This is a genomic window from Methylophaga sp., assembly GCF_048266885.1.
GTDB lineage: Bacteria > Pseudomonadota > Gammaproteobacteria > Nitrosococcales > Methylophagaceae > Methylophaga.
The window spans coordinates 1-55,634 of sequence record NZ_JBLWYR010000021.1; the positions used below are offsets into that span (position 1 = coordinate 1).

Annotated in this window: 57 protein-coding genes; 26 read left to right on the plus strand and 31 right to left on the minus strand. The window is 43.9% G+C overall.

All coding sequences use genetic code 11. The annotated features are described in order from the left end of the window. Positions 1 to 191: 191 nt before the first annotated feature. Both ACN0V2_RS10740 and ACN0V2_RS10745 read right to left on the minus strand, forming a co-directional pair. On the minus strand, positions 192 to 359 hold the full coding sequence (locus ACN0V2_RS10740) for a DUF6435 family protein (RefSeq protein WP_417550813.1): 168 nt from the start codon (positions 357 to 359) through the stop codon (positions 192 to 194). Positions 360 to 419: 60 nt separating this feature from the next. Next, positions 420 to 1,199 carry an exodeoxyribonuclease III gene (locus tag ACN0V2_RS10745; protein WP_417550867.1) on the minus strand — a complete coding sequence of 260 codons (780 nt, stop codon included), beginning with the start codon at positions 1,197 to 1,199 and terminating at the stop codon, positions 420 to 422. Positions 1,200 to 1,307: 108 nt separating this feature from the next. Between ACN0V2_RS10745 and rpsT the strand changes: the two genes are divergently transcribed. Further along, positions 1,308 to 1,568, plus strand: a complete 261-nt coding sequence (gene rpsT / locus ACN0V2_RS10750; protein WP_136554862.1) for a 30S ribosomal protein S20 — start codon at positions 1,308 to 1,310, stop codon at positions 1,566 to 1,568. A gap of 63 nt (positions 1,569 to 1,631) precedes the next feature. On the opposite strand, the gene proB is transcribed toward rpsT, so the two are convergent. From proB to rplU, 4 genes are all read right to left on the minus strand, one after another. Then, positions 1,632 to 2,762, minus strand: coding sequence for a glutamate 5-kinase (proB, locus tag ACN0V2_RS10755; RefSeq protein ID WP_417550814.1), 1,131 nt, complete (start codon positions 2,760 to 2,762; stop codon positions 1,632 to 1,634). Between the two features lie 2 nt (positions 2,763 to 2,764). Continuing rightward, positions 2,765 to 3,814 carry an Obg family GTPase CgtA gene (cgtA, locus tag ACN0V2_RS10760; protein ID WP_417550815.1) on the minus strand — a complete coding sequence of 350 codons (1,050 nt, stop codon included), beginning with the start codon at positions 3,812 to 3,814 and terminating at the stop codon, positions 2,765 to 2,767. A gap of 96 nt (positions 3,815 to 3,910) precedes the next feature. Then, complete coding sequence (gene rpmA / locus ACN0V2_RS10765; RefSeq protein WP_417550816.1) at positions 3,911 to 4,168, minus strand: 50S ribosomal protein L27; 258 nt, start codon at positions 4,166 to 4,168, stop codon at positions 3,911 to 3,913. A gap of 27 nt (positions 4,169 to 4,195) precedes the next feature. Next, the gene (gene rplU / locus ACN0V2_RS10770; RefSeq protein ID WP_069295453.1) at positions 4,196 to 4,507 is read right to left on the minus strand and encodes a 50S ribosomal protein L21; all 312 of its coding nucleotides are present in this window, start codon (positions 4,505 to 4,507) and stop codon (positions 4,196 to 4,198) included. A 166-nt stretch (positions 4,508 to 4,673) separates the two neighbouring features. Between rplU and ispB the strand changes: the two genes are divergently transcribed. The 7 genes from ispB (at position 4,674) to ACN0V2_RS10805 (ending at position 10,368) form a co-directional block, all read left to right on the plus strand. Then, positions 4,674 to 5,642: an octaprenyl diphosphate synthase gene (gene ispB, locus ACN0V2_RS10775; protein ID WP_417550817.1), complete on the plus strand. Its 969-nt coding sequence runs from the start codon at positions 4,674 to 4,676 to the stop codon at positions 5,640 to 5,642. A gap of 63 nt (positions 5,643 to 5,705) precedes the next feature. Beyond that, complete coding sequence (locus ACN0V2_RS10780) at positions 5,706 to 6,008, plus strand: (2Fe-2S) ferredoxin domain-containing protein (RefSeq protein ID WP_417550818.1); 303 nt, start codon at positions 5,706 to 5,708, stop codon at positions 6,006 to 6,008. Further along, positions 6,005 to 6,862 (plus strand): presqualene diphosphate synthase HpnD, encoded by an 858-nt coding sequence (gene hpnD / locus ACN0V2_RS10785; RefSeq protein ID WP_417550819.1) that lies wholly within the window; start codon positions 6,005 to 6,007, stop codon positions 6,860 to 6,862. Before ACN0V2_RS10780 ends, hpnD begins: the two co-directional genes overlap by 4 nt. A 1-nt stretch (position 6,863) precedes the next feature. Then, on the plus strand, positions 6,864 to 8,147 hold the full coding sequence (gene hpnE, locus ACN0V2_RS10790; RefSeq protein ID WP_417550820.1) for a hydroxysqualene dehydroxylase HpnE: 1,284 nt from the start codon (positions 6,864 to 6,866) through the stop codon (positions 8,145 to 8,147). A gap of 70 nt (positions 8,148 to 8,217) precedes the next feature. Next, a complete protein-coding gene (locus ACN0V2_RS10795) occupies positions 8,218 to 8,583 on the plus strand; it encodes a hypothetical protein (protein ID WP_417550821.1) in 366 nt (121 codons plus the stop codon). Positions 8,584 to 8,591: 8 nt separating this feature from the next. Next, positions 8,592 to 9,353: an SDR family NAD(P)-dependent oxidoreductase gene (locus ACN0V2_RS10800; RefSeq protein ID WP_417550823.1), complete on the plus strand. Its 762-nt coding sequence runs from the start codon at positions 8,592 to 8,594 to the stop codon at positions 9,351 to 9,353. 88 nt (positions 9,354 to 9,441) lie between these two features. After that, positions 9,442 to 10,368: a GGDEF domain-containing protein gene (locus ACN0V2_RS10805; protein WP_417550824.1), complete on the plus strand. Its 927-nt coding sequence runs from the start codon at positions 9,442 to 9,444 to the stop codon at positions 10,366 to 10,368. Here ACN0V2_RS10805 and rluB read toward each other — a convergent pair. The 12 genes from rluB to ACN0V2_RS10865 all read right to left on the minus strand — a co-directional run bounded on the left by rluB (position 10,365) and on the right by ACN0V2_RS10865 (position 22,933). Beyond that, positions 10,365 to 11,306, minus strand: a complete 942-nt coding sequence (rluB, locus tag ACN0V2_RS10810) for a 23S rRNA pseudouridine(2605) synthase RluB (RefSeq protein ID WP_417550825.1) — start codon at positions 11,304 to 11,306, stop codon at positions 10,365 to 10,367. The genes ACN0V2_RS10805 and rluB overlap by 4 nt on opposite strands. 17 nt (positions 11,307 to 11,323) lie before the next feature. After that, the gene (locus ACN0V2_RS10815; protein WP_417550826.1) at positions 11,324 to 12,541 is read right to left on the minus strand and encodes a tryptophan--tRNA ligase; all 1,218 of its coding nucleotides are present in this window, start codon (positions 12,539 to 12,541) and stop codon (positions 11,324 to 11,326) included. 35 nt (positions 12,542 to 12,576) lie between these two features. Next, the gene (locus ACN0V2_RS10820) at positions 12,577 to 13,257 is read right to left on the minus strand and encodes a site-2 protease family protein (protein ID WP_417550827.1); all 681 of its coding nucleotides are present in this window, start codon (positions 13,255 to 13,257) and stop codon (positions 12,577 to 12,579) included. Continuing rightward, entirely contained in the window at positions 13,250 to 14,524 is a 1,275-nt protein-coding gene (gene serS / locus ACN0V2_RS10825) for a serine--tRNA ligase (RefSeq protein WP_417550828.1), read from the minus strand. Before serS ends, ACN0V2_RS10820 begins: the two co-directional genes overlap by 8 nt. 1 nt (position 14,525) lies before the next feature. Beyond that, positions 14,526 to 14,816 (minus strand): DUF190 domain-containing protein, encoded by a 291-nt coding sequence (locus ACN0V2_RS10830; RefSeq protein WP_417550829.1) that lies wholly within the window; start codon positions 14,814 to 14,816, stop codon positions 14,526 to 14,528. Next, entirely contained in the window at positions 14,813 to 15,187 is a 375-nt protein-coding gene (gene crcB / locus ACN0V2_RS10835; protein WP_417550830.1) for a fluoride efflux transporter CrcB, read from the minus strand. Before crcB ends, ACN0V2_RS10830 begins: the two co-directional genes overlap by 4 nt. A 132-nt stretch (positions 15,188 to 15,319) precedes the next feature. After that, the gene (gene fba, locus ACN0V2_RS10840; protein WP_417550831.1) at positions 15,320 to 16,390 is read right to left on the minus strand and encodes a class II fructose-bisphosphate aldolase; all 1,071 of its coding nucleotides are present in this window, start codon (positions 16,388 to 16,390) and stop codon (positions 15,320 to 15,322) included. Between the two features lie 24 nt (positions 16,391 to 16,414). Next, positions 16,415 to 17,881: a pyruvate kinase gene (pyk, locus tag ACN0V2_RS10845; RefSeq protein WP_417550832.1), complete on the minus strand. Its 1,467-nt coding sequence runs from the start codon at positions 17,879 to 17,881 to the stop codon at positions 16,415 to 16,417. A gap of 16 nt (positions 17,882 to 17,897) precedes the next feature. Next, positions 17,898 to 19,082 (minus strand): phosphoglycerate kinase, encoded by a 1,185-nt coding sequence (locus tag ACN0V2_RS10850; protein WP_417550833.1) that lies wholly within the window; start codon positions 19,080 to 19,082, stop codon positions 17,898 to 17,900. 123 nt (positions 19,083 to 19,205) lie between these two features. Further along, positions 19,206 to 20,204: a type I glyceraldehyde-3-phosphate dehydrogenase gene (gene gap / locus ACN0V2_RS10855; protein WP_417550834.1), complete on the minus strand. Its 999-nt coding sequence runs from the start codon at positions 20,202 to 20,204 to the stop codon at positions 19,206 to 19,208. 156 nt (positions 20,205 to 20,360) lie between these two features. After that, on the minus strand, positions 20,361 to 22,349 hold the full coding sequence (tkt, locus tag ACN0V2_RS10860; protein WP_417550835.1) for a transketolase: 1,989 nt from the start codon (positions 22,347 to 22,349) through the stop codon (positions 20,361 to 20,363). Between the two features lie 26 nt (positions 22,350 to 22,375). Further along, on the minus strand, positions 22,376 to 22,933 hold the full coding sequence (locus ACN0V2_RS10865) for a thioredoxin family protein (protein ID WP_417550836.1): 558 nt from the start codon (positions 22,931 to 22,933) through the stop codon (positions 22,376 to 22,378). Between the two features lie 333 nt (positions 22,934 to 23,266). Between ACN0V2_RS10865 and mrcB the strand changes: the two genes are divergently transcribed. Together mrcB and ACN0V2_RS10875 are read left to right on the plus strand one after the other, a co-directional pair. Further along, entirely contained in the window at positions 23,267 to 25,603 is a 2,337-nt protein-coding gene (gene mrcB, locus ACN0V2_RS10870) for a penicillin-binding protein 1B (protein WP_417550837.1), read from the plus strand. Positions 25,604 to 25,611: 8 nt separating this feature from the next. Beyond that, a complete protein-coding gene (locus tag ACN0V2_RS10875; RefSeq protein WP_417550838.1) occupies positions 25,612 to 26,181 on the plus strand; it encodes a hypothetical protein in 570 nt (189 codons plus the stop codon). Here the strand turns inward: ACN0V2_RS10875 and dapB are convergent, their stop codons facing one another. The 7 genes from dapB to ACN0V2_RS10910 all read right to left on the minus strand — a co-directional run bounded on the left by dapB (position 26,182) and on the right by ACN0V2_RS10910 (position 32,850). Further along, positions 26,182 to 26,991, minus strand: coding sequence for a 4-hydroxy-tetrahydrodipicolinate reductase (dapB, locus tag ACN0V2_RS10880; protein ID WP_417550839.1), 810 nt, complete (start codon positions 26,989 to 26,991; stop codon positions 26,182 to 26,184). Between the two features lie 87 nt (positions 26,992 to 27,078). Continuing rightward, the gene (gene dnaJ, locus ACN0V2_RS10885; RefSeq protein WP_417550840.1) at positions 27,079 to 28,188 is read right to left on the minus strand and encodes a molecular chaperone DnaJ; all 1,110 of its coding nucleotides are present in this window, start codon (positions 28,186 to 28,188) and stop codon (positions 27,079 to 27,081) included. Between the two features lie 81 nt (positions 28,189 to 28,269). Further along, positions 28,270 to 30,192 carry a molecular chaperone DnaK gene (dnaK, locus tag ACN0V2_RS10890; protein ID WP_417550841.1) on the minus strand — a complete coding sequence of 641 codons (1,923 nt, stop codon included), beginning with the start codon at positions 30,190 to 30,192 and terminating at the stop codon, positions 28,270 to 28,272. Between the two features lie 100 nt (positions 30,193 to 30,292). Further along, positions 30,293 to 30,850 carry a nucleotide exchange factor GrpE gene (gene grpE, locus ACN0V2_RS10895; RefSeq protein ID WP_417550842.1) on the minus strand — a complete coding sequence of 186 codons (558 nt, stop codon included), beginning with the start codon at positions 30,848 to 30,850 and terminating at the stop codon, positions 30,293 to 30,295. A gap of 102 nt (positions 30,851 to 30,952) precedes the next feature. Then, positions 30,953 to 31,678: a DNA polymerase III subunit epsilon gene (dnaQ, locus tag ACN0V2_RS10900; protein WP_417550843.1), complete on the minus strand. Its 726-nt coding sequence runs from the start codon at positions 31,676 to 31,678 to the stop codon at positions 30,953 to 30,955. Positions 31,679 to 31,681: 3 nt separating this feature from the next. After that, complete coding sequence (gene rnhA / locus ACN0V2_RS10905) at positions 31,682 to 32,125, minus strand: ribonuclease HI (RefSeq protein ID WP_069295427.1); 444 nt, start codon at positions 32,123 to 32,125, stop codon at positions 31,682 to 31,684. After that, positions 32,125 to 32,850, minus strand: a complete 726-nt coding sequence (locus tag ACN0V2_RS10910) for a class I SAM-dependent methyltransferase (RefSeq protein ID WP_417550844.1) — start codon at positions 32,848 to 32,850, stop codon at positions 32,125 to 32,127. Before ACN0V2_RS10910 ends, rnhA begins: the two co-directional genes overlap by 1 nt. A 23-nt stretch (positions 32,851 to 32,873) precedes the next feature. Between ACN0V2_RS10910 and gloB the strand changes: the two genes are divergently transcribed. Continuing rightward, complete coding sequence (gene gloB, locus ACN0V2_RS10915; protein ID WP_417550845.1) at positions 32,874 to 33,644, plus strand: hydroxyacylglutathione hydrolase; 771 nt, start codon at positions 32,874 to 32,876, stop codon at positions 33,642 to 33,644. Between the two features lie 22 nt (positions 33,645 to 33,666). On the opposite strand, the gene ACN0V2_RS10920 is transcribed toward gloB, so the two are convergent. The 3 genes from ACN0V2_RS10920 to ACN0V2_RS10930 are packed head-to-tail and all read right to left on the minus strand — an operon-like array spanning position 33,667 to position 36,336. Continuing rightward, the gene (locus ACN0V2_RS10920; RefSeq protein ID WP_417550846.1) at positions 33,667 to 34,506 is read right to left on the minus strand and encodes a mechanosensitive ion channel family protein; all 840 of its coding nucleotides are present in this window, start codon (positions 34,504 to 34,506) and stop codon (positions 33,667 to 33,669) included. A gap of 1 nt (position 34,507) precedes the next feature. Then, positions 34,508 to 35,527, minus strand: a complete 1,020-nt coding sequence (locus tag ACN0V2_RS10925; RefSeq protein WP_417550847.1) for a quinone-dependent dihydroorotate dehydrogenase — start codon at positions 35,525 to 35,527, stop codon at positions 34,508 to 34,510. Positions 35,528 to 35,532: 5 nt separating this feature from the next. Continuing rightward, entirely contained in the window at positions 35,533 to 36,336 is an 804-nt protein-coding gene (locus tag ACN0V2_RS10930; RefSeq protein WP_417550868.1) for a DUF2797 domain-containing protein, read from the minus strand. A gap of 305 nt (positions 36,337 to 36,641) precedes the next feature. On the opposite strand from ACN0V2_RS10930, the gene ACN0V2_RS10935 reads away from it, so the two are divergent. Both ACN0V2_RS10935 and trmL read left to right on the plus strand, forming a co-directional pair. After that, positions 36,642 to 38,252, plus strand: coding sequence for a LysM peptidoglycan-binding domain-containing protein (locus ACN0V2_RS10935; RefSeq protein ID WP_417550848.1), 1,611 nt, complete (start codon positions 36,642 to 36,644; stop codon positions 38,250 to 38,252). 2 nt (positions 38,253 to 38,254) lie between these two features. Then, positions 38,255 to 38,719 (plus strand): tRNA (uridine(34)/cytosine(34)/5-carboxymethylaminomethyluridine(34)-2'-O)-methyltransferase TrmL, encoded by a 465-nt coding sequence (gene trmL, locus ACN0V2_RS10940; RefSeq protein WP_417550849.1) that lies wholly within the window; start codon positions 38,255 to 38,257, stop codon positions 38,717 to 38,719. A gap of 20 nt (positions 38,720 to 38,739) precedes the next feature. Here the strand turns inward: trmL and ACN0V2_RS10945 are convergent, their stop codons facing one another. Genes ACN0V2_RS10945 through ACN0V2_RS10955 form a run of 3 tightly spaced genes read right to left on the minus strand, consistent with a single transcriptional unit; the run spans position 38,740 to position 40,570 of the window. Next, on the minus strand, positions 38,740 to 39,624 hold the full coding sequence (locus tag ACN0V2_RS10945; RefSeq protein ID WP_417550851.1) for a YncE family protein: 885 nt from the start codon (positions 39,622 to 39,624) through the stop codon (positions 38,740 to 38,742). A gap of 57 nt (positions 39,625 to 39,681) precedes the next feature. Beyond that, positions 39,682 to 40,206: an SRPBCC family protein gene (locus ACN0V2_RS10950; protein WP_417550852.1), complete on the minus strand. Its 525-nt coding sequence runs from the start codon at positions 40,204 to 40,206 to the stop codon at positions 39,682 to 39,684. 31 nt (positions 40,207 to 40,237) lie between these two features. Further along, positions 40,238 to 40,570, minus strand: coding sequence for a hypothetical protein (locus tag ACN0V2_RS10955; RefSeq protein WP_417550853.1), 333 nt, complete (start codon positions 40,568 to 40,570; stop codon positions 40,238 to 40,240). Between the two features lie 223 nt (positions 40,571 to 40,793). Between ACN0V2_RS10955 and ACN0V2_RS10960 the strand changes: the two genes are divergently transcribed. The 13 genes from ACN0V2_RS10960 to ACN0V2_RS11020 all read left to right on the plus strand — a co-directional run. Further along, positions 40,794 to 41,762: a sensor histidine kinase gene (locus ACN0V2_RS10960; protein ID WP_417550854.1), complete on the plus strand. Its 969-nt coding sequence runs from the start codon at positions 40,794 to 40,796 to the stop codon at positions 41,760 to 41,762. 46 nt (positions 41,763 to 41,808) lie between these two features. Next, the gene (locus ACN0V2_RS10965; RefSeq protein ID WP_417550855.1) at positions 41,809 to 42,462 is read left to right on the plus strand and encodes a response regulator transcription factor; all 654 of its coding nucleotides are present in this window, start codon (positions 41,809 to 41,811) and stop codon (positions 42,460 to 42,462) included. 202 nt (positions 42,463 to 42,664) lie between these two features. Further along, positions 42,665 to 44,551 (plus strand): methanol/ethanol family PQQ-dependent dehydrogenase, encoded by a 1,887-nt coding sequence (locus ACN0V2_RS10970; protein ID WP_417550856.1) that lies wholly within the window; start codon positions 42,665 to 42,667, stop codon positions 44,549 to 44,551. A 106-nt stretch (positions 44,552 to 44,657) separates the two neighbouring features. After that, the gene (gene moxJ / locus ACN0V2_RS10975) at positions 44,658 to 45,527 is read left to right on the plus strand and encodes a methanol oxidation system protein MoxJ (protein ID WP_417550857.1); all 870 of its coding nucleotides are present in this window, start codon (positions 44,658 to 44,660) and stop codon (positions 45,525 to 45,527) included. A gap of 48 nt (positions 45,528 to 45,575) precedes the next feature. Beyond that, on the plus strand, positions 45,576 to 46,160 hold the full coding sequence (moxG, locus tag ACN0V2_RS10980; protein WP_417550858.1) for a cytochrome c(L), periplasmic: 585 nt from the start codon (positions 45,576 to 45,578) through the stop codon (positions 46,158 to 46,160). Between the two features lie 125 nt (positions 46,161 to 46,285). Continuing rightward, entirely contained in the window at positions 46,286 to 46,561 is a 276-nt protein-coding gene (locus tag ACN0V2_RS10985) for a methanol dehydrogenase (RefSeq protein ID WP_417550859.1), read from the plus strand. Positions 46,562 to 46,645: 84 nt separating this feature from the next. Further along, positions 46,646 to 47,680, plus strand: coding sequence for an AAA family ATPase (locus ACN0V2_RS10990; protein WP_417550860.1), 1,035 nt, complete (start codon positions 46,646 to 46,648; stop codon positions 47,678 to 47,680). Further along, positions 47,677 to 48,510 carry a hypothetical protein gene (locus ACN0V2_RS10995; RefSeq protein WP_417550861.1) on the plus strand — a complete coding sequence of 278 codons (834 nt, stop codon included), beginning with the start codon at positions 47,677 to 47,679 and terminating at the stop codon, positions 48,508 to 48,510. The genes ACN0V2_RS10990 and ACN0V2_RS10995 overlap by 4 nt, the downstream gene beginning before the upstream one ends. Next, positions 48,500 to 49,465 carry a hypothetical protein gene (locus tag ACN0V2_RS11000; RefSeq protein WP_417550862.1) on the plus strand — a complete coding sequence of 322 codons (966 nt, stop codon included), beginning with the start codon at positions 48,500 to 48,502 and terminating at the stop codon, positions 49,463 to 49,465. The genes ACN0V2_RS10995 and ACN0V2_RS11000 overlap by 11 nt, the downstream gene beginning before the upstream one ends. Then, positions 49,462 to 50,439, plus strand: coding sequence for a vWA domain-containing protein (locus ACN0V2_RS11005; protein WP_417550863.1), 978 nt, complete (start codon positions 49,462 to 49,464; stop codon positions 50,437 to 50,439). Before ACN0V2_RS11000 ends, ACN0V2_RS11005 begins: the two co-directional genes overlap by 4 nt. Then, complete coding sequence (locus tag ACN0V2_RS11010) at positions 50,436 to 51,008, plus strand: MxaK protein (RefSeq protein WP_417550864.1); 573 nt, start codon at positions 50,436 to 50,438, stop codon at positions 51,006 to 51,008. The genes ACN0V2_RS11005 and ACN0V2_RS11010 overlap by 4 nt, the downstream gene beginning before the upstream one ends. A 12-nt stretch (positions 51,009 to 51,020) precedes the next feature. Next, complete coding sequence (locus tag ACN0V2_RS11015; RefSeq protein ID WP_417550865.1) at positions 51,021 to 52,019, plus strand: vWA domain-containing protein; 999 nt, start codon at positions 51,021 to 51,023, stop codon at positions 52,017 to 52,019. A 109-nt stretch (positions 52,020 to 52,128) separates the two neighbouring features. Beyond that, positions 52,129 to 55,634, plus strand: a 3,506-nt coding sequence (locus tag ACN0V2_RS11020) for a diguanylate cyclase domain-containing protein (protein ID WP_417550866.1), incomplete at its 3' end; no start/stop codon positions are given.

The window sequence follows — 55,634 nt, forward strand, 5'->3', positions numbered from 1 at the left end:
GCGCAGCGAGTTTCCGTCATGCCCGACCAGATCGAGAAGCGCAGGGAACCCGCAGGGCGAGCATGGGCTGCCCTTTTCTTTGGTTCGTTTATTTTGGGCAAGCAAAATAAATGAACGCCCAGCGGCAGCGACAAGGTCGAAAATATCATTCAGATTGTTGGGTTTCGTACCTCAACCCAACCTACCCTCAATTAAGATTCAAGCTGTTTAATTTTATCAGCCAACTCCTGAGACTCCTCAGTAAGCACAGCAAACTTTCGCATATCACCATTACGCTGCGCGAACATGGCTTGTTCTTGTTTTTCAGCAAGTTGCTTTTTTAGTTTTTTGACCGGATCTGATTTTAAAAATGAAAACATGAATGTTGCCTCTGGATAGATGTGCTATTCAGAGGCAATCACGTCGCTAAAGTTCATATATTATTTTGAAATCGAATAATCATAATCGACGGTCAATGGCGCATGATCCGAGAAACGTTCATCACGATAAATATCAGTGGCTTTAACTTTGCCTTTCAAGCTCGGGCTCAGAATCTGATAATCAATACGCCACCCGGTGTTATTGGCCCAGGCCTGTCCGCGGTTGGACCACCAGGTGTACTCATGTTCAGCCTGCGGCAGTTCGCGGAAGGCATCAACAAAATTCATCTCATAAAACAGCTTGTCTAGCCAGGCGCGTTCTTCAGGTAAAAAGCCGGAGTTTTTCTGATTGCCTTTCCAGTTACGGATATCTTCGTTTTTATGGGCGATATTCCAGTCACCGCAAATGATTAAATCACGGCCTAAATCTTTCATTTCCTGCATCTTGGTTTCAAAATAAGCCATACAGCGATATTTGACCTGTTGCCGCTCATCACCAGAAGTACCGGATGGCAGATAAAGTGAGATCACGCTCAGCTTGCCAAATCTGGCTTCAATATAACGACCTTCAATATCAAACTCGGCATTGCCCATGCCCGTAATGACTTCATCGGGCTTTTGTCGACTGTATATCGCCACACCGCTGTAACCCTTTTTGACCGCGTCATGGTAATAACAGTGGTAACCTTCAGGGGAGAAGATCTTGTCCTCCAGCTGATGGATTTGCGCTTTAGTCTCCTGAATACATACTACATTGGCATCTTGTTTTTTTAACCAGTCAAAAAATCCTTTTCGCGCAGCGGCTCGGATCCCGTTCAAATTCGCTGTTATAATTCGCATCATTCACTCGTGCTTGAAAAAAGAAAGCATCATACCATTTACAAATGGAAGCAAAATCAGGATAATGCCCGGTTCATATACAAATAGCTGATTCATAGGAGAAACACTTTGGCAAACTCAGCACAAGCAAAAAAACGCGCCCGTCAGGCAGAAGTTAGCCGTCAGTTAAACGCTAGTCAGCGTTCTGCGATGCGTACAAAAGTAAAAGCAATTAGAAAAGCAATTATTGCTGGTGATAAAGAACAAGCCGTAGCTGCATTTAAAGCTGCTGTACCAGTTCTGGATCGTATGGCCCGTAAAGGCATTATCCATAAAAATACAGCTGCTCGTGGCAAAAGTCGTTTAAATAACGCTGTCCGCGCAATGTAATTGACTGTTCTATAGAATCAGCTAAAAAAAACCGGCTCTCGCCGGTTTTTTTATGTCTGCCATTTATCCCGTGACGACCAGATTATCTCGATGAATTAATTCCGGTTCATCCACATACCCCAATAAGCTTTGAATCGCCTGACTGGGTTGCCCCATGATTCGTACTGCCTCATCAGCACTGTAATTTACCAGACCACGAGCAACTTCCCGTCCCTGCAAGTCGGTACATAACACTAATTCACCGCGAGTAAATTGACCATCTACCTGACGCACACCCACTGGCAAAATACTTCGACCATGCTGTTTGATTACAGCCACGGCGCCATCATCAAGCGTTAATATACCTTTGGGTATCAAATGTCCGGCAAGCCACTGCTGACGCGCTTTGATCGGTTTGATATCTGGCCATAATAATGTGCCCACGCCCTGACCCGCCGCCAGATGACGTAAATTCAATGGATGTTTACCCGATAAAATAACCGTAGTCGCTCCGGACCGTGCCGCACGTCTGGCTGCCGCTAATTTAGTAGCCATACCACCGCGACCTAATTCACCTTTACTGTCACCGGCCATACCATCCAGATTTGGATTATTTGCTGCAGAAGCTGCCAGCATTCTGGCATTTGGATTTAATCGTGGATCGCTATCAAACAATCCATCCTGATCGGTCAAGATAACCAAAACATCCGCTTCAACCAGATTGGCGGTCATTGCCGCCAGCGTGTCATTATCACCAAAACGGATTTCATCAGTGGCAATAGTATCGTTTTCATTAACGACCGGTAGAACGCCCATCTCGAGCAAAGTATGTAATGCACTGCGCGCGTTCAAATGACGGCCACGATCAGCCAAGTCAGAATGGGTCAGTAGAATTTGGGCGGTATGAATGCCATGTTGCTCACACGCAGTGGCATAAGCATGGATAAGCCCCATCTGACCGACACTGGCGGCGGCTTGTAACTGATGCAAAGCATGGGGACGGCGACGCCAACCCAGTCTTTGCATTCCAGCGGCGACCGAGCCGGAGGTGACCAGAACGATTTCTTTACCCTGACTCCTCAGCTCGGCAATTTCACCACTTAACCAGCGAATACGATCCACATCCAAACCTTCTCCCGGCTTGGTTAATAAAGCACTACCAATTTTGATCACCCAACGCTTGGTTGATAAAAGTTGCTGATGCGGATGTTCCACAGTTATTCCTCAAAGGGGTTAGCGGGAGGCTGCTCACTCTGACGTAAATCATCAAGATATTGCATGATATCTTCACACAACTTCGCGCAACCTTCACCAGTCTGACCACTGATTTTGTAGACGGGACCTTGCCAATTAAGCCGGGTCAACACTTCTTGTGTGAGTTCGTCACGGATATCATCCGGGACCAAATCCATTTTGTTTAGAATCAACCATTGCGGTTGTTTACCCAGCGCTTCACTGTAATGGAGTAATTCGCGGTTAATAATATTAACGCTTTCAACCGGATCCTGTTTTACGTCTACCGGTGCCATATCCACCAGATGCAACAATAGTCGAGTGCGCGTTAAATGTTTGAGGAACTGAATACCTAAACCGGCACCTTCTGCCGCGCCTTCAACCAGCCCAGGAATATCGGCAATAACAAAGCTTCGTACATCTTTAAGCGTGACGACGCCAAGATTAGGATGCAACGTCGTAAAAGGATAATCGGCTACTTTGGGCTGCGCGGCGGAAACTTGGCTGATAAAGGTCGATTTTCCGGCGTTCGGTAAACCTAGCAACCCAACATCGGCCAATAATTTCATTTCAAGGCGTAATGTACGCTCTTCGCCTGGGGTTCCATCTGAGGTTTGGCGAGGTGCACGATTAATACTGGATTTATAACGAGCATTACCTAAACCATGCCAACCACCTTTGGCCACCATCAATTTGTCACCGTGTTTGGCGAGATCACCAATCAATTCATCGGTGTCTTCATCCCAGGCTTCGGTGCCTACAGGAACTTTAATAATTAAATCTTCGCCACGGGCACCGCTACAAAGTTTGCCGCGACCATGTTCGCCACGTTGTGCTTTGAAGTTACGTTTATAGCGGAAATCAATCAGGGTATTTACTTGTGTATCTGCGAGCAAATACACATCGCCCCCGTCGCCACCATCACCGCCATCCGGACCACCGAAGGGGATATATTTTTCACGACGAAAGCTCAGGCAACCATTACCGCCGGCACCCGCGCTGATTTTTATTTTCGCTTCATCAACAAATTTCATACTGCCGACCAGATAATTTTTTAATAATTGCCACAAACAAAAAACCCCGCATCAGCGGGGCTTTCAGCTGTTTGCCCCAACGGGCTAACAAATTCTTTATTCAGCGATAACGCTGACAAACATGCGATTGTTCGCACCTTTGGTTTCGAATAAAACTTTACCATTGGCCGTCGCAAACAATGTGTGGTCTCTACCGATACCAACGTTACGACCTGCATGGTAACGAGTGCCGCGTTGACGAACCAGAATGTTGCCGCCTAATACTGCTTCACCGCCAAAACGTTTAACACCAAGGCGTTTCGACTCGGAGTCACGACCGTTGCGGGTACTACCACCAGCTTTCTTATGAGCCATGTTATATCCTCTTTAAATATTTAAATCTTAGGCAGTGATGCCAGTGATTTCGATTTCTGTATAAGATTGGCGATGTCCCATCTGTTTCCGATGGTGCTTACGGCGACGGAATTTGATGATTTTCACTTTGTCCGCACGACCAACTGAGGCCACAGTTGCTGTGACTTTTGCGCCGTCTAAGAAGGGTGCGCCAACTTTAATGTCTTCGCCTTCACCGATCAATAAAACTTCACCTAGTTCAATGGTATCACCCACTTCACCTGGCAATTTTTCAACGCGGAGCTTTTCGCCCTCTTTAACTCGGTACTGCTTACCACCAGTCGCGACAATAGCGTACATCGCTTTCTCCAAAAAAATAAATGTTATTGTGGGTAACCCAACAAAAGACCGGGAATTTTAACCGCTTTCTACATACAGATCAAATGCAAATTGAATTATTTGCGAATCGCTGTTACCCATGAGAAAGTACGCGTTTAATTAATCTAGACAGGCAGACAAACGCCCCGTGGATATACAATCCATTTACGCACTTATCCAACAGGATATGGAAGCAGTAGACGCAATGATACAACATCGGCTGCAATCTGATGTTGTACTTATTAATCAGCTCGGACATTACATCATTAATAGTGGCGGAAAACGCTTGCGCCCGGCTATTGCTCTATTAAGTGCACGAGCCTGTAATCATCAGGCATCTGCGCACATTAATCTTGCCACCATTATCGAATTCATTCACACCGCGACTTTGCTGCATGATGATGTGGTCGACAATTCAACTATGCGCCGCGGCCAGGAAACAGCCAACAGTGTATGGGGAAATGAAGCCAGTGTGTTGGTTGGTGATTTTCTCTATACCCGCGCCTTTGAATTGATGGTGGAACTGGATTCGATGCGATTGATGAAAATTCTTTCCCACACTACTAATGTCATCGCTGAAGGTGAAGTTTTACAGCTATTAAACGTGCATGATGCCGACACCACGGAAGAACGTTATCTGCAAGTGATCCACCACAAAACAGCCAAATTGTTTGAAGCCGCGGGTCAGTTAGGCGCATTAATTAGTAATGCATCAGACGAAGTTGAATTGGCGTTAGCTCAATACGCAATGCATCTTGGCAGTGCTTTTCAGCTGGTTGATGACTTACTCGATTACAGTGCATCCAGTGAGACCATCGGTAAAAATATTGGCGATGATTTGGCTGAAGGCAAACCGACATTACCGCTGATTTATGCAATGCAAAATGGCAATGCTGAGCAGTCAGCAGTTATTCGTGAGGCGATTGAACAAGGCCAACGCGATAAAATCGATGACATAATTGAAATCATTCAAATTACCGGCGCAATTGATTACACCGCTGCTGCCGCGCGTAAAGAAGCCGAACAAGCTAAGGCCAATCTCGACATAGTTACAGATTCAGAATACAAAGCAGCTTTGATCGGGCTTGCTGATTTTGCTGTTTCGCGTCAGTTTTAGTTGTAACTTAATGATTATTAATTTGTTTTGTACATTTAACACGGCTTGGTTAGGCTAAGAACGATGGCTGAAATATATAAATATCATATGTTCATTTGCACTCATCAACGTGATGATGGCACTGATTATTGCGAAGAACATGGTGCGCAGTCATTGCGTGATTATGCCAAGCAGCGAGTCAAAGATCTCAAACTAAAAAAAGTCCGCGTCAATAACTCCGGCTGCCTGAATCGCTGTAAATTGGGCCCGATCATGGTGATTTATCCCGAAGGTGTCTGGTACCAATATCATGATAAGGCTGATATAGATGAGATCATCGACACCCATTTAGTGAACGGTAAAATTGTTGAGCGTTTGTTAAAATGACACCTCAGCAGTATTGCCGGGATAAAGCGGCAAAAAGCGGTTCTAGCTTTTATTATAGTTTTCTTTTTTTACCGGCCAAAAAGCGTGATGCCATCATGGCCCTATATGCTTTTTGCCGTGAGGTTGATGATGCGGTAGATGAGATAAGCGATCCTTTAGTCGCTGCACAAACTCTCGCTTGGTGGCGTCAAGAAGTCTCAAATACCTTTCTCGGACAAGCCACACATCCTGTTGGCAAAGCGTTAGCTGATACCTTGCAAGATTTTGATCTGCATGAAGAATATTTTCACGAGATCATTGATGGCATGGAAATGGATTTAACCCAACATCGCTATCAAGCTTATAAAAATCTGGCCTTATATTGTCATCGTGTTGCCAGTGTTGTTGGCTTGCTTTCAGCACAGATCTTTGGCTTTTCAGATCGTCAAACCTTAAAATTTGCCGAAAAACTGGGCCTCGCTTTTCAGCTGACAAATATCATTCGCGATGTGCGTGAAGATGCTGAACGTGGCCGTATTTATCTGCCTTTGGACGAAATGCAACAGTTTGGGGTCAGTGAACAAAGTATCCTGGCTTTACAGCAAACTGATGAATTGACCGCATTAATACAATTCCAAACCCAACGTGCTGAGCAGTTTTATCAGGAGGCGATGCAACTACTACCCCAGCAAGATCGCTATCATCAATGTACCGCGCTGATTATGGCTGAAATCTATCGCACTACTTTGCAGGAAATCGCTGCTGATAATTTCCAAGTAATGAAACAACGAGTCTCTCTTACTCCTATTCGTAAATTATGGCTGGCCTGGTGCACTTACCGACGTGAAAAAAAGCTCGCCAAAAGCCATAAGTAGTATGCAACCTATTATTATAGGTGGTGGTTGGAGCGGACTTGCCGCGACTGTTCGTTTAGCCGAAGCAGGACAAAAACCCATCCTGTTTGAAGCTGCTAAACAACTTGGCGGACGGGCTCGCACAGTGACATGGCAAGACGTCGAGATTGATAATGGTCAGCATCTAATGATTGGTGCTTACCAAAACATGTTGGACCTTCTTCATCGAATTGGTATTGATGAAAACAGCGTTTTTCAGCGAAAAGCATTAGATCTACTTATTCTTGATCCACAGTTCCCACCCTTACATTTATCTGCACATCCCTTATTACCTTGGCAAATTGCCATCTTACCAAAGCTTTATTCAAGCATCGGTTGGCAGGAATTATGGCGTTTTTTACGAATTGCCCGGCAGCTAAAATCTCCATCTTTTACCAAAAATATTACTGTGGAGCAGTGGTGCCGACAAACTGGCCAATCCCCAAGACTTGTCACCCAATTATGGGTTCCATTATGTCTGGCGATTTTAAACACGCCTATAGAACAGGCATCGGCAAGGGTTTTCGCTGCAACCCTTAGGGATAGTCTTGCCGCTAACAGGCGGTCGGCGGATTTGCTGATTCCAAAAAAGACGCTTGACGATGTGTTACCTGAACCTGCAAGACATTTCATAGCTAATCACGGCGGTGAAGTCAGATTACAAAGCCGTATTGAAAAAATTGTTATAACTTCCGGAAAGGTAACTGGTGTAATAACGAGTAATGATGAATATATAGCTGCCGATAAGATTATTGTTGCGGTTTCCCCCAGTATTCTTCATAAACTGTTGGGTGAGCAACTTAAGCTTTCAAAAGTAACTGAATATCCGATAACAACGGTGTATCTGCAGTATTCATCACAATTTCAGCTTAATTCCCCTATTATCGGTCTGAGCAATTCCTTGCCTCAATGGGTATTTGATCGGTCAGATCAATCTCCAGGATTAATTGCCGTGGTCATCAGTGGTCCTGGAGAACATGAATTACTGACAAAACAGCAACTGGCTGATCAGGTTGTTTCAGCATTAACAGGTCTTTTGCCCGAGTTACCTGAAGATTATCTCGCTGTCCACGTGATACGTGAAAAAAGAGCGACATTCTGCTGTGGAGTGGTTGAAAACAGCCAAAGACCAAGCTGCAAAACAGCCATTAATGGACTTTGGATCGCTGGTGATTATGCTGAAAATCCTTATCCTGCTACATTAGAAAGCGCCATTATGAATGGATATCGTGCTGCTGAAATGGCCTTAACGGGAAATTTACCCTAGACATGTCGATATCCTGGCGATTGCTTGTTATACTCGCCAATTAGTTTTTTAAACCTAAAGAGGGGATGTCATGTTAAATCGTATGCGTTTAATTTTTACCGGTCTTTTTTTGAGTCTGGCCCTGATCGCCTGCAGTGATGAGAGCGATACCGCTGTCACTGATAGCAGTGAAACAGAGACATCAGCTCCAGCCGCAGTTGAAACTGCACCCGAAGCAACAGAAGCAACTACTGAAGTTAGCGAAAACGGTATCCAAGCTGGAATGACCAGAGATGAACTTATCTCAGCTTACGGTGAACCGGATATTGCTCAGGAAAGAACTTTAGATCAAATGAATATGGAAACGATTGAGTGGCATAATGATGATGCTTTAATCATCGCACAATTATTAGATGGTAAAGTCACCTACGGACGCGTTGTTCCTAAATCTGAATAAAATCAGTTATGTTATCCCAAGCTGAGCAATCCATTCTCAGTGGTAAGGTTGTCCTCGTTACCGGTGCCGTAGGTGGTATCGGTAGCGAAGTTGCCCTTGCGTATGCTCGACATGGTGCAACGATCATTCTGCTTGACAAGAATATTGCTCAATTAGAAAAGTTGTACGATGTGATTCTGCAGGAAAGCGGCATTGAACCTGCAATATTTCCCGTGGATTTCAAAGGAGCGAATGCTGGGGATTATCAACAGCTCGCTCAAACAATCAAAGATACCTTTGGCCATCTCGATGGATTAGTGCATTGCGCGGCGGATGTTGGACAGTTGGCTCCAATTGCTAATCAGGACATTAAACAGTGGGCAGAAACGCTCCAAGTTAACCTGACCGCGGCTTATTTATTGACGCACGCATGTCTTCCGTTATTACAATCTAGCGATCAGCAAAGCTTTCTTATTTTCACCACTGATAGTCAGCATGATAAAGCCTATCGGGGTGCATATGGTTTAAGCAAAGCGGCTTTAGAATGCTTCTGCCACCAGCTATCACTGGAAATGCAAGCGGCAGCAAAAGTACGCGTAAATTGTATCGATCCAGGTCAAGTAAAAACCAAATTACACGCTCGAGTTTATCCTGCATCTGACCCTCAGCATCTGCCTGAACCTAGCGCGGTGATACCAGCCTACCTATATCTCGCCAGTGAACAAAGTGGTCATCTACATGGCCAGTGTTTGTCCGCACAGATGGAACTCCCCGTCAAAGTTTTGGCATAAAATATAACACACTGTATTTATTGATAATTTTAACCATGGCATATATTTAGCATGGTTTTTGTACATTATCTTATTTACGAGTGTGCACATGATTCATTCACTGCCATCTGATACCACAAACTTGCGACGGCTTGAACAAAATACTGTTTCCGTTGTAAAAGCTGGCCCTGTTTCCGTTGAACGAGATGATGCACTAGCAAAATTACCGCTAGTTTTGCAGACCTCACTGGACACTAGACAATTACTGAGACTATTTGACGAGCAAATCAAACCATTACTCGCTCACGGTGGTTTGCAATTCACTCACCCCGATAATAAGTTTGAATTCAGGTTGGGTGCTAAACGCCACCATAAATGTAACTATCAACTAGAAATTGATCATGAATATCTTGGCCAATTAACGCTAAGCCGTGCTTATCGTTTTTCTGACACAGAAATTCTTTTAGTAGAAGACTTATTGTGCAAACTGGTTTACCCATTAAGGAACAGTCTGCATTATGCTCGTGCGTTGGATGCCGCTTTAACCGATACATTAACGCAACTGCCCAACAGACAAGCTTATAAAAACACCATTGAGCGTGAAATTGACCTTGCTCATCGTTTAAGGCTGCCACTTTCCTTATTGGTTTTAGATATCGATTACTTTAAAAACATTAATGATAGTTTTGGTCATCAGGTTGGTGACGAAACCTTACGCCGTGTCGCCGATACATTAATGTCGAGCTTAAGACGTAGTGATGCATTGTTCCGTATTGGTGGTGAAGAATTCGCTATTGTGCTCAGTCATAGTCATCATGAAGCCGCTCTACTGGCAGCAGAACGACTTCGATTGGCTATTTATGAATTAAATCAGAGTCATAGCGATCAACAATTCCCTATCACCATCAGCATTGGACTGGCTGAATTGTGTGTAGGCGAATCAGCAGATAGTCTATTTCTCAAAGCTGATGAAGCTTTATATCAGGCAAAATTTGCCGGTCGTAATCAAGTAGTCACATCTCGCGTAGCTGTTTAACGTTCGCTTCGGCCACGAATACGTGGGCCTTTCTTGGTTTGTGGGGTTTCGCGTTTAGCTGATCTTGATGCAGGCTTTGTTGCCGCTTTAGCTGATTTATCTGGCCACTTTGATGATTTTGCCGCTTTTTCGTTTTCGACTGGCACTTCCTTTTTAGCCGGAATTTTTTCAGCAGGCGCTCCGCGTTTAGCAGCTTTGGTTTTTAATCCAGCCTCTTCATACAAATATTCCAGATCTTTGCCTTCTAGCATCATCCATCGACCAGGTTTGAGTTTATTTGGCATAATCACTGGCCCATAACGCAAACGAACTAAACGACTCACCTGTACGCCCTGACTTTCCCATAAGCGTCTTACTTCCCGGTTGCGACCTTCTTGAATCACCACATGAAACCACGTATTGGCTCCTTCGCCGCCGCCTGGCTGAATATCAGAAAAATGGGCTTTACCATCTTCTAGTTCGACACCATCACGTAGCGTTTGCATCATTTCCGAAGTGACTTCACCTAGTACACGCACGGCGTACTCACGGTCCATTTCATTGGATGGATGCATTAACTGATTAGCTAGTTCGCCATCGGTAGTCAGGATAATCAAACCACTCGTATTTAAATCCAAGCGACCCACACTCACCCAGCGACCTTCTTCTGGTACCGGTAAAGATTGAAAAATGGTTCTGCGACCTTCAGGGTCATTACGGGTACATACTTCACCGACTGGTTTGTGATACAGCAATACTTGGGGCATCGCTTGCTGCCAGATACGCTTAGACGATAAAGGCCGCCCTTCAAGGGTGACTCTATCCTTTTCCGTAATTTGGTCGCCCAAAGTAGCAGATACACCATTTACTTGAAGTTTGCCCTCTTTGATCCAACTCTCAATTAATCGACGTGAACCGTAACCGGCACGAGCCAGTACTTTTTGTATTCTTTCAGACATAATTATTATTCCTTGGGTTATTTATAAGCCAGACCCATTGCGGAACGCACTTCGCTCAATGTTTCTTGAGCCACTTCTCTTGCTGCAGCACTGCCATCATCAATAATACGTCGTACATCTTCAGGATGTCGGCTGAAATCTTCCGCACGCATGCGGATGGGTTTAAGTTCGGCAATTATCGAATCAATAAGCGGACCTTTACAATCAAGGCAGCCGATGCCCGCTGTGCGGCAACCTTCTTGAACCCATTGTTTCTGGTCTCCAGCAGAGTACACTTCATGTAATTGCCATACTGGGCATTTCTCAGGTTCACCCGGATCGGTGCGGCGAACCCGATTGGGATCGGTTGGCATGCGTTTTATTTTTTCGGCTACCGACTGATCAGACTCGCGTAATGAGATCGTATTGCCATAGGATTTAGACATTTTCTGTCCATCCAGCCCAGGCATTTTAGACGCTGGTGTCAGCAGCGCTTTAGGTTCGGGAAGTATCACTTTACCGCCACCTTCCAAAAAGCCAAACAAACGCTCCATATCGCCAAGCGCCAGACTTTGCTGATTTTTTAATAATTCACGAGCCGTCTGTAAAGCTTCTGCATCACCTTGTTCCTGATAGGCTTTTCGTAAATGGTTATACAGTTTGGCGTTTTTCTTACCCATTTTCTTTACAGCAGCTTCGGCTTTTTCTTCAAAGTCTTTTTCGCGCCCATAAATGTGATTAAACCGACGGGCAATTTCACGAGTTAACTCAACATGCACTACCTGATCTTCACCGACCGGAACTTGTCCAGCCCGATAAATTAAAATATCTGCACTTTGCAGCAGTGGATAACCTAAAAAGCCATAGGTCGATAAATCTTTCTCTTTCAGTTTTTCCTGCTGATCTTTATAGGTTGGCACGCGTTCTAGCCAGGATAGCGGTGTGATCATCGACAACAATAAATGCAGCTCGGCATGTTCCGGCACACGAGATTGCAGAAACAACGAAGCAGATGACGGTTCAATCCCTGCTGCCAGCCAATCAATAACCATTTCCCAGACACTGTCTTCAATCACCCGACTATCTTCATAGTGTGTGGTCAAGGCATGCCAGTCGGCGACGAAAAAGAAGCAATCAAATTCGTGTTGTAATTTAATCCAATTTTTCAGAACGCCATGATAATGCCCCAAATGCAATTGCCCTGTAGGGCGCATGCCTGAAACAATACGACGAGACTGATACGCTACCGTGTCCAAAATAATCTCCTGATGAGCTTGCTCAATTCAGTGTTTTACAAAATAAAAAATACTTGCATGGGCATATCAAAAATGAATGCCAGCAATCCCATGTACGCCTGCATCAAAGGCCATAAAATCATCATAACGATGCCAAAATAGAGTAATGCCAGCAAGATAAAAAAGCCGTAAGGCTCTATTTTTTCAACTCGCCAAGCTAAATGTGGCGGCAAAATACTGACCAGCACCCTGCCACCATCAAGTGGTGGTAATGGCAGGAGATTTAATAACATCAACATGCCGTTGACCAATACACCGGCCACGCCCATATAAATCATCGGTCCAGAAATAAGCACATCATTCACTGCCAACAATAGACCAATCTTGGCTACCATTGCCCAGAAAAAGCCCATCACTAAATTGGCAGCTGGACCTGCCAAAGCAACCCAGGCCATATCTTTTTTTGGATTGCGCAGATTCTGGAAAGTAACCGGGACCGGTTTAGCCCAGCCAAACATAAATCCGGTAAACATTAGCAATAAGCCTGGCACAAGAATCGTGCCCAAAGGATCGATATGTTTGATTGGATTTAATGTCAGACGGCCCATCATCTGAGCAGTTTTATCGCCCAGTTTTAATGCGGCCCAACCGTGAGCAACTTCATGCACGGTAATGGCAAACAATACTGGTAGCGTCCAGATAATGATCTTCTGGATCAGACTAAACTCATCACCCATGAATTTTATCCACACCGCCCATATAGGCACGAAGTGGCTCAGGAATAATCACGCTGCCATCAGCTTGTTGATGGTTTTCCAGAATAGCCAATAAGGTTCTACCAACTGCTAGTCCAGAACCGTTTAATGTATGAACCAGCTCCGGCTTGCCGGTTTCAGGATTACGCCATCGTGCCTGCATACGACGCGCCTGGAAATCACCGAAGTTGCTACATGAAGATATTTCACGATAGGTATTCTGGCTAGGTAACCACACTTCCAAATCATAGGTTTTGCTTGATGCAAATCCCATATCGCCGGTGCAAAGCAGCATCTTACGATAAGGTAAATCCAGCATTTGCAGGATTTTTTCAGCTTGCTGGGTCAGTTGCTCATGTGCTTCAACCGATGCTTCCGGCGCAACGATTTGAACCAGTTCGACTTTTTCAAATTGATGCTGACGAATCAAACCACGGACATCCCGTCCATGTGACCCGGCTTCGCTACGAAAACATGGTGTATGTGCGACAAACTTTAAGGGCAACTGTGCAGCATCGACAATACTGTCACGTACAATATTAGTGACCGGAACTTCAGCGGTTGGGATCAAATACAGCTGCCCATCATCAACAGCAAACAAATCTTCTGCAAATTTCGGCAGCTGTCCGGTTCCACGTAACGAATCGGCGTTGACCAAATAGGGCACATAGGTCTCGGTATAACCATGATCGGTGATATGCGTATCCAACATCAGCTGAATCAATGCCCGCTGCAATCGTGCCAACTGACCGGTTAAGGTCACAAAGCGCGCACCTGTGATTTTTGCAGCCGTTTCAAAATCCATTTGCTGCAAACCAGCGCCCAAATCCACATGATCTTTTGGTTCAAAATCGAACTGGCGTGGTGCGCCCCAACGTGAGACTTCGACATTGTCGTGTTCATCTTTACCGGCTGGCACATCGTCCTGCGGAATATTTGGAATACCCATGGCAACATCATTAAGTTGCTCCAACACTTTAGCCAGTCTTACTTCAGCAGCTTTATGTTGATCGCCTAAATCATCAATTTCAGCCAGCAGTGGCGCTATATCTTCACCTGACGCTTTGGCTTTACCAATCATTTTGGAACGAGCATTGCGCTCGGTTTGTAATGTTTGTGCATCCAGCTGCGCCTGACGACGTTCTGCTTCTAATGTTTCCAGCAAACCAACATCAAGTTGGAAGCCACGCCGAGCCAAACCTTTGGCAACTTCCTGAGGTTCGGTACGTAATAATTTGAGGTCTAACATGTTAAATTCCGCTTTGCACTGGCCAGCTGACAATATGATCAGCTTCCACCATAGTTTTTATTGTATTGATGATATCGTTTATTTGTTCTGGTTTATCAAAAAACTCGATAACCATTGGAAGATCTGATGAAAGATCTAATAACGATGCTTTGTGAACTAAGCCATCTGAACCTAAGCCAGCAATCCCTCGAAACACCGTAAAGCGAGTCTTATTCAGCTCTAGCCATTTGATCACTTGCCGAACCTCATGACGTCCATCAGATAAATAAACTCTTACCAATGTCAGATTCATAGTTGTCTTCCAAGACCGATGCCTAACCATGTGGCGGCTAAGCATAATACAACGCTTAAAAACACATTTAATCCCGCTTTAAGAAAGGCGCCATTTTCCATCAAGGTAAAGGTTTCCAGGGAAAATGTTGAAAACGTGGTAAACGCGCCAAGTACTCCGACTAATAACCCTGCACGCCATTCAGCAGCCACAGCCAGTTTTTCAATCAACAGGATAAACAACACGCCGATAAGCAAAGAGCCCAAAACGTTAACCGCTAACGTGCCATAGGGAAAATCACGACCGAATAGTTTATAAACGCCGTTAGACATAGCAAAACGCAATAAGGCGCCAACAGCGCCACCAACAGCGATAGCAAAAAGTTGTAACACGGGATAAGCCCTGTGATTAGCAAGTGAGTTATTTTACCTGAATCATGGCAAAGACTGGCAGCGAATGTTATGAGACATGTTTATTGCATAGCACGTTGTTGGCTATGTAAGACCGCTCCTAATAAATCAACGTTAATTTAACCTAGGAGTGAGCTCTCCACTGCGATAGCGCTCGACCATATCTTGTAGTGAAATAGGTTTGATTTTACTAGCATGTCCAGCGCTGCCAAATGCCTCATAACGTGACTGACAAATTGCCTGCATCGCTTTGGTGGCCTCTTTGTAGAACTTACGCGGGTCAAATACTGCCGCATTTTTTTCATCCGTTAAAAATTGACGTATAGAACCGGTTGATGCCATGCGTAAATCTGTATCAATGTTTACCTTACGCACACCATATTTAATGCCTTCGACAATTTCTTCGACTGGCACACCATAGGTTTGACCAATATTTCCGCCATGGGTATTAATGATTTCCAGCCAGTCTTGCGGCACAGAGCTTGAACCATGCATCACAAAATGGGTAGTAGGTAGCCGTTGTTGCAAGGTTTTCAAATGGCTAATCGCAAGCACATCGCCGGTGGGTGGCTGGGTAAATTTATAGGCACCATGACTTGTACCAATGGCAACGGCTAGGGCATCTACTTGTGTGAGTTTGACAAACTCAACTGCTTCATCAGGATCAGTTAGCAATTGACTATGATCTAATTTACCTTCCGCACCATGGCCGTCTTCTTCGCCCATCATGCCGGTTTCCAACGAGCCTAGACAACCCAGCTCACCTTCGACTGAAACACCACAGGCATGCGCCATTTCACTGACTTTCCGAGTAACGTTCACGTTGTAGTCAAAATCAGAGGGGGTTTTCATATCTTCACGTAATGAACCATCCATCATGACTGAGCTGAAGCCGGATTGAATTGAACGGGCGCAGATAGCCGGATTAGCACCGTGATCTTGATGCATAACTAAAGGTATATGCGGATAAGCTTCTATTGCCGCCAAAATTAAATGTCTCAAAAACGGTTCACCGGCATAATCCCGAGCACCAGCACTTCCTTGCATAATAACTGGGCTATCAACGGCATCAGCGGCCTGCATGATGGCATGCACCTGTTCCATATTACTGACATTAAATGCAGGTATGGCAAATTGGTGCTCTGCTGCATAATCTAGTAATTGTCGCATTGAAACTAATGCCATTTGCTGTTCTCCGATTGTAGCGGTTTATTCAGTTTGATTTGCTTGAGCTCTTGGTTCTACCAATTCTCCCACGCGAACAATTTTTATGGCATTGGTGCTGCCCTGTACTTCTAGATCGCCTTTGGTGATGATCACTATATCACCCTCATGAACGACCCCGCGACGTTGCAATTCTTCAATGGCTTCTTTATTTAATGCAGCATGATCGGCATGTTCAAAGACAAAACTTACAGGGTACACACCACGATACAGAGTCACTCTTCGCCGCGTAGAAACATGCGGTGTTAATGCAAAAATCGGAATACCCGAGCTGACTCGTGACATCCATAAGGTTGATGAACCGGATTCTGTTAACGCGGCAATAGCTTTAACATCTAAATGGTTCGCGGTATACATAGCCGCCATCGCAATGGCTTCATCAATTCGTTCAAATTTTGAATCAATCCGATGGCGGGAAACGCGTATTTCACGTTGCTGTTCGGCCTGCAGACAAATGCGGTCCATCGCTTCGATGACTTTGATCGGAAATTGCCCCACAGCTGTTTCGCCAGACAACATAACGGCATCGGTACCATCTAATACCGCATTGGCAACATCAAATACTTCTGCTCGAGTGGGAATGGGGCTGACGATCATCGACTCCATCATTTGGGTCGCGGTAATCGTCAACTTGTTCATGCGCCTGGCTTTGGCAATTAATTGTTTTTGAATGGGTGGTAATGCGGCATCGCCCATTTCGACACCTAAATCGCCTCGGGCAACCATAATCCCTTCCGACGCCTCAATAATGGCATCAATATCATCCAACGCTTCGGCGCGTTCAATTTTGGCAATAATACCGCCATAACCTCCAGCTTCACGCAGCAGCCGACGCGCCAAATGAATATCATCAGCACAGCGAGGGAAAGAGATGGCTAGGTAGTCTGCCTGCATATCGGCAGCAGTTTGAATATCTGCCATATCTTTAGGCGTCAGGGCTGATGCTGATAGCCCTCCCCCCTGCCGATTGATACCTTTGTTATCCGTCAGCATCCCGCCAACCGTCACACGGCAATGGATCTGCTGATCAATAACCGAATCAACCCACAAGACAATCCGGCCATCATCTAATAACAGGGTGTCACCGCGTTTTACATCATGCGGGAGGGCTTTATAGTCGATTCCGACCTGATTATTATCCCCCTCGTCATCCGCTAAACCGGCATTGAGAGTAAACACCTCATTCTCAACTAGTTTCACACCCGCATTTTTAAAACGTGCAATGCGAATTTTAGGGCCTTGCAAATCGACTAACACGCCGACTTGGCGGCCAAAGGCTCTGGCCCTATTGCGAACCCTTTCAGCCATTTCAATGTGTGATTGAGCAGATCCATGGGAAAAATTGAGTCGCACCACATCCATACCTGCCGATATCATCGCATCAAGAACGGCGGGATCTTTTGTCGCTGGACCTAAGGTGGCAACAATTTTCGTTCTTCGACGCGCAGGCATATTAATTACTCATTGATTACTCACGGGCACGTTGCTCAAGGATTTCCACAGCAGGTAATTTATTGCCTTCAAGGAATTCTAGGAAGGCACCACCACCAGTTGAAATATAAGAAACGTCATCACAAACTTTGTATTTCGACACTGCGGCTAATGTGTCTCCACCACCAGCGATAGAAAAAGCCTTGGATTCAGCGATCGCCATCGCTATTTCTTTGGTACCTTCGCTGAACTGACTAAATTCAAACACACCCAGCGGACCATTCCATACTACCGTACCAGCGTTTTTAATAATTTCAACCAGTTCTGCAGCGGATTTAGGACCGATATCAAAAATCATATCCTCATCAGTCACCTGATCAACAGGTTTTAATTCTGCTTCGGCATTTTCAGCAAAAAATTTGCCGCAAACTACGTCTTTCGGCACCGGAATACTGCCGCCGCGACTAATAGCATCTGCAGATAATCTTTTACAGGTATCAATTAAATCAGGCTCATAAAGCGACTTACCGACATTATGACCAGCCGCGGCAATAAAGGTGTTGGCAATACCACCACCTACAATCAATTGATCCACTTTTTTCGACAAGGTTTCTAACACGGTAAGCTTGGTGGAAACTTTGGAACCACCTACTATAGCGACCATCGGTCTGGCAGGATTATCCAGTGCTTTTGATAGCGCTTCCAATTCAGCTGACAGCAAAGGACCTGCGCAGGCAATACCGGCATATTTAGCAATACCATGGGTAGAAGCATGTGCACGATGCGCCGTGCCAAAGGCATCCATTACAAATACATCACACATTTTGGCCATACGTTTTGCCAGCGCATCATCATTAGCTTTTTCGCCGATATTGAAACGCACGTTTTCACAGAGCACGACTTCGCCCGCTTCAACCGGAATAAATTCGGGTTCAAGCCAGTTTTGTTCCAGACGAACCGGAATTTCCAGTAAGGCTGAAAGAAAATTAGCAACCGGTGCCAATGAGTACTTATGCTCATACTCACCTTCAGTCGGCCGACCCAGATGCGACATGATCATCACTTTTGCACCTTTTTCTATTGCCAGTTTGATGGTCGGCAATGAGGCAAGGATGCGAGTTCCATCTGCCACCACGCCAGACTTGAGCGGTACATTCAAATCCTGGCGTATTAGCACGCGTTTTCCTGCCAAATCCAAATCGGCCATTTTGATTACTGACATAAAGTGTTGCCCTCTAATAGGTAATTTTTGTGAACTAGTTCTGATTATAGCCTTCGCGTTACATAAAAAAAGGCCTCCTTTAAAGGAAGCCTTGAATTAGTGGTCGAAAAGACGCTTGTTGTTTTATCCAGCTACATGTTCAACCAAACGCATCATATTGCAGGTATAGCCATATTCGTTGTCATACCATGCGACTACTTTGACAAATGTGCTATCTAGCGCAATACCAGCGCCTGCATCAAAGTTTGATGGAGCGGTATGACCACGGAAATCAGTTGATACTACATTTTCGTCGGTATAACCCAATACGCCTTTCAGCTCACCTTCAGCAGCCGTTTTCATTGCCGCGCAAATTGCTTCATAGCTGGCGTCACTGTTTAACTCAACGGTTAAATCGACCACTGATACATCTGATGTAGGTACGCGGAAAGCCATACCAGTCAATTTACCATTTAATTCAGGTAGCACCTTACCAACAGCTTTAGCAGCGCCAGTAGAGGAAGGAATGATATTTTCGAGAATACCGCGACCGCCGCGCCAATCTTTCATTGACGGGCCATCAACAGTTTTCTGGGTAGCAGTTGCAGCATGTACCGTAGTCATCAGACCACGCTTGATACCAAAACTGTCATGTAACACTTTGGCCACTGGAGCCAATGCATTAGTAGTACAGGAAGCAGCTGAAACAATGGCTTCGCCCGCATAAGACTCATGGTTCACACCATAGACAAACATTGGTGTGTGATCTTTGGAAGGCGCTGACTGCACAACTTTCTTAGCGCCAGCATCAATGTGCGCCTGACAAGATTCTTCGGTCAGGAAAAAGCCGGTACATTCAATGATTAGTTCCGCACCGACTTCATCCCATTTCAAATCAGCAGGATTACGTTCAGCAGTGACACGAATGGTCTTGCCGTTAACAACCAGATGACCATCCTTTACATCAACATCACCATCAAATCGGCCATGCACAGAATCATATTTGAGCATATATGCCAGATATTCCGGATCCAGCAAATCATTGATTGCCACAATTTCTATCTGAGGAAAATCTTTTGCTGCCGCTCGAAATGCCATACGGCCGATACGACCAAAACCATTAATACCCACTTTGATAGTCATCTTATTTCCTCTGAATCGGTTTTATTTTTATGTCTCATAACTGGAATCTTAATAAAAACCACAGTTATCAGACAGATTAGGGGCTTTTTATAAAAATGGCCAGTAGATGTGAATCTACTGGCCATTTCCTTTTACTTCGCTAAAAACAGCTCTTTATTACAGAACTGATTTAACCGTTTTAACAACGTTTTCGACAGTAAAGCCGAAGTGTTTCATCAAAACACCGCCTGGTGCAGATTCACCGAAGGTATCGATACCAACAGTGCCGCCTTCCAGACCAACGTATTTACGCCAGAAGTCAGTTACACCGGCTTCAACAGAAACACGTTTTACACCTGGTGTCAGAACGCTGTCTTTGTAAGCTTGATCTTGACGATCAAAGACGTTGGTTGAAGGCATAGAAACAACGCGAGCGTTGATACCTTCTTCAGCCAATGCTTCCTGAGCTTTAGCAGCTAGATCCACTTCTGAACCCGTTGCAATCAGAATCACATCAGCTTTGCCGCCTTTTGCTTCAGACAGAACGTATGCACCTTTACGGATTGCATCAAAATCAGCAGCCTCGTGCTTACGACCTGGAATGCCTTGACGGCTCAGTACCAAGCTGGTCGGGCCATCCATACGCTCAACAGCACATGTCCACGCAACCGCAACTTCAACTGAATCCGCAGGACGCCATACATCCATATTAGGAATGTAACGCAGACCAGCAGTGTTTTCGATTGGCTGGTGAGTAGGACCATCTTCACCTTGACCGATAGAGTCATGGGTCAGAACAGCGATAGTACGCAGCTTCATCAACGCAGCCATACGCAGAGCTGATTTCGCATAGTCTGAGAACATGTGGAAAGTACCGCCGAATGGCAGCAAACCACCGTGCAATGCCATACCATTCATGATTGCGAACATACCGAATTCACGAACGCCGTAAGAGATGTAATTACCAGTCTCTTTACCGGAAACATGTTTGAAGCTTGCAGTGCTGGTCAGATTAGAACCAGTCAAGTCAGCAGAACCACCCAAGAACTCAGGCAGAACAGGTGCCAAAGCGGTAATCGCTTTTTGCGATGCTTGACGTGAAGCCAGGCTTTCTGCTTTTTCATTGGTTTCAGCAATAAATGCATCGGTTGCTTGTTTCCAGTTTGCTGGTAATTCACCCGCCATGCGGCGTTTGAATTCTGCAGCTAATTCTGGATATTCTTTTTCATAGGCTGCAAATTTTTCATTCCATGCTGCTTCTGCAGCATCGCCTTTATCTTTTGCATTCCAACCAGCATAAACATCTTCTGGAATAACAAATGGCTCGTATTCCCAACCCAGTTGTTTACGAGTCAGTGCAACTTCTTCTTCACCTAATGCGGCACCATGGCAATCATGGCTTGAACACTTGTTTGGTGAACCGTAACCGATAATGGTTTTACAGCAAATCAATGAAGGCTTGTCAGTAACTTTCTTCGCTTCTGCAATGGCTTTGTTGATTGCATCAGCATCGTGACCGTCAACAGATTGAACGTGCCAGCCGTAAGCTTCAAAACGCTTGACGGTATCATCGGTGTACCAGCCATCAATGTGACCGTCGATAGAGATATTGTTGTCATCCCAGAATGCGATCAGGTTGCCCAGACCCCAAGTACCAGCCAAAGCACATGCTTCATGAGAAACACCTTCCATCAAACAACCATCGCCCATAAATACATAGGTATGGTGGTTAACGATGTCATGGCCTGGTTTGTTGAATTGGTCAGCCATTAATTTTTCAGCCATCGCAAAACCAACACCGTTGGTAATACCTTGACCTAAAGGACCTGTAGTGGTTTCTATGCCTGGCGCATAACCGTATTCAGGGTGACCCGCGCATTGTGAATGTAACTGACGGAATGTGCTGATGGATTCCATCGGCAAATCATAGCCACTCAAATGCAACAATGAGTAAATCAGCATAGAGCCGTGGCCGTTAGACAAAATGAAACGATCACGATCAGCCCATTTCGGGTTGTTCGGGTTGTGTTTCATGTGGTCGTTCCACAATACTTCAGCAATATCCGCCATACCCATAGGGGCACCCGGATGGCCGGAATTCGCTTTTTGCACTGCATCCATACTTAACGCACGGATTGCATTTGCTAAATGTCTACGTGTAGCCATTATCTACGTTCTCCTATTAAAAAAAATTAAGCTGTTCGCCATTTAATGGAACAGCCCATACTTGGTATCTGTTGTTCTGGACCGTGACCTGTTTCAGCAACGAGTTTCATCGCTTCAAATAAATCACGGCGTACGTCCGCTGGAGCGGCTTCTTTGCGGCTGGCATCAAGGCGACCACGGTATTGCAACGTCAGATCTTTGCTGTAACCAAAAAAATCCGGTGTGCATACCGCGCCATAGGCTTGCGCAACCTCTTGGCTTTCGTCATACAGATATGGGAAAGAAAACCCATTTTGTTCAGCAACCATTTTCATGCTGTCAAAAGAGTCTTCAGGGTAATCAGCGACATCATTGGCGGAGATTGCCACAGAATTGATGCCCAACTGTTTGAGTTCATTGGTATCACGGACTAGTCTATCCAACACCGCTTTAACATAAGGACAGTGATTACAGATAAACATAACTAACAGACCATTTTCACCACGACAATCATCTAAAGTCCAAATCTTGCCGTCAGTACCGGGCAATGAAAAGTCGATGGCTGGCTTGCCAAATTCACATATTGGTGTTTCTGTACTAACCATAGGCTTCCGTTAGATTTTTTAAGACTTTCGGCGCATATCAAACCGAAAATGACCGTTATGGAAATAAATTGCGACTCGGGATCGTACCAGAAAAAATTTAACAACGCTAAATTAGGAATTTCAGCAGAAACCTCAACTTAGTAGCAGATGGCGTCATTGTCGAATCAGTTTACAATATGTTGTCTGTAAAGTTTGACCTCAGACGATGCAACCATTAAAAGAAAAGTAGAAGAACAAGAAGAGATTAACGCAAAACCTGATGAAACTACATTAATCTTTTGCTGACAGATGCAGTCCGACCTTTATATCAATTTAATACTTTAAGATCCCATTGTGACTAAACATAATTCGTCAAAAACCAAAAAATCAAAATCTGTCTTTCGCCGCTTAATAAGCGCAAAAGTTATCCTCTTTTTGTTGTTGCTGGTATCCATCGCCGGAGCGGTAACCATTGCCATTCTGGATGTCCGAGTCCGCAGTGAGTTTGAAGGCAAACGCTGGGCCCTACCGGCCAAAGTGTATGCCAGACCACTTGAACTCTACAGTGGTGCATCACTTTCGATTAAAGATTTAAAAGTAGAATTAAAAGCCTTGGGTTATCAGTTTGTCGATAAGGTTAATGTACCGGGACAGGTCGCTTTTTCTTCATCCAGAGCAACACTGTCGACTCGTGGCTTTCATTTCCCGGATGAACATGAACCTGCTAGACAGCTTACCTTAGAGTTTAACGGAGATACTTTAAACCAGATCCGCTCAGCTGATCAGCAGTCGCTGACGTTAATTCGTCTTGAGCCTGCTTTAATCGGCGGTATTTATCCATTAAATAATGAAGATCGGGATTTAATTCAACTTAAAGATGCACCACAAGCATTTATTGATGCATTGATAGCGATTGAAGATCAGGATTATTACGATCATTTTGGCATTTCCCCTAGAGGTATTGCCCGCGCGACGGTAGCAAATATTCGGGCCGGAGCCTTTGTCCAGGGTGGCAGCACCTTAACCCAGCAATTAATTAAGAACTTTTATCTGACAGCCGATCGTACTTTGCTACGCAAAATGCTGGAACTGCCAATGGCGATGCTCCTCGAATTTCACTACAGCAAAGAAGAGATTCTCGAAGCTTATTTAAATGAAGTGTATCTTGGCCAATCCGGAAATCGTGCTATTCACGGTTTTGGACTTGGTGCCGCACATTATTTTGCCCAGCCGATTCAGGAGCTCAAATTACATCAGTTAGCCTTATTGGCTGGACTGGTGAAAGGACCATCCTATTATGACCCTCGTCGTAACCCTGAACGCGCCAAAACCCGCCGAAATATTGTCTTAAGTGTTTTGCATCAGCAAGGCTCGATTACTGATGAAGAATACATGCTGGCTTCCACCGCCGATTTGGATGTGGTGCCTGCTGGCAGTTCGATGAAAGAAGCTTATCCGGCTTATATCGATCTAGTAAAAAGACAATTACGCCGTGAATATAAAGATGAAGATCTTGGATCAGAAGGGTTACAAATATTTACCAGTCTGGATCCCATCAGTCAGCATAAAGCAGAAGTTTCGTTAGTCAGCACCATTGAAGAGTTAGGCAAATCGTATGGTGAAAGTCTGGCAAAACTCCAAGGCAGTATGGTCGTTACCGACCCACAAACTGGTGAAGTGCTGGCGTTGATTGGCGATCGTAATACCCGTTATCAAGGTTTTAACCGTGCCTTGGATGCAACGCGACCAATTGGCTCATTAGTTAAACCCGCTATTTATCTGACGGCATTGGAACAGGGATATACCTTAACCAGCGAATTGGATGACTCCCCTTTCAGCTTGACCTTACCCAACCAGCAGACCTGGGAACCTAAAAACTTTGACGGTAAACCACATGGACTGGTGCCATTGCATGCCGCTTTGACGAATTCCTATAATTTATCAACCGTACAGTTGGGAATGACGTTAGGAATCGATAAAGTCATTGATACTTTACAAAGGCTCGGTGTTGAACGCCCCATGGATGCGTATCCATCATTATTATTAGGTGCACAGAGTTTATCGACACTTGAAGTGGCTGCTATGTATCAGACCATTGCCTCTTCTGGCTTTCAAATTCCGCCACGTACAATTCGTACCGTTACGGATAGTGCAGGCGAGCCCCTTTCCAGCTATCCATTTCAGCTACAGCAAAGCATTGAAGAAAAGCCTATGTATTTGCTGCAATACAATTTACAGCAAGTTACCCGTAGCGGGACGGCTCGCAGTATTTATCAGCAAGTACCCATCAATATTAATACCGCTGGTAAAACGGGTACCTCAGATCAACAACGTGACAGCTGGTTTGCTGGGTTTACCGGCAATCGTCTGGCTGTCGTATGGTTAGGCTTAGACGATAACAGTTCGATGCCAATTACAGGTTCAAGTGGTGCGTTACGGGCCTGGACAAAGTACATAGCGCAAGAACCACTACAATCTTTTGAACCTAACATACCGGAAGGTATCGAGATGTTATGGATAGATCCGCTAAGTGGCAAACTTGCTGATGGATTGTGCGAAAATGCCACGCAAATACCCTTTATCACAGGCACACAACCGACCGAAACTGCTGACTGTGCCATGCCAGAAGAAACATTTATTGAAAATCCAATCAAACGGTCCATCGATTGGGTTAAAGATATCTTCAGATAGGTTCTAAAATGTTAAACAACGTATCAAAACCCTTTTTTATCATGGCAATGATGGTCATGTTTTTATCTGCTTGTACCACTGCGCCGATAACTCAGAAACCACCCGTGGATAGCAGAGACGTTCCGTCACGTCCGCAACCTGAGACAGCAAAAACTCAGCCCGATGCACCCCAATCAGCCCGTCCTCAGGCATTACCTTCACCACCGGCCGATTCTACGTCGACTGATATACCGGCGACAAAGCCTGCACCTGCGCCAAGCAATCCAGCCGTATTGGCATTATTAAGTGATGCAGAAAAATATCAGCAGCAGGGTAATTTATCAGCGGCTCAATCTCGCATACAACGAGCTCAACGTATAGCGCCGCGTGATCCCAAGGTCTATTACCAATTAGCTCATACGCATTATGAGCTCGAAGATTATCGCTTAGCGGAACAAGTTGCTTTAAAAGGCGTGTCTTATGCTCAGGGTGATAATGCCCAGCTGAAACGCTTTTGGTTATTGTTGGTTGATATCCGCAAGAATGCAGGGGACGGCGCTGGAGCAAAAGCAGCGCGCGAGCAAGCCTCGCGCTACTAATTAATTTCGCAGATCTAAAACATCCTGCATATCAAACAGACCGGTTTGCTGTTGCATCAGCCATTTTGATGCGCGCATTGCACCATATGCAAAGGTCATGCGGCTTGACGCTTTATGGGTAATTTCCACCCGTTCGCCTTCGGCAGCAAATAACACTGTGTGATCGCCGACGATATCTCCAGCGCGGACTGTCGCAAAACCAATGGTATTACGATCGCGTTCACCAGTGCGGCCTTCGCGACCATAAATAGCACAATCTTTCAGATCGCGGCCCAAAGCTTCAGCAACTACTTCACCCATTCGTAAAGCGGTGCCGGAAGGTGCATCTACTTTATGACGGTGATGTGCCTCAATGATCTCGATATCGACGCTATCGCCTAAAACACGGGCGGCCATATCGAGCAGTTTAAGGGAAAGGTTCACACCAACACTCATATTTGGGGCAAGTAAGGTGGCAATTTTATCGGCAGTTTGTTGAATAAGCTGTTTCTGAGCTTCATCAAATCCCGTAGTGCCAATCACCGGCCGACATTGATTCTGGGCACATAATGGCAAAAGCGCCATGGTGGCCTCAGGAATGGTAAAGTCTATGATCACATCAGATTGCTTAGTTGCTAGTTCCAGATCGGCTGACAGCATGACGCCCAGTTTGCCTACTCCCGCCAGTTCGCCAGCATCCACGCCAATCAATGAAGACTCCGGCCGATCAATAGCAGCGGATAGCTGCAAGCCTTCGGTTTCAGCGACAGCTTGAATCAGACAACGGCCCATGCGGCCCGCGGCACCGTTAATTGCAATATTAATGGCCATGACGAAATATCCTTAATGGCGGTTTTTTAGAAAATAAAAAAGCTGACCGGCAAAAATAGCCCAGTCAGCTTCCTATTGGCAAATATGTTATTCAAAAAAACGTTTTACCGCATCCAGCCAGGATTCATGTTTTGGACTATGAGTAGCACCAGAACCTTCCATTGTCTCGGCGAATTCCTGTAATAACTCTTTTTGCTTTTTCGATAATTTAACCGGTGTTTCGATTATCACGCGACACATCAAATCGCCAACTTCGCCGGTACGGACTGATTTCACACCTTTGCCACGCATCTTGAATTGCTGGCCGGTTTGTGTGCCTTCAGGCACTTTCAGTACGGCTTTCCCCTGTAATGTGGGAACTTCCAGTTCTCCACCGAGGCAGGCGGTGGTAAAACTGATTGGTACATCGGCAAACAGATTATTACCATCACGGGTAAACACATCATGACGTTTAACCGCCACTTCAACATATAAGTCACCGGCAGGAGCACCACGAGAACCGGCTTCACCTTCACCAGCAAGACGAATACGATCGCCTGTATTTACTCCAGCTGGCACTTTAACAGAGAGCGTTTTATTTTCTTGAACAACACCTTGACCATGACAATCACCGCAAGGATCCTGAATCATTTTACCGGTACCACGACAGTGCGGACAAGCCTGCTGAACAGTGAAAAATCCTTGTTGAATACGTACCTGACCATGACCACCACAGGTAGTGCAAGTCACTGGCTGAGTACCCGGCTTGGCGCCAGAGCCATCGCAGGTCTGACATTCGACATTGACCGGAATACGAATCTTCGCGGTGGTGCCAGCAACCGCTTCTTCCAGTGTGAGATCAAGACGATATCTTAAATCAGCACCCCGAAAGCTTTGTCCACCGCCACTAGCGCCAAATATATCGTTAAAGACGTCGCCAAATATATCGCTAAATCCGCCTGAGCTTCTGAATCCACCACCGCCAGCGCTGTTATCTACTCCGGCATGACCAAATTGATCATAAGCAGCACGCTTTTGGGAATCAGAAAGAATTTCGTAAGCTTCTTTAGCTTCTTTAAACTTGGCTTCGGCTGTTGCATCATCCGGATTACGATCAGGATGATATTTCATCGCCATACGACGATAGGCTTTTTTAATTTCAGCTTCAGTCGCAGTACGCGATATACCAAGTAGGTCGTAATAGTCTTGTTTGGCCATGTGTTATTTTTCTTGTATCTCTTAAACAAGACAGGCGCAAGCTCAATGCCTACGCCTGTTTTTAGTTAATTGTGTGAAAGATTATGAGTTTTTCTTGTCGTCATCGACTTCTTCAAACTCGGCATCAACCACATCATCATTTTGTGCTGACGTGTCTTCTGAAGCAGCACTGTCACCAGCTTCTGCATTTTCAGCATAAGCTCGTTCAGCTAATTTACCTGCAGCTTCTGACAGTGCAGCAGTTTTAGCTTCAATATCCGCTTTGTCTTCGCCTTTCAGAGCTTGTTGCAACTCTTCAATAGCCGCTTCAATCTTAGCTTTTTCATCTGCTTCAACTTTATCACCCAAATCGATAAGTGATTTATTGGTCGCATGAATCAGGCCGTCAGCTTGGTTACGTGCTGTGACCAGCTCATGGAACTTACGATCTTCATCAGCATGTGCTTCAGCATCTTTGACCATTTGTTCCACTTCTTCATCGGACAGACCGCTAGAAGCTTTAATGACAATCGACTGCTCTTTACCAGTCGCTTTATCTTTAGCAGATACGTTCAAAATACCGTTAGCATCAATATCAAAGGTAACTTCGATCTGCGGTGTACCGCGTGGAGCCGGTGGAATATCCGCTAAATCAAAACGTCCTAGAGACTTATTCGCTGAGGCAATTTCACGCTCACCTTGCAAGACATGGATCGTTACAGCTGGTTGATTATCATCCGCTGTTGAAAACACCTGATTGGCTTTAGTTGGGATAGTGGTGTTTTTCTCAACCAGCTTGGTCATTACACCGCCCATGGTTTCGATACCCAGGCTTAATGGTGTTACGTCCAACAACAATACGTCTTTTACATCACCAGCCAGAACAGCAGCCTGAATCGCAGCACCAACAGCAACCGCTTCATCGGGATTCACGTCACGGCGTGGCTCTTTACCAAACATTTCTTTAACCGCTTCTTGCACTTTCGGCATGCGGGTTTGACCACCAACCAGAATAACGTCGTTGATATCAGAGATTTTCAGACCAGCATCTTTAAGCGCCATTTTGCATGGCTCCATGCTGCGGGTAATCAGGTCATCAACCAATGATTCCAGCTTGGCACGGGTCAAACGGATTTCCAGATGTTTTGGACCAGACGCATCAGCCGTGATGTAAGGCAGATTGATGTCTGTTTGTGAGCTGGAAGACAGTTCAATTTTGGCTTTTTCAGCCGCATCTTTCAGACGTTGTAACGCCAAGGCATCTTTACTCAAATCAACGCTTTGATCTTTCTTGAATTCAGCAACCAAGAAATCAATGATGCGTTGGTCAAAATCTTCACCACCAAGGAATGTATCACCGTTGGTCGCCAATACTTCAAACTGATGCTCGCCTTCAATGTCGGCAATTTCAATGATCGATACGTCAAATGTACCACCACCTAAATCGTAAACAACGACGGTTGAGTCACCACGTTTTTTGTCCATGCCGTAGGCCAGAGCCGCAGCAGTCGGTTCGTTGATAATACGTTTTACTTCCAGACCGGCAATCTTACCAGCGTCTTTAGTTGCTTGACGTTGTGAGTCATTAAAGTAAGCCGGAACGGTAACAACCGCTTGAGTGACTTCTTCACCCAGGAATTCTTCAGCGGTTTTTTTCATTTTCATCAAAACACGTGCTGAAATTTCAGGTGGCGCCATTTTTTTACCATTGGCTTCAACCCAAGCATCGCCGTTATCTGCTTCAACGATTTTATACGGCACCATATCGATATCGCGCTGTACAACATCATCTTTGAATTTACGGCCGATCAAGCGTTTGATCGCATATAGTGTGTTTTTAGGATTGGTCACTGCCTGACGTTTAGCAGACTGACCAACCATCACTTCGTTATCTTTGTTGAATGCAACAATTGACGGGGTTGTGCGATCACCTTCACTGTTTTCGATGACACGGGCTTTGCCGTCTTCCATCACCGCGACACATGAGTTGGTCGTACCCAAATCAATACCAATAATTCTACCCATAATTTTTTACTCCATCGTACTTAGATCGTCTGGCTTTTCCAGCCGTTGTGATATAGATGGGGCAGGAAATTTTGATTTCAAGCCCTTAAATTTCGTCCGGTTATTGAGAGACCACAACCATGGCAGGACGCAGTAAACGTCCATTAAAGCGGTAACCCTTCTGCATCACATTCAACACTTGGTTGGCTTCAACACCTTCAGCCGGCTGCATTGCCATGGCTTGGTGCAGATCAGGGTCAAATGCTTCACCTTCTGGATTTAATTGTTCAAGACCGAACTTTCCGATCGAGCTCATGAACATTTTGAGTGTCATTTCCATGCCATCACGCACGGTATCCAATTTAGCGTCTTCATTTTTTGCAGCATTCAGCCCAAATTCGAGACTGTCACAGATTGGCAGTAACTCAGCGATGAATTTATCTAAAGCATGTTTGTGGGCATTCTCTAGGTCACGGCTATGTCGGCGACGCATATTTTCCAGATCAGCTCTGGCTCGCAGTAATTCGTTCCAATGTTCATCGGCCTTATTACGCGCGTCTTCCAACTGTTTTACGACATCCGTTTCAGATTCCGCTTGCTGAGCTGACTCAGCTGTTTCAGGGGAGGTTTCGACTGACTCTGGTTCCGTCGTCGATTTTTCGATTTCTTCGTTGCTCATGATTTATCAGATTCCGCTTTGCTCAACACAAAGCTGCTATTTGGGGGTCAAAAATCTGATTTCAAGCAGATAACAGAACTTTTTGTTAAAACGATCTCAACTTTATTTTAACCAGACACAGTTACCATCACTGCTGGCTTGCAGTTTTTCGAGCATGGCTTGATGGGCAGTTAACTCAGCAGCATCTGCCTCAATCACTTTTAATGCCGTCCTTGGACGTTCAGCTGCGTCAATATCATTGTGTTGAAGATCTTGTTGTGGTTCAAACTGCTCCGCAGCTAATGATAAGCTGACTTGGCCGCCTGTCATCATCAGATAAACATCTGCCAGAATCTCAGCATCTAATAAGGCACCATGCAATTCCCGATTAGAATTATCAACGCCATAGCGTTTACACAAAGCATCCAAATTATTTTTCTGACCGGGATGTTTGTCCCTTGCCATCTTCAACGTGTCTAACACACCACAGATATCGTCAATCTTAGGCGTTTGGCCTAATTTGGCTAATTCATGGTTCAAAAATCCTATGTCAAACGCAGCATTATGAATAATGAGTTCTGCACCTTCGATAAACCGTAGAAAGTCTGCCGCGATATCGGCAAATACCGGTTTATCTGCTAGTGATTCATTAGTGATGCCATGCACTTCCATCGCACCGGCATCAATGGCGCGTTGGGGATTAATATATTGATGAAAAGTTTCACCGGTCAATCGACGGTTAACCAATTCCACACAGCCAATTTCAATAATTCGGTGATCATCGGCAGTACTTAAGCCGGTGGTTTCAGTATCTAAAACAATTTGCCGCGAACTGGTTTGTTCTGCCATCGGTTAATCCTGTTTTGCAATTAAAGTGCGCGCATCCACCGCCAATTGGTCAGCACGTTCGTTTTCTGGATGACCGTCATGTCCCCGAACCCATTGCCACTCTAACTTATGCGGTTGGGCAGCTGCATCCATACGCTGCCAAAGATCGGCGTTTTTTACCGGTTGCCGGGCTGCAGTTTTCCAATTTTTGGCTTTCCAACCTTTTAACCATTCGGTCATGCCTTTCATCACATATTGTGAGTCTGTGGTGATCGTAACATGGCAGGGCCTTTTCAACGCTTCCAGACCAGCGATGACCGCCATCATCTCCATCCGATTATTGGTGGTCATTTTTTCACCGCCAGATAATTCTTTTTCGCTGGTTTTGGCACGCAAAATGGTTCCCCAACCTCCCGGTCCAGGATTACCACTACATGCACCATCGGTAAAAATTTCTACGTGTTCCATTAATGCTCTTTTCGTGTTACTGAAGGATTCACCAGCTGTGGTCTGGGGAATAAATTTCTATTTTGCCACCGGCTGCGTAAAGGGGTCACTAGTAATGTGCGTTTTGTCGCCACAATCGCCGTTACCCCCCCAAAATAAGGCCATAAACGTCGCCCCCATCTTTCAAGAAATCCACTGCGCTTTATCCATCGCTCATTTTGCAATGGCGGACAATAAATGATGGAGCGGGCTTCCACCACATCAAAATCCAGCAAGGCCAGCCAATCTTTTAAACGTTGGCGTGAGAAAAACTGACCACGCCAAGGCAATCGATCCTGCCATGAAATTAATCGTCGCAATCCCCAAAAACTGAAAGGGTTAAAACAGAACAAAATTAAGGTTCCATCTTCATTTAACACCCGATCTGCTTCACGTAATAATTGATGCGGCTGTCTGGAAAACTCCACTACATGCTGCAGTAACATGACATCCACACTGTCTGATTTAAACGGCAATTGTTCAATTTGCGCATGAAACTGTCCGCCGCTTCCCATAAGTGCCTGGTAACAAGGCCGGAATGATGGCGGTAAGATAAGATTTTGTCCGCCAAACTGCAGTTGAAAAAAACCATGCAATTTTGTCTGCTGTTGCTGTAACCATTGCTGTTCCTGACTTTGCAAATAGCTGGCAAGCGAAGATTGCCACCATTGTGTCATCTCTTGGTCATGCTCTTTATAATCACACATAGGCCATTCCGGCGGAGTTAAAAATGTTACAAATTCATGCCGTAAAGGCATTCAGTGATAATTATATCTGGTTAATCCAGTCAGCCCAGAATCAGGACGTGTTAATCGTCGACCCGGGCGATGCGGGTCCGGTGATTAATTTTGTGGAAAAAAATGATCTACAACCTGCGGCCATTTTAGTCACACATCATCATGCGGATCATATTGGTGGCATTCGTCGACTTGATGATTTATATGATTTACCGGTTTTTGGTCCACAACGCGAGCATATTAAAACCGTTGATACGCCCCTGTATGCGCAGGCGGATCAATCATTACATCCATCATTTCCTCACTTTAAAATAATGGACACTCCCGGCCATACTCCCGGACATATCAGTTATTTAATAGAGGATAACTTGTTCTGCGGCGATACTATATTCGCCGGAGGTTGTGGCCGTCTGCTTGGTGGTACAGCGGAACAACTATTTGACTCCTTGTTGAAAATCAAACAACTGAACGACAACACTAAACTTTATTGTGCTCACGAATACACTCTGGCTAACCTGCAGTTTGCTATCGCGGTTGATCCAAAAAACCCTGCCCTGGTTAAACGCTTGGCCAATACAGAGGCGCTAAGGGAGCAAAACAATGCAACTGTGCCTTCCTTATTGCATGAAGAAAAGCAAACAAATCCCTTTTTACGCTGTGATGCTATTGAAATAAAAAAAGCGGCTGAAGCTTATGCTGGTCAGCCGCTTGATACTCCCTTAGCCGTGTTTAAAGTGTTACGTGCTTGGAAGGATGATTTTTAAGGTCTGTCTATTTTTCAGCATTCTAAGCCGATTCATTTTTAGGCTGATTTGATTCATTGGCGGCATCGACATTATTGAAATGCACATCCATTTGCGGATAAGGAATGCTTATTCCATTTGCATCGAAAGCCAGTTTGATGGTTTCAATCAAATCTGCCCTAACGGTGGCAAGATCGGAGGCATTTACCCATGGCCAGACATTAAACGTGATGCTGCTATCACCAAGATCGGCGACCCGAATAATTGGAGCGGGATCTTTCAATACTAATTCATGTCCATTAACGATATCGGTCATGATTTGCTTGGCTTTTAATAAATCATCGTTGTAACTGATGCCAAATACCATATCGATACGTCGGGTATCACGAGCGGAATAATTGGTAATGGTATCGGCATAAATATTGCCATTTGGCACAATCACTTCACGGTTATCTGGGGTACGCATGACCGTATTAAAGATAGTGATTTGCTCTACGATACCAAGCACGCCAGCAACTTCAACAAAATGTCCGATCCTAAATGGTCGATACAGAATCAACATGACTCCGGCAGCAAAATTCTGTAATGAATCCTTTAATGCCAAGCCTACCGCTAAACCTGCTGCACCTAATACGGCGATCATTGAGGTGGTATTGACACCTAATTGATCTAAAGCCGCGATCAAAACAAACAACAGCAATAAGACATTGATGATTGAACTAGAGAAATTAATCAGGATGGGATCCATATTGGCCCTCACCATGATTTTTCGAGACAACTTCACTAACCAGCTAACCACTGTGCGTCCAACGAAGACAATGACAGCGGCAAAGAAAATATTCAGCAGGATGTCACCAATGACGCTACCTGTTCCGGTTTCCATGTTATCTCCTCTTTTGAAAAGTTTTGACTATATCTTGAATTAATTTTGGCCCCTGATAAATCAGACCACTGTAGATTTGCACTAATTGAGCACCCGCCTCAAGCTTTTGCATCGCATCTTCTGCGCTCATAATGCCACCAGCAGCGATGATTGGCATATCAGCTGGTAAAGCCTGCCTGAATTGTCGAACAATTTCCGTTGACTTGGCAAATACTGGTTTACCACTTAAGCCACCAGCCTCATCAGCATGGGTTAATCCAGCAACTGCATCACGGTTAAGCGTGGTATTGGTCGCAATGACAGCATCAATCTTAAATCGGCTAAAACATTCAGACAGTTGTTGGACTTCTTCCACTGTTAAATCCGGTGCCACTTTAACGGCCATCGGTACATAACGTTGATATTGTTCCGCAAGTTCTGACTGGCGTTTTTTTAAAGCATCTAGAAGATTGTCGAGCGCCTCGCCAAATTGCAGATTGCGTAGTCCAGGGGTGTTGGGTGAGGAAATATTAATCGTGATGTAATCTGCGTGTGGATAGGATTTTTCTAGACCAATCAGATAGTCATCAAGTGCTCTTTCGACCGGTGTATCAACATTTTTGCCGATATTGATACCGATAATCGCATCAGTTTGGGCAGCTTGTACCTGTTCCAACAAATGATTGACACCCAAATTATTAAAGCCCATTCGGTTAATAATGGCTTGTGCTTCGGGAAGTCGAAATAATCTTGGTTTGGCGTTGCCAGGTTGTGGCCGGGGAGTGACTGTACCTACTTCAATAAAGCCAAACCCCAAGGTTGTTAAAGCTTCAAGATAATCGGCATTTTTATCCAGACCTGCAGCCAGTCCTACTGGATTTGGAAAGCGCAAGCCCATTACATGAACCGGTACCGTCGGTATTTTGGGCATTATCAAGCCCAACAAACCTGACATTTCCAACCACTTCAAACTGGTCATGCCGATATGATGTGATGTCTCGGCATCTAGTGTAAACATCAGATTTCGTAGCAGAGGGTACATAAAAATCACGCCTTCATTGTTATTTGGTAGCCAGTGAACTTGCGGATATTTAACACGCCGATATCCATAATCAAATATTGCCCTTTTATGCCCAGTAATTTACCAGCAATGTTCGGCGTTTTATCAAAATTCATTGAACTGATTTTTTGGGGATATTGTTGAACAGGATAGCTAATTTCCAACGTTTTCTCGTCCTTCAGTGTCGTGATGGCATCTTCACCTAGCTGTTGCTGTAAAAGCCTAATTTCATCTGCACATTCATTCTGTAATCGATCACGCTGCTCTGCTAGATCAATTGCTTCAGCTGGACCACGCAACATTTTTCGCCAGTCGGTGCGATCAGAAACATGATTTTTAAACATGACTTCAACCAAACCAGAGTGATATCGACTGCTCACACGAAAGATCGGTAGCGCCTGGGTTGCCCCCTGATCCAGCCAGCGAGTCGGCATTTGCGAAATTCGGGTAATCCCCACTTTGATACCAGAACTGTTGGCCAGATAAACAATGTGATCTTGCATACAGACCTGCACACCCCATTCTGGCTCACGACAAGTCCCCTGAGCAAAGTGACATAATTCTGGTTTCATAAAGCATAAGTCACATTGCGCCAGTTTTTGTGAACAGGGAAAACAGAATCCACCGCTATAACTTTTCTTGGTCATTCGCTGGCAGTTCTGGCAACGGATCTCTCCAGCATAAGTCAGCTGTATATTCGCTCCAATAAGCGGATTCATTGGGATTTTATGCTCACCCAAAATCATTTGATAACTTACGATACCATCCTGATTCGGCAGGGTTGCCTGCATCTTATTGAGCTGTCCTGCTAATTCTGTCACTCAGCTAAACCTTGTACTAAAAATAATGGGTAGTTTAACGTAGCCTGACAATGTGACCTACTGAAACTCTTAAATGTCTTGTTAAGCAAAGTCAAAATGCTTGTATATCTTGGCGATAGTCGTTCTAAAGATTTGCTCAGATCAACATATTCCTCGTACAAACGTTGGTACTAAAGGCATCGTAATGTAAAGGTGCGTTAAAGGCTGGTCATTAGTGGCCTATTGGGGTATAAATTGAGCACAATTATAAGCTTACGACATTATGATAAACCGTTATGTTAAAAATTAAAAACCGGCTTTGGCCCCTATTTGCAGTGCTTTCGATGCTAGTCACTGGCTGTAGCACCACCACAAAACATACCGAAACTGTCAGCGCAGATCCACCTCAAAAAACAGCAAAAGGTCCGCTAACAAAACATACCAATTGGAAAAAAAACCAGATCACGCATTTAAGTCCCCTCGATTTAGATTTATCCATTCTGGATGAGGATCCAACTGTCGGCCCTCAAACTAATGATGTTTGGCAACGGATCCGAGATGGATATGGTTTATCTGATTACCGTAGTCTGCACCCAGAAACACAGAACAGACTGACCTGGTTTGTTAATAATCCAGAATATGTTGATAAAGTTGTTGAGCGTTCCCGCCCCTATCTTTTCTACATTGTTGAAGAACTAGATCGTCGTGATATGCCTTTGGAGATTGCCTTATTACCTATTATTGAAAGTGGCTACCAACCCTATGCACTTTCATCTGGACAGGCAGCCGGTATCTGGCAATTTATTCCTGCAACGGGACGAGTTTTTGGTCTTGAACAAAACTGGTGGTATGACGGCCGTCGCGATGTAATTCAATCTACCACTGCCGCTTTAGACTACTTGCAAAAACTGCATAATGATTTTAACGATTGGGAACTGGCCATTGCCGCATATAACGCGGGTGAAGGCACTATAGGCCGTGCCATCAAACGTAATGAAGAAGCCGGTTTACCGACAGATTTCTGGTCTTTGGAATTGCCAGTAGAAACCACTGCATATATTCCAAAACTATTGGCCGTAGCTCAATTAGTGAAGCAACCGGCCCAATATGACCTTCAATTGGCACCGATCGATAACAAACCCTATTTAAGTGTAATAAACGTGGGTAGCCAGATCGATTTATCTTTAGCTGCCGATTTAGCCGACATTACGCTTGATGAATTATATTTGCTTAACCCCGGATTTAATCGCTGGGCAACGGCTCCACAAGGCCCACATAGTCTCGTATTACCATCTACCAAAGCAAAAGCTTTCAAGACGGCTTTATTGGATATTTCAGATGAAGACCGACTCCGCTGGAAACGACATGAAGTTAAACCTGGCGAATCACTGAACAGTATCGCTTCTCAGCACAACACGACTGTTCCTGAACTGAAAAAAGCCAATAAGATGACCAGCAATTTTCTCCGTGCAGGGGCACATTTGTTGATACCTATTTCCACTGCTCACGCCGATGAAGCAGAAGCAAATGTCATAGCAGCTCGAAAATTACAGCAAGGGAAAAAACTGAATTATTCGGTTAAGGCTGGAGATACTTGGTGGAATATAGCCAAAGCATATACGGTAGACGTACTTGAGCTTACTCAGTGGAATAACAAAAAGCCTTCTGACGTTCTACATTCTGGACAACAATTGGTGATATGGCAGCCCAATCAAACTGCTTCAAAGCTGAAAGCTATCAATTACACCATTCGAAATGGTGATTCTCTTTGGACCATTTCTCGTAAATTCAATGTGACAGTTGATAAAGTTAAGGAATGGAATGGCTTAAGTGATCGTACTCTGCTGCAACCAGGACAAAAATTAACGCTTTACGTTGATCCAGCTAGTCCAATCCGTAACAGCTAATCGTGTTACATATTGCGCTCTATGAGCCTGAAATCCCGCCAAATACCGGCAACATAATTCGCCTGTGTGCCAACACAGGGGCGCAACTGCATCTGATTGAGCCATTAGCTTTTGTTTTGGATGACAAACGCCTCAGAAGAGCTGGACTGGACTATCATGAATTTGCCCCAGTAAAAGTGCATAGTGATTTTTCTGCTTTTCAACAGTGGCAGCAGAACCGCACCTTATTTGCTTGTACGACTAAGGCTAAGCAGTTTCATCATCAGGCCACCTTTGAAGATGAGAGTATTTTGCTATTTGGCCCGGAATCACGTGGATTACCTGTCGCGCTATTAGACACTTTGGCGGATAGTCAGAAAATTCGTATTCCCATGCACGCAGAAAGTCGTAGCTTAAATCTTTCGAATGCTACGGCAATTATTCTGTATGAGGCCTGGCGACAACTGGGATATAACGGAGCGGTATAGGGTACCGCTCCGGAGATTATTTACTGGGCCGAACTAATATTACGTGGCCCGTCTTTAAGCGGAATGGATTGAATCTGTTTTGCTTGCTTCAAATCAATAATCGACAATGAGTTACTAAACCAGTTAGTGACGTAGGCTTGTTGCTGATCAGTCGACAGCACCACGCTTTCCGGCATTTTATCGGTTTTAATTGTCTTACTAATTTCAAAGCTCTCAGCATCAAACTCTACCAGAGTATTATCATTCTGGTTGACCACATAAAACTGTTTGCCATCGTCACTTACAGTGACTCCATAAGGTGCCCGACCAGGTTTAAGTTCAGCAATTTTCTGATAGGTTTTCGTATCAATTACCGTCAGTGAATCATCTTTTACACAAGTAACGTAAAGCTGCCCATTGTGCGGATTAAATGCAACTGCATAAGGACGCTCACCAGTTTCAATTGTTGCAAGCAAATCAGGTGTATCTGCATCTAATACCATTACCGAATTACTTTCGCGGTTGGCTACAAACACCTTACGACCCTCTGAATCTATAGCAAGACCAGCTGGGCTATTACCCACGGCTAATAAATCCACTAACTGTTTACTGGTTGTGTTGATCACTAAAAGAGTATTTCTTGACCAATCTGATACAAACATCTGTGGCTTTTGCTCATCCAGAACCATTGAAAATGGTTGTCCACCGGTTTTAATCTCACTTATCAACTCATGACTATTCAGATCAATTACCGATATTTTGCCTTGCTCAGGATGAGACACATAAATTGCGTTATCTGATTTATCAATAACGAGCATCACCGGCCCTGCAGAGACATCAAAAGAACTTTTGATGTCTCTGTTTTCAGAGTCAAATACCGAAAGTTGATTACCCGCCTGGCTAGTTATATAAAAATCATTGGCCATAATTATGCTAGGAAATAAGGCCATGCATAAAACAAGAAGTTTAGATAACATCACGAGTTACTTTTCCAATGAGGCTTTTAAACCTTCCAGGCCTGATTTGGCATAATCTGTCATTGCCTTAACAGCTGCTTCATCATTTAAGTTTTCTGGTGGAAAATTACCTGTGTCAGCACGATAAAAACGTCCACTCCAACTTACTTTACTTCCTTTTTCATCAGCCACAACTTCAATACCTATAGTATAAAAACTTACCGGTATTGCCTCGATGTTTTCAGTCAGCAATCTATAGCCAATATAATGGCGTTCAGCATCTGACTCGTCTAAACTTTCAGTAATCTCGCCGCCAGACTTTAATTTAACAACCCTAGTTGTATCGTCTTGCATATCAATAGATTCTACCGATGGGTGCCATTTATCTAATTGATCAAATGCATTAACTTGTTGCCATACCGTTTCTACATCGGCTTCTATCGTAATTTGTTCATCTACACGTTGCGGAGTAGGCCCGTGAGCAAAAACACTGCTGCTCATAACAATCAAACTTAAACTTGCCAATGATAATTTCTTGATAATTGTATTCACGTTCTAACCTTTTTCTTTAGCTAAAATAAAATTACTTAGGACTTCTATTAGTATTACCTAGAGTTTCAATATAATTATTTATAATTCCAATTTGGGTATATTTATATGTTTTGTCACTATTGCCAATTTTAACGATATTTTTATAAATCCAAAACTCTACCGTTCCGCTTTCATTTTCACGCTTCATTATTTCTGCTGGCTCACCCAGTTTTGATCTAACAAAATCAGCATCTTTTCCTGAGAAAATTTTCACAAATTCAAATTCTGCTATGGGTATTTTTGGATCTGTTTCTGAATAAGCGACATTTATTGTGAAGAAAGCCAGAAAGGCTGATAGGACAACGGTATTAAAAAGTTTTTTCATTAAAATTTGCTCCAATAAAAACTCGACTTATCCTACAGACTCATTGTCACAAACATATAGAGCAGTTGACTCATATCAGATAGGGAATATGTCACGGTTATAGTTATGACTTTTTCCTGTTTTTTATTTTTTTCTAATTATCCTCAATATTGGCATATACATATTAAAATTATTCATCATAAAATAGGTGTTTAAAACTAAATAAAATATGGACGAAACTTGAATGATGTCAACTAAATTATCCCTTGCTGATAAGAAAAATAGGGGCAAAATTGATTTGGCGATCATCGTGACGGCATCATTGCTGACGTATTTTATTGCAGGATCTTTTGATTTGGCCGAACGCTGGATTAACTGGGCTGCTCTAGGTGAGTTTTATCAACTGGATGAAATTATTTTTGTTCTGCTGGTACTTAGCAGCGGTTTGATGTGGTTTGGTAGAAGGCGCTATATCGAATTGCAGGAAACATTAAAACGCAATTTAGAAATTAAAACTAAACTCGAATTACAAAATGCTGACAATGCAAAACTACTTCTACAGAATCGCGCCCTTATCAAACACATTACTCAGGTAAGAGAAGCCGAACGAAATCACTTAGCCTCAGAACTGCATGATGTTTTCGGACAATATTTAGCCGCCATTGATGTGAATGCCTCTGTCGCTATCAAGTACCAAACTGAAGATCCAAAGCTTCAGGCTATTATCAAGACCATACAGGATAGTGCCAGCTACTTACGCAATGTCACACGCTCTCAGCTCCGCAGCCTTAAACCCCCAGGTCTTGAAACAGTTGGATTATCTGCTGCGATAGAAGATCTGATTTCTCAGTGGCTAGTCTCCTTTCCCAACTACGACATGAATATCAATATTGAGGTCGATGACAACCTTGTTGACTATGATACGGCACTGACTATTTACCGCTGCCTGCAAGAAGCATTAACCAACATCACGCGTCATGCTGAAGCCCACAAAATCCATATTGATCTGGTTACCCAAAATAAATCTCATCAACGAAGTGACATTAGTCTCACCATTCGAGACGACGGTACTGGCTTCGATCCAAATGAAGGTATGGGTAAAGGACTAGGATTAATTGGTATTCGCGAACGAGTCAATTCACTTCATGGCCAGTTTAATCTGCATCACGCAGAACCTACAGGTAGCGTTTTAGCGTTGAATATCCCGTTATAAAAAACCCATAGAATCTACTTATTTAGTAATGAGGCATATTACAGAGATGAACAAACAACGAACTACAATCTTATTAATAGATGACCATGCGATACTTCGTGAGGGCTATCAGCAGTTACTTGAGATGGCCGGATTTGAAGTCATTGGGCAATCCGGCAATGCCGAAGATGGTTACCAGGCATTTATCGCATTACAACCTAAAGTCTGCATTATCGATCTGACAATGCCAGGAACAGGCGGATTAGAATGTGTAAGACGGATCTGCAATCGGGATAAAGATGCTCGTATTCTGGTTTGTAGTATGCACGAAGAAACAACATTAGCCATGCGGGCACTGGAACTGGGTGCCATGGGATACATTACTAAATCTTGTTCATCTGACGTATTGATTGAGGCGGTTAAGTCAGTTGCAGAGAAACGTCATTATTTAGGAGCAGAAGTAGCTCGATCAATTGCAATGGAAAAGCTGATCAAAACTGATCAGAAAATTGACTCCCTCTCTCATCAAGAATTTGCCGTTTTCAGAATGGTTGCTGAAGGCATGAGCATTGAGGAAATTTCCAAAAGTCTCACTTTAGCGCCTAAAACTGTTTCAAACTATAAGACAAATATGATGCGAAAACTGGGTACAACCAAACTCGCTGATATTATTTTCCTCGCACAGAAAATTGGTTTGATTCATCCACCAAATAATCAATAGCCCTCAAAGTCAGGTAAAACAGTGCAAAAGCTTATGACCCTGGCAATTATGTGAAGACTTCCCTACAACACAGGTGGCGCAGCTCTCTATCCCCTACCCCCATTAAAAACTGATGATATCACCGGTGCACAGCCGCATTTTCGAATGTGTGCTGAGACACAGGGTCAGCGCAAGCTGACATCCAGTTAAAATAGGAGGATATATGAGAGAGAAAAAACTAAGCCGGTTATCTAAAACCGGTTCAGCTGCATTGGTCAGCTCTGTCATCGGCATGATGACAGTAGGCGCTGCATTCGCCAATGATAAGCTGGTTGAACTTCAAAAAGACGAAGCTAACTGGGTTATGCAGGGTAAAAACTATTCTGCTGACCACTACAGTTCTTCAAAACAAATCAATAAAAAGAACGTCAGTAAATTATCACCATCGTGGACATTCTCCACAGGTGTGTTAAATGGTCATGAAGGTGCGCCTTTGGTTGTTGGTGACATGATGTACATTCATTCACCGTTTCCAAACAACACTTTTGCAATCAACTTGAAAGATCCAGGCACTATCGTCTGGGAACATAAACCAAAACAAGATCCAGCTGCTCGTGCAGTTGCATGTTGTGACGTAGTTAACCGTGGCCTGGCTTATTGGCCTGGCGACGATAAAACACCAGCAATGATCGTGAAAAGTCAGCTTGATGGTCATGTTGTAGCATTGAACGCTGAAACTGGTGAACTTCATTGGCAAGTTGAGAATGGTGATATCAGTGTTGGTCAAACGCAAACACAAGCACCATTTGTTGTAAAAGACTTGGTTATCCAAGGTTCTTCTGGTGCTGAATTAGGTGTTCGTGGTTATGTCACAGCTTTCGATGTCCACACTGGTGAAATGGTATGGCGTTGGTATGCTACTGGACCTGATGATCAAATTGGTTTAGCAAAAGATTTCAACAGTGCCAATCCACATTATGGTCAAAAAGATCTGGGTCTGAAAACTTGGGAAGATGAAGCCTGGAAAATCGGTGGTGGTACTAACTGGGGTTGGTATGCCTACGATCCTGATTTAGAAATGTTCTATTACGGTTCAGGTAACCCTGCACCTTGGAACGAAACCATGCGTCCTGGTGATAACAAATGGACCATGACTATCTGGGGTCGTGATGCGGATACCGGTTTAGCTAAATTCGGTTACCAAAAAACACCACATGATGAATGGGACTACGCTGGCGTTAACGTCATGATGCTTTCTGAGCAAAAAGACAAACAAGGCAAAATGCGTAAATTACTGACTCACCCAGATCGTAACGGCATTATCTATACGCTGGATCGTGAAACAGGTGATTTGGTTTCTGCAGACAAAATGGATGACACTGCAAACTGGGTGAAAAAAGTTGATCTGGAAACAGGTTTACCGATTCGTGATCCAGAATTCAGCACCAGAATGGGTCACCGTTCACGTGACATTTGTCCTTCAGCTATGGGTTTCCACAACCAAGGTATGGATTCTTACGATCCTGAAAGACAAAACTTCTACTTAGGTATCAACCATCTTTGTATGGATTGGGAACCGTTCATGTTGCCATACCGTGCAGGTCAGTTCTTCGTAGGTGCAAACGTATGGAGCTACCCAGGACCTAAAGGTGATCGTCAACGTGGTATTGGTTCTGGCCAGGTTAAAGCTTACAACGCCATTACTGGTGAGTTCGCTTGGGAAAAAATGGAAAAATTCTCAATCTGGGGTGGCACCATGGCAACCGCTGGCGGCCTGGTTTTCTACGGCACATTAGATGGCTTCATCAAAGCTCGTGATGCAGACAACGGTGATTTGCTGTGGAAATTCAAACTTCCTTCTGGCGCTATCGGTCATCCAATGACATACACCCACAATGGTATTCAGTATGTTGCCATTAACTACGGTGTAGGTGGTTGGCCTGCTGTTGGTCTGGTCTTTGACTTGAATGACCCATCTGCTGGTTTGGGTGCTGTAGGTGCCTTTAAAGAACTGGCACGTAACACTCAAATGGGTGGTGGTCTGATGGTCTTTGCTCTGGATGGTAAAGGACCTTACGACGATCTGAGTATTGGTGAGTACGAAATGTAATCACTGACGCTCTTTATAACTTTAGTTACATCAAGTTATATCGTTGTATTCAATCCGGCTGGCAACACAAAGATTGTGTTGCCAGCCCCTTCTGAGAGTGTAAGACATGCTAAAAAACAATTCTAAAATCAATAAGAAGATGGTCAGTACTAAACTATTAACGCAATGCAGCATTTTGGCAGCATCACTTCTTACAGTACTGAACCCTGCACAAGCAAACAATGCATTACCTGAAACATTAAAAGTCTGTGCGGCAGGCAACGAAATGCCTTATTCAAATACGCAGCAGCAAGGTTTTGAAAATGAAATCGCCAAGACTCTGGCTGAAAGCATGGATATGCCTTTGGAATTTGTTTGGTCAGACAAAGCAGCGATTTTTCTAGTAACAGAACATTTATTGAGAAATGAGTGTGATGTCGTCATGGGCGTCGATACCGATGACCCACGTGTTGCGACTAGCCAACCTTACTATAAGTCTGGCTATGTATTTGTTTACCGTGAGGATAAAAACCTCAAAATCAGCGACTGGAACAGTCCTGACATTCAAAAATTGAATCGCTTTGTTGTGGTTCCGGGTAGCCCATCAGAAGTGATGTTACGAGAAGTGGGTAAATATGAAGGTAACTTCAATTACACCAAATCTTTATCCGGCTTCAAATCCCCTCGCAATAAATATATTCGTTTGGAACCATCTAAATTGATCGGGGAAGTAACTTCCGGCAATGGCGATATTGCACATCTTTGGGCACCAGAAGTAGCCCGTTATGTACGTGATTCAAACACGCCATTAGAAATGGTTGTAGCACCTGAATTTGGCAAGCTTAAAAGTGGTGAAGGTATTGTTCAGCACTATGATCAATCCGTAGCCGTCCGTGAAGATGACAAAGCTTTACTTGAAGCAATTAATAAAGGGTTGGCAGATGCAGCACCCAAGATAAATGCCATCCTCAAAAAAGAAGGGATTCCACTGCTTTGATGCTTTGTCATGCAGACTCTTTTAATTCAACAGGATTACTCAAACACTATGATTAAAAATGTAAAGATTTTAACAAGTAAAACAGCTTGTCTACTGGGTTTATCGATGCTCACAGCTGTCAGCTTAACGCCAATGACTGCTGAAGCTCAGGTGCAATTCAGAAATGCGACAACTGGTGTTCTGATTGACTTTTCTTTCGGTAAGAAAGGCGAAGAAACTGAAGCTGTAAAACATTTTATGGAAACAGCCGAAAACCTTTATAACCAGGATGAAGAAGCCATCAAAGTGGGTCAAGATCTCTTTATGACAGCCTGTTCTGGCTGCCATGGTCACCATGCTGAAGGCAAACTTGGTCCAGCTCTGGGTGATGCATATTGGACTTATCCTGCAGGAAGGCACGATAAAGGCTTTTTCGAAATTATTTATGATGGCGCCCGCTCGATGATGGGACCACAACGTAATAATTTGAGTATTGATGAAATCCTGCATGTTATGGCCTACGTTCGAAGCATTTATTGGGACGAGCCAGAAAAAGCATTATGGCTATCAGAAGAGGAGCGCGCCAACCTAGTTCCTGCAGAAGTACCAGCAGAATTCAAAGAAGCTTTAGAGAACTTTAATAAAACACATTAATAATTAATGGTTTAAATGGGTCTCAAGACAGATTTTAAAGATTAGTGATTGATAGCTTGGCATCAGCCAGCTCAGGGCAACCACGCTATCAAACATTATGTTGTCAAAACCAAAAGGAGAGAAATATGAAGAAAATTAAAACATTAGCCGTAACTGGCGCGACAGCATTATTGTTAACCTTCGGAATGTCAGCAATGGCTTACGATGGCACAAAATGCCAAGAGTCAGGAAAATGCTGGGAAGCTAAACCAGGATTTCCTGAAAAAATCAAAGGATCTAAATATGATCCAAAACATAGCCAAGCTGAACTGGATAAACAAACCAGTGCAATGGAATCTATGGAAGCACGTAATGCTAAACGTGTAGAAAATTTCAAAAAAACGGGTAAGTGGTCTTACTAAACCCAAGCTGAGGCCAGTCGATAAGACTGGCCTCTTTTTGTTTTTAATTACTGACCACGACCGTCAGTTCAGGCAATAAGTATCATGAGCAATGTCGCTGTAAATTCAGATAACCTTCTTCACGATTGGCATCAAAAAGCTTCCACCCTCCAAGAGAATATTAACCAAACCATATTAGGCCAGGAACACATCATTGAATTGATGGTAGTGGCCATATTTTGTCGTGGTCACATATTGCTGGAAGGAGATGTTGGTGTCGGTAAAACTACTTTACTGAGATCCGCTGCCGAGAGTCTGGGTGGCGATTTTGAACGTATAGAAGGCACTATTGATTTAATGCCTCATGATTTGGTCTATTACACTCATATTGCAAGCGACGGTAAACCAGCCGTCAATGAAGGCCCATTACTTAAGCACGGCGAAGATTTATCCATCTTTTTCTTTAATGAAATTAATCGCGCAAGACCTCAGGTGCATTCTTTGCTACTCCGAGTCATGGCCGAACGTAGTGTCAGCGCTTTTAATAAAACATTTCATTTTCCGCATTTACAGGTTTTTGCAGATCGTAACCGTATTGAAAAAGATGAAACGTTTGAATTACCAGCCGCAGCCCGTGATCGATTTATGATGGAACTCCATATAAAGCAGCCTAAAGCGGAAGCTCAGCTTAAAGAATTAATGTTTAACACGCGCTATTACGATGCCGATAAATTGGTTGAAAGCGCTGACAAAGCAGTTTTACCGTTTAATCAATTAAACGATATTGCCGTAACAATTCAAGCTCAGATTCATGCCAGTGAAACGGTTCAGGATTATGGCTATCATTTATGCCAAGCCCTTCGTAGGCCTCAGGATTATGATATTAAAATCAGTGATATTGATACTGAAAAGTTAGTCTTAGGCGGCATGGGGCCACGCGGAATTAGTTATTTAGCCAGAAGTGCTCGTGCTCACGCATGGTTGAAACAACGTAATAACGTTACACCTGAGGACTTTCATGCCGTCATACGAGCCATCGGCAAACACCGAATTTTTATTAATCCTGTATACAACTATAACGGCGAAGCTATTATTGAAGAACTGATCAGCAGTGTACTAAATACCATTCCATCCCCATGATGCAGCGTGATATTCAACACCTTATTTTTGATTATAAAACGCCTTTTTTGCTCAACGCATTGCGTGAAAGTGAGCATAAAAGCAAACGTCAGGGACCAGGGAGCGATTTCTACAAAAAGTCTACTTTTTTAGCAGACCCCAATCCTGCCCGTATTGATCTGTCAGCAAGCGTTACGGATCCGTTTGAATCTATTTATGTCAAAACCTTTCGTCAACGTAGCAAGCTTGACGTGCTTAGTTTTATTGATGGTTCTGACTCAATGGCTATTCCAGGAAAAACGGATTTAGTGGGCACGACGGAAACAAGCATCGCCTATTCCGTAGCTGCGAGAAATGACAATTATCAAAGCTATTTATTTAATGAATCTATTGTTTCTTTGACCGATTCAGACTCGTTAGTGAAACATTATTCTGCGGCTCAATATCACTCACAAAGTCATAATATGGCTGAAGGTTTTTCTCATCTCGAACGATTATTACCCGCTCGTCGCTCTTTGATTTTTCTGATCTCAGATTTTCACTGGAGTAATGAAAAGCTCTACCGGATATTGAACACATTATCAGGACACTATTTGGTTCCGATTGTCGTCTGGCGCTCAGCTGAATATGAAGACTTTCCTTTATGGCGGTTTGTGCAAATTAGAGATGCTGAGACCGATGAAAATCGTTTAATTTTTGTCACCCCAAAGCAAAAAAGACTCATTGAAGCGACTTTTGCTGACCGAAGAATATTCCTTAATAATCAGTTTCAACGTCATAACAGCAGAGCATTTTGGATGGTTGATCAGTTTTCAGCACAACATTTGAGTGAGTTTTTCCATGGTCATTAATCCGCTGTTAAAACAAAAAATGAATAAAATAGGCTTCAGCGTTTTATGGTTATTTTTACTATTTACCAGCCCCATTAATGCCGATGAAGTTCGCATTGGCATTGTAGAGCAATCGCTCGGCCGGGATTTTGGCCTTTTGGTTGGCGATATCATCGAGCATTATTATGTCATTCAAGTACCGGCTAACTACAGTTTGACACCCGCTTCGTTGCCGCCAAATGGTGAATTAGATTACTGGCTACAGTTGATTAAGAGTGATTATGAACAGATTGCTGAAAATGGTCAGATTCGGCGCTATCGATTACATTTCACTTTTCAAACATTCTATGCCCCGTTGGATGTTAGAGCATTAACTATTCCTGCATTAACTGTGCGTTTTAATGCAGGTGATAAAGCGGAACTAATCACCATCCCGGCATGGGATTTCACCATGTCTCCACTTAAAGAAATTGCGCCTCGCGGCGTGGCCAGTGATTCAAATCAAAATGCCTTCATGAAAGCGGATTTACGTCCAACCACTATTCCAACCTCCGGCCTACAACAACAAATATGGGTTTTAGCCAGTTCCCTACTACTACTGACGTTGTTATGGTTAAGCCTAAAAGGTTATCTATTCTCCTTTATACGCTCACCTTTCCAGCAGGCATATCATGAAGTCAAAAAACTTCGTAAATATCATGCTAAAGAATCTGCTTTTAACCAAGCATTACAAGCGGTTCATAGGGCTTTTAATCGTCGTGCAAAACATGCCTTATTCGCACATCAAATAGAAGAATTTGTAATACAACATCCAGAGTTACGTTCGTATCAAGATAAGATTGATAACTTTTATCAGTTATCCGCCGAAACACTTTATGCAGATGAGAAAAAAGCTGGGCCAGGCGACTTTGATCAATTACTGTCACTTTGCAGACAATTAGCCGGTGCAGAAAAACTGGCTCTGAAAAGATCATGAACATTGCCTTTGCCCATCCATGGGCACTTATTTTATTGTTATTGGCTGTGTTGCCATTACTGGCAGGTATTTTCCGAAAACGCATGAGCAGCTGGAATCGGTTACTGCCCGTCTCCGATGCAACCCGTTGGATCAACCGTCTGATTAAACTGTTAGGCATGTTAGCTTTTACCAGTATCGTGTTGGGTCTGGCTGGCCTATATCAAACTGAAAAGACCTTTACCCGTACCGGTACCGGTGCACACATAGTGTTTGTATTGGATAGAAGTGCCAGTATGAATGAAACGTTTGGTGGCAAAGTACCTGATGAAGATACACCAGCCAAAAGTCAGGTGGCTCGCCGCTTGTTGTCCAACTTTGTGAATGAACGTCCACATGATTTATTTGGTGTCGTGGGTTTTAGCACTCAGCCTTTTTTTATCAGCCCGTTAACCGAACATAAATCTGCCACCCAAGCTGCAATAAATAGCTTAACGAGTCCAGGCCTCGCATTTACCAATGTGGCAAAAGGGTTGGGCATGGGGCTGAGTTACTTTCAAGACCAACCACATACTGGCTCTCGCGTTATCGTCTTGGTATCAGATGGTGCTGCCACTTTGGATCATCGTGCTCAACGTGTGCTTCGTGAGTGGTTTGAACGCTATCAAGTTAGTTTGTATTGGTTTTTCCTGCGTACTGAAAACGGTTTAGGTATCACTTCTGAACCCGGCTCACCCCAAGATGATAATCCCCGGGTGATGCCTGAGCGATACCTTGACCAGTTTTTCCGTACATTACCCATTCCATATCACGCTTATGAAGTTGATACCCCAGAATCTCTTGAGGCTGCTATCCATCAATTAGATGATCTGGAAAGCTTGCCACTGGTTTATAACGAACTCATTCCACGTAATGATTTGACACGGTTGTGTTTTTTAAGCGCACTGCTTGCTGTTCTCATGTTAGTTGGCATCAAGGCACTGGAGGCTAAATGATCTATCTGAATCGAAATAAACTTATTTATTTAATTAGCTTACTAGCCGTTCTCGTTATTTGTGGATTAGTTTTCAGTATTTATACCCTGCAACAACATCAGCAAATAAACCAACAAATTGCCATGCTTAACCAGGGCGAAATGATTGATGCTGAAAAATTGAATATGCAATCCGCTGAAGTGAGGATCGCCTACGCTCATCTGCAACGTAAATTAAATTTATTTGATGAAGCAGTAGAGACATACAGTGGTACTGAACGTCTGGCTGATAAACCACAGCTAGTGCATATTCACTATAACCTTGGCAATCTGTATTTAACTCAAGCCATTGATTTAGCTGAAAACTTGTCCGTTGACCGCGCTGTCGCGATGGCAGATGTCGCAAAAGATTTTTACCGATCTGCCTTAAAAAACCAGCCGTCCTTTTGGGAAGCAAAATACAATCTAGAGGCTGCACAACGGCTTTCTAGAGACTTGCCGCTGGGCGATGTCACTATCAGTGAAGAATCGCAGGATGCCAGTACCGAATTATGGTCAGCCATGCCTGGCTTTCCCATTGGTCTGCCGTAAAAAGTGTATCTAATGAAATCACCTTGGTTACTTTTTAGTTCAGCATTACTGTTGCTCGTTGCCGTTTTAATGCCAAACCTGCCTTTTCCTAGCAAAAAATATGACTATTTTTTCATGATTGATATCACCCGCAGCATGAATGTGCAGGATTATCAGAATAATAATGGCGATCCGATAAGTCGGTTGGAAAAAGTCAAAGCAGATGCATTACTTGCTATCCAAAAACTCCCTTGTGGCTCCCGTGTTGGTTTAGGTGTGTTTACAGAACGTATGCCAACATTGCTCTATACCCCGATGGAGGTCTGTGCGGACTATCCTGAAATTCGTGAAAGCATTAAACGAATCGACTGGCGTATGGCTTGGGTTGCAGATAGCAATATCATTCAGGCTTTATCCAATACGATTGAGTTAATGCGAACTGTTGAAATAGCTAACACCACATTGGTGTTCTTTACTGACGGTCAAGAAGCTCCGCCGATGAATTCACGCTATGCTCCCGACTTAGCAGAATTGCAATTTTCCGAAGAAAATCGCAGCCCAATCAAAGGGGTAGTTGTCGGCACCGGTGATCATGCGTTAAGCCGGATACCCAAATATGATGAAGAAGGCATTCAAATCGGTTTTTATACCGCTGAAGATGTGCCACAGGGTACGACCTTTGGCTTGCCTGAAGATCCCAGCAAAATTGAAGGTTATGTGCCCAGAAATGCACCATGGGGAAATCAAAGTCAGGCAGGTAATGAACATCTTTCCAACGTCAAAGAAGAGTACTTAACTTCATTGGCTGAACCAGCAAAACTTCATTACCATCACTTACAGTCAGCCAATGAGTTGTACACGGCTATAACACACGATGACTTTTCACAACGTCATTTACGTCAAACGGATTTAAGTCAAATTCCAGCGGGTATCGCGCTGTTTTTGCTATTTTTAGCGTATCTTCCTGAACAATTATTGTTCCGCAAAAAAACCCGCCATAAAAACAAAAGTTTGTTAAGCAATAACCCTTAACATAGGTTAAAGTAGTTAGAGTCATTCATTAACTCTCCGAGCATCCTATTAATCCGCCGACAAACGCCAATTCTTGTTATTATCTGCAAGCTATTTGAAGACGGATCCGATGAACGTCACACCTCACAAATTTACTTTGTTGTTGCTGTTCATGCTGTTTGGCAGCTTATTCGGTCAAGTTTATGCGGCTTCGACTGAATCAGTTACGCTGCAGCTTAAATGGCGGCATCAATTTCAATTCGCCGGTTATTATGCGGCCATCCAACAAGGTTATTACCAGCAAGAAGGGTTGCAAGTCACGTTACGTGAACGCCCTCCAGGTATCAGCGTAGTTAGTGAAGTTTCCAGCGGGCGTGCAGAATATGGCATTGGTGGAGTGGGCTTGTTGGCAGAATATGCTGATGGAAATCAAATAAGAGCCCTGGCTGCTATTTTTCAACATGATGCCTTAGTACTCGTGAGCAAAAGCCAGTCAGGTATTTTCAGCCCCTACGAAATGATTGGTAAACGCATCATGTTTGATGATTCGGCTGGAAACGATGCCGTTTTTCTCGCAATGTTTGCTGATGCCGGAATTTCCCCTGAAGACTACACGCTCATTGCACAAGATCAGCAACTTGATAGCCTGATCAATGATCGGGTTGATGCAATGTCAATTTACCGAACCGATCAGCTTTTCACATTGGAGCAGCTAGGTGTTGAGGTTAATATCATTAACCCTCAAAGCTATGGTTTTGATTCTTACGGCGATATTTTATTTACCAGTGATAGAGAGCTTCGCACTAACCCCGGTAGGGCTGAACGGTTTCGTCGAGCCTCTTTAAAAGGCTGGCGCTATGCGCTGGAAAATCCGACTGAAATTATTGATTTAATTATCAATGAATATGGCAGTCAGGCCAGTCGCGAACAACTACAACATGAAGCAAGAGAAATCCAAAAACTGATCTTGCCCGATCTGATTCCGTTGGGGAAATTAGACCCGGCTCGACTTCGCCACAGTGCTCAGATATACGCACGACTCAATATTGCGCCGCCTCTATCCGAAGCTCAATTAGAAGGTTTTATCTACCAATCCAATGCTGCATTGCGACTCACTCCCGAAGAACAAAGCTGGTTGGAGGAAAATCCCATCATTAAATTGGGTATTGATAGAGACTTTGCGCCTTATGAATGGATCAACAGCGAGGGTAATTATCAAGGTCTCGCTGCCGAATATATTCAGCTTTTACAAGCCAAGCTCGGAGTCGAATTTGAGATTATTGACGATAAGCCTTGGCATGAAATAATTGCGATGGCACAACGTGGTGAATTAGATATGCTGTCCTGCCTGCATATGAGTCCAGAACGCTCAGAGTATTTACTGTTCAGCCAACCATATATCACCAATCCAGTGGTTATCGTCAACGCAAATCGCTTTGGTTATATCGGCAATTTAACCAATCTGAACGGCAAAACTATTGCTGTCGAGAAGAACTATCACGTTCAAGAAAATCTGGCTCGTAACTATCCTGAAATAAAGCTGCTACTTACTGATACCACGCTCGATGCTCTAAAAATGGTCAGTACTGGTGAAGCCGATGCTTATGTTGGTGATGCCGCATATGCCAATTATGCTATCAAAAAAGCCAATCTCATCAATTTGCAGTTTTCCGGACAGACTCAACAATACAATGCTTACCGAATGGGCATTAATCCCACTCATCCCCATCTGCAATCCATCATAAATAAAGTCCTGAATAGCATTTCGGTCGAAGAGCAACAACGCATCGAACAAACCTGGATGGGCTTGTCGATTAAAAGCGGTATTTCTCAAGCAACGCTCATCAAAATATTGCTGACGATAGCATTAATTATTCTGATATTTGCTTTCTGGATCTACCGGCTTAAACAGTCTGGCCAAGCCTTAGCCCGAAATGAGTCTAAATTACGCAGTATCATCGATGCCTCGCCTATCCCGCATATGCTGAGTGATGGAAAAACCAAGATTCACTATGTAAATAAAGCGTTTGTTGATAGTTTTGGTTACACCTTGGAGGACCTACCCAGCCTGAATGTTTGGCAAGAAAAAGCTTACCCCGATCTAGTCTCTAGCCAACGCAGCAAACAACATTGGGATAGTTTTGTGGCACAAGTTCAGAGCCAACCACTTCCCTACCGTGGCGAAGCGGCTGAAATTAAAGTCACCACCAACCAACAGCAAGCTAAACAAGTGTTAATTTCCAGCACAGCAATTAAAGATGGTCAGGCGAATATCTTTATTACTATTTTTTATGACATCAGTGAACGCAAACTAGCCGAAGAAAAACTGAAATTATCGGGTCGAGTGTTTAATCAGGCACATGAAGGCATTCTGATCACTAATCCCGATGGCAGAATTGTCGATGTCAACCCAGCCTTTTGTGAGATCACCGGATACAGCCGTGAGGAAGTGGTAAATCAACAACCTTCCATACTCAAATCAGGAAAGCATAGCGAATCTTTTTATCGCGATATTTGGCAAAACCTTCTAGATAAAGGCTATTGGCAGGGAGAAATCTGGAATCGTCGCAAAAATGGCGAGCTCTTTGCTGAATTGTTGACGATATCCACCTTAATGGATGATCAAGGTGATACCTTGCATTACCTGGGTTTATTTTCAGATATTACCGAAATCAAAGAACAACAACATGCGCTGGAAATGATGGCGCATTATGACATGCTCACCCAGCTACCAAACCGCACGTTATTCGCCGACCGTTTCCAACAAGCCATTTCGCATAGTGTTCGTCAGCACAGCCTGCTGGGTGTGGTATTTCTCGATCTGGATGGCTTTAAACCGATTAATGATACCTATGGTCATGAAATAGGCGATCAAGTGCTGATTGAAGTGGCTCAGCGCATCAAAGCATGTATTCGTCTGGATGACACCGCCTCACGGCTAGGTGGTGATGAGTTTGCAATTTTGCTCAATGACATCAGCTCTGTGGAACACTGCGAACGTCTGGTCAGCAGACTGTTACGTACCATTCAACTGCCATATCGTATTGATGGCGATACGATTCAATTGGGTGCCAGTATGGGTGTAACCCTTTATCCGCTGGATCAATCTGATGCTGACACCTTGCTGCGCCATGCTGACCAAGCCATGTATCAATCCAAACAAACGGGGCGAAATCGTTATTCGATATTTGATGCCGTGCATGACAAGCAAATTTTGCTCAAGCAAAGTCAGTTAGATAATTTGCATGTAGCCTTTAACAGCAATCAGTTTTGTCTGTTTTACCAACCCAAAATTAATATGCGTAATGGTCGTATTTATGGTGCAGAAGCCTTATTACGCTGGGATCATCCGCAGCAAGGTATGTTGGAACCTGCATTGTTTTTAAGCTCTGTGGCAGGTACTGAGTTGGATATTCGTATTGGTAACTGGGTTATTGATCAAACCCTGAAACAACTGCAAAGCTTTCATCTGCAAGATAGAAAAATTGAAATCAGCGTTAATATTTCGGCTCATCATCTGCAGTGGCCAGGATTTATCGATCATCTGGATCGGCTTCTGTCCAAGTATCCAGATTTACCAGCCGAATATTTACAGCTGGAAGTTCTTGAAAGCAGTGTATTAACGGATATTCACAC

Coding starts and splice junctions, on each gene's coding strand:
- ACN0V2_RS10740 (WP_417550813.1), bottom strand. CDS start 359: ATGTTTTCATTTTTAAAATCAGATCCGGTCAAAAAACTAAAAAAGCAA.
- ACN0V2_RS10745 (WP_417550867.1), bottom strand. CDS start 1,199: ATGCGAATTATAACAGCGAATTTGAACGGGATCCGAGCCGCTGCGCGA.
- cgtA (WP_417550815.1), bottom strand. CDS start 3,814: ATGAAATTTGTTGATGAAGCGAAAATAAAAATCAGCGCGGGTGCCGGC.
- rpmA (WP_417550816.1), bottom strand. CDS start 4,168: ATGGCTCATAAGAAAGCTGGTGGTAGTACCCGCAACGGTCGTGACTCC.
- rplU (WP_069295453.1), bottom strand. CDS start 4,507: ATGTACGCTATTGTCGCGACTGGTGGTAAGCAGTACCGAGTTAAAGAG.
- ACN0V2_RS10780 (WP_417550818.1), top strand. CDS start 5,706: ATGGCTGAAATATATAAATATCATATGTTCATTTGCACTCATCAACGT.
- hpnD (WP_417550819.1), top strand. CDS start 6,005: ATGACACCTCAGCAGTATTGCCGGGATAAAGCGGCAAAAAGCGGTTCT.
- hpnE (WP_417550820.1), top strand. CDS start 6,864: ATGCAACCTATTATTATAGGTGGTGGTTGGAGCGGACTTGCCGCGACT.
- ACN0V2_RS10795 (WP_417550821.1), top strand. CDS start 8,218: ATGTTAAATCGTATGCGTTTAATTTTTACCGGTCTTTTTTTGAGTCTG.
- ACN0V2_RS10800 (WP_417550823.1), top strand. CDS start 8,592: ATGTTATCCCAAGCTGAGCAATCCATTCTCAGTGGTAAGGTTGTCCTC.
- ACN0V2_RS10805 (WP_417550824.1), top strand. CDS start 9,442: ATGATTCATTCACTGCCATCTGATACCACAAACTTGCGACGGCTTGAA.
- rluB (WP_417550825.1), bottom strand. CDS start 11,306: ATGTCTGAAAGAATACAAAAAGTACTGGCTCGTGCCGGTTACGGTTCA.
- ACN0V2_RS10820 (WP_417550827.1), bottom strand. CDS start 13,257: ATGGGTGATGAGTTTAGTCTGATCCAGAAGATCATTATCTGGACGCTA.
- serS (WP_417550828.1), bottom strand. CDS start 14,524: ATGTTAGACCTCAAATTATTACGTACCGAACCTCAGGAAGTTGCCAAA.
- ACN0V2_RS10830 (WP_417550829.1), bottom strand. CDS start 14,816: ATGAATCTGACATTGGTAAGAGTTTATTTATCTGATGGACGTCATGAG.
- fba (WP_417550831.1), bottom strand. CDS start 16,390: ATGGCATTAGTTTCAATGCGACAATTACTAGATTATGCAGCAGAGCAC.
- pyk (WP_417550832.1), bottom strand. CDS start 17,881: ATGCCTGCGCGTCGAAGAACGAAAATTGTTGCCACCTTAGGTCCAGCG.
- ACN0V2_RS10850 (WP_417550833.1), bottom strand. CDS start 19,082: ATGTCAGTAATCAAAATGGCCGATTTGGATTTGGCAGGAAAACGCGTG.
- gap (WP_417550834.1), bottom strand. CDS start 20,204: ATGACTATCAAAGTGGGTATTAATGGTTTTGGTCGTATCGGCCGTATG.
- tkt (WP_417550835.1), bottom strand. CDS start 22,349: ATGGCTACACGTAGACATTTAGCAAATGCAATCCGTGCGTTAAGTATG.
- ACN0V2_RS10865 (WP_417550836.1), bottom strand. CDS start 22,933: ATGGTTAGTACAGAAACACCAATATGTGAATTTGGCAAGCCAGCCATC.
- ACN0V2_RS10875 (WP_417550838.1), top strand. CDS start 25,612: ATGTTAAACAACGTATCAAAACCCTTTTTTATCATGGCAATGATGGTC.
- dapB (WP_417550839.1), bottom strand. CDS start 26,991: ATGGCCATTAATATTGCAATTAACGGTGCCGCGGGCCGCATGGGCCGT.
- dnaJ (WP_417550840.1), bottom strand. CDS start 28,188: ATGGCCAAACAAGACTATTACGACCTACTTGGTATATCGCGTACTGCG.
- dnaK (WP_417550841.1), bottom strand. CDS start 30,192: ATGGGTAGAATTATTGGTATTGATTTGGGTACGACCAACTCATGTGTC.
- grpE (WP_417550842.1), bottom strand. CDS start 30,850: ATGAGCAACGAAGAAATCGAAAAATCGACGACGGAACCAGAGTCAGTC.
- dnaQ (WP_417550843.1), bottom strand. CDS start 31,678: ATGGCAGAACAAACCAGTTCGCGGCAAATTGTTTTAGATACTGAAACC.
- rnhA (WP_069295427.1), bottom strand. CDS start 32,125: ATGGAACACGTAGAAATTTTTACCGATGGTGCATGTAGTGGTAATCCT.
- ACN0V2_RS10910 (WP_417550844.1), bottom strand. CDS start 32,850: ATGTGTGATTATAAAGAGCATGACCAAGAGATGACACAATGGTGGCAA.
- gloB (WP_417550845.1), top strand. CDS start 32,874: ATGTTACAAATTCATGCCGTAAAGGCATTCAGTGATAATTATATCTGG.
- ACN0V2_RS10920 (WP_417550846.1), bottom strand. CDS start 34,506: ATGGAAACCGGAACAGGTAGCGTCATTGGTGACATCCTGCTGAATATT.
- ACN0V2_RS10925 (WP_417550847.1), bottom strand. CDS start 35,527: ATGTACCCTCTGCTACGAAATCTGATGTTTACACTAGATGCCGAGACA.
- ACN0V2_RS10930 (WP_417550868.1), bottom strand. CDS start 36,336: ATGCAGGCAACCCTGCCGAATCAGGATGGTATCGTAAGTTATCAAATG.
- ACN0V2_RS10935 (WP_417550848.1), top strand. CDS start 36,642: ATGTTAAAAATTAAAAACCGGCTTTGGCCCCTATTTGCAGTGCTTTCG.
- ACN0V2_RS10945 (WP_417550851.1), bottom strand. CDS start 39,624: ATGGCCAATGATTTTTATATAACTAGCCAGGCGGGTAATCAACTTTCG.
- ACN0V2_RS10955 (WP_417550853.1), bottom strand. CDS start 40,570: ATGAAAAAACTTTTTAATACCGTTGTCCTATCAGCCTTTCTGGCTTTC.
- ACN0V2_RS10960 (WP_417550854.1), top strand. CDS start 40,794: ATGATGTCAACTAAATTATCCCTTGCTGATAAGAAAAATAGGGGCAAA.
- ACN0V2_RS10965 (WP_417550855.1), top strand. CDS start 41,809: ATGAACAAACAACGAACTACAATCTTATTAATAGATGACCATGCGATA.
- ACN0V2_RS10970 (WP_417550856.1), top strand. CDS start 42,665: ATGAGAGAGAAAAAACTAAGCCGGTTATCTAAAACCGGTTCAGCTGCA.
- moxJ (WP_417550857.1), top strand. CDS start 44,658: ATGCTAAAAAACAATTCTAAAATCAATAAGAAGATGGTCAGTACTAAA.
- moxG (WP_417550858.1), top strand. CDS start 45,576: ATGATTAAAAATGTAAAGATTTTAACAAGTAAAACAGCTTGTCTACTG.
- ACN0V2_RS10985 (WP_417550859.1), top strand. CDS start 46,286: ATGAAGAAAATTAAAACATTAGCCGTAACTGGCGCGACAGCATTATTG.
- ACN0V2_RS10990 (WP_417550860.1), top strand. CDS start 46,646: ATGAGCAATGTCGCTGTAAATTCAGATAACCTTCTTCACGATTGGCAT.
- ACN0V2_RS10995 (WP_417550861.1), top strand. CDS start 47,677: ATGATGCAGCGTGATATTCAACACCTTATTTTTGATTATAAAACGCCT.
- ACN0V2_RS11000 (WP_417550862.1), top strand. CDS start 48,500: ATGGTCATTAATCCGCTGTTAAAACAAAAAATGAATAAAATAGGCTTC.
- ACN0V2_RS11005 (WP_417550863.1), top strand. CDS start 49,462: ATGAACATTGCCTTTGCCCATCCATGGGCACTTATTTTATTGTTATTG.
- ACN0V2_RS11010 (WP_417550864.1), top strand. CDS start 50,436: ATGATCTATCTGAATCGAAATAAACTTATTTATTTAATTAGCTTACTA.
- ACN0V2_RS11015 (WP_417550865.1), top strand. CDS start 51,021: ATGAAATCACCTTGGTTACTTTTTAGTTCAGCATTACTGTTGCTCGTT.